At 71.9% G+C, this 57671-nt stretch carries 49 protein-coding genes; 15 read left to right on the plus strand and 34 right to left on the minus strand.

Annotation, left to right across the window (positions count from 1 at the left end; all coding sequences use genetic code 11):
* Nucleotides 1–208 precede the first annotated feature (208 nt).
* Together EOT10_RS32715 and EOT10_RS32720 are read left to right on the plus strand one after the other, a co-directional pair.
* Nucleotides 209–1285, plus strand: coding sequence for a C40 family peptidase (locus tag EOT10_RS32715; RefSeq protein ID WP_127832021.1), 1077 nt, complete (start codon nt 209–211; stop codon nt 1283–1285).
* A 33-nt stretch (nt 1286–1318) separates the two neighbouring features.
* Nucleotides 1319–1954, plus strand: a complete 636-nt coding sequence (locus tag EOT10_RS32720; protein ID WP_127832022.1) for a hypothetical protein — start codon at nt 1319–1321, stop codon at nt 1952–1954.
* Nucleotides 1955–2068: 114 nt separating this feature from the next.
* Here the strand turns inward: EOT10_RS32720 and EOT10_RS32725 are convergent, their stop codons facing one another.
* Together EOT10_RS32725 and EOT10_RS32730 are read right to left on the minus strand one after the other, a co-directional pair.
* Nucleotides 2069–2794 carry a LuxR C-terminal-related transcriptional regulator gene (locus EOT10_RS32725; protein ID WP_223281348.1) on the minus strand — a complete coding sequence of 242 codons (726 nt, stop codon included), beginning with the start codon at nt 2792–2794 and terminating at the stop codon, nt 2069–2071.
* Nucleotides 2787–4079 carry an ATP-binding protein gene (locus tag EOT10_RS32730; RefSeq protein WP_127832023.1) on the minus strand — a complete coding sequence of 431 codons (1293 nt, stop codon included), beginning with the start codon at nt 4077–4079 and terminating at the stop codon, nt 2787–2789. Before EOT10_RS32730 ends, EOT10_RS32725 begins: the two co-directional genes overlap by 8 nt.
* Nucleotides 4080–4276: 197 nt before the next feature.
* On the opposite strand from EOT10_RS32730, the gene EOT10_RS32735 reads away from it, so the two are divergent.
* Together EOT10_RS32735 and EOT10_RS32740 are read left to right on the plus strand one after the other, a co-directional pair.
* Nucleotides 4277–5695: a PspC domain-containing protein gene (locus tag EOT10_RS32735; protein ID WP_127832024.1), complete on the plus strand. Its 1419-nt coding sequence runs from the start codon at nt 4277–4279 to the stop codon at nt 5693–5695.
* Complete coding sequence (locus EOT10_RS32740; protein WP_127832025.1) at nt 5682–5894, plus strand: hypothetical protein; 213 nt, start codon at nt 5682–5684, stop codon at nt 5892–5894. The genes EOT10_RS32735 and EOT10_RS32740 overlap by 14 nt, the downstream gene beginning before the upstream one ends.
* Before the next feature lie 91 nt (nt 5895–5985).
* On the opposite strand, the gene EOT10_RS32745 is transcribed toward EOT10_RS32740, so the two are convergent.
* The 3 genes from EOT10_RS32745 to EOT10_RS32755 all read right to left on the minus strand — a co-directional run bounded on the left by EOT10_RS32745 (nt 5986) and on the right by EOT10_RS32755 (nt 8910).
* Complete coding sequence (locus tag EOT10_RS32745) at nt 5986–6513, minus strand: DoxX family protein (protein ID WP_127832138.1); 528 nt, start codon at nt 6511–6513, stop codon at nt 5986–5988.
* Nucleotides 6514–6610: 97 nt separating this feature from the next.
* Entirely contained in the window at nt 6611–7876 is a 1266-nt protein-coding gene (locus EOT10_RS32750) for a hypothetical protein (RefSeq protein ID WP_127832026.1), read from the minus strand.
* Between the two features lie 242 nt (nt 7877–8118).
* A complete protein-coding gene (locus EOT10_RS32755) occupies nt 8119–8910 on the minus strand; it encodes a class II aldolase/adducin family protein (RefSeq protein ID WP_127832027.1) in 792 nt (263 codons plus the stop codon).
* Between the two features lie 126 nt (nt 8911–9036).
* On the opposite strand from EOT10_RS32755, the gene EOT10_RS32760 reads away from it, so the two are divergent.
* Entirely contained in the window at nt 9037–9516 is a 480-nt protein-coding gene (locus EOT10_RS32760) for a pyridoxamine 5'-phosphate oxidase family protein (RefSeq protein ID WP_127832028.1), read from the plus strand.
* 123 nt (nt 9517–9639) lie between these two features.
* On the opposite strand, the gene guaA is transcribed toward EOT10_RS32760, so the two are convergent.
* The gene (gene guaA / locus EOT10_RS32765; protein WP_127832029.1) at nt 9640–11232 is read right to left on the minus strand and encodes a glutamine-hydrolyzing GMP synthase; all 1593 of its coding nucleotides are present in this window, start codon (nt 11230–11232) and stop codon (nt 9640–9642) included.
* Nucleotides 11233–11553: 321 nt separating this feature from the next.
* On the opposite strand from guaA, the gene EOT10_RS32770 reads away from it, so the two are divergent.
* Complete coding sequence (locus EOT10_RS32770; protein ID WP_127832030.1) at nt 11554–11856, plus strand: chorismate mutase; 303 nt, start codon at nt 11554–11556, stop codon at nt 11854–11856.
* A gap of 797 nt (nt 11857–12653) precedes the next feature.
* Nucleotides 12654–13688 carry an LAETG motif-containing sortase-dependent surface protein gene (locus EOT10_RS32775; RefSeq protein ID WP_127832031.1) on the plus strand — a complete coding sequence of 345 codons (1035 nt, stop codon included), beginning with the start codon at nt 12654–12656 and terminating at the stop codon, nt 13686–13688.
* Between the two features lie 134 nt (nt 13689–13822).
* Here the strand turns inward: EOT10_RS32775 and EOT10_RS32780 are convergent, their stop codons facing one another.
* The 7 genes from EOT10_RS32780 to EOT10_RS32810 all read right to left on the minus strand — a co-directional run bounded on the left by EOT10_RS32780 (nt 13823) and on the right by EOT10_RS32810 (nt 27601).
* Nucleotides 13823–15634: a GMC oxidoreductase gene (locus EOT10_RS32780; protein ID WP_127832032.1), complete on the minus strand. Its 1812-nt coding sequence runs from the start codon at nt 15632–15634 to the stop codon at nt 13823–13825.
* 70 nt (nt 15635–15704) lie between these two features.
* Entirely contained in the window at nt 15705–17333 is a 1629-nt protein-coding gene (locus tag EOT10_RS32785) for a succinic semialdehyde dehydrogenase (RefSeq protein WP_127832033.1), read from the minus strand.
* Nucleotides 17334–17479: 146 nt separating this feature from the next.
* Nucleotides 17480–19219 (minus strand): serine/threonine-protein kinase, encoded by a 1740-nt coding sequence (locus tag EOT10_RS32790; protein WP_127832034.1) that lies wholly within the window; start codon nt 19217–19219, stop codon nt 17480–17482.
* Between the two features lie 72 nt (nt 19220–19291).
* Entirely contained in the window at nt 19292–20878 is a 1587-nt protein-coding gene (locus EOT10_RS32795; RefSeq protein WP_127832035.1) for a serine/threonine-protein kinase, read from the minus strand.
* Nucleotides 20879–20974: 96 nt separating this feature from the next.
* A complete protein-coding gene (locus EOT10_RS32800; RefSeq protein WP_317617377.1) occupies nt 20975–22672 on the minus strand; it encodes a serine/threonine-protein kinase in 1698 nt (565 codons plus the stop codon).
* 219 nt (nt 22673–22891) lie between these two features.
* Complete coding sequence (locus EOT10_RS32805) at nt 22892–25357, minus strand: protein kinase (protein WP_127832036.1); 2466 nt, start codon at nt 25355–25357, stop codon at nt 22892–22894.
* Nucleotides 25358–25486: 129 nt separating this feature from the next.
* Nucleotides 25487–27601, minus strand: coding sequence for a serine/threonine-protein kinase (locus EOT10_RS32810; RefSeq protein ID WP_127832037.1), 2115 nt, complete (start codon nt 27599–27601; stop codon nt 25487–25489).
* Between the two features lie 114 nt (nt 27602–27715).
* Here EOT10_RS32810 and EOT10_RS32815 point away from each other — a divergent pair, with 114 nt between their 5' ends.
* Nucleotides 27716–28798: a serine hydrolase domain-containing protein gene (locus tag EOT10_RS32815; RefSeq protein ID WP_127832038.1), complete on the plus strand. Its 1083-nt coding sequence runs from the start codon at nt 27716–27718 to the stop codon at nt 28796–28798.
* A 269-nt stretch (nt 28799–29067) separates the two neighbouring features.
* On the opposite strand, the gene EOT10_RS32820 is transcribed toward EOT10_RS32815, so the two are convergent.
* A complete protein-coding gene (locus EOT10_RS32820; protein WP_127832039.1) occupies nt 29068–30774 on the minus strand; it encodes a glycerol-3-phosphate dehydrogenase/oxidase in 1707 nt (568 codons plus the stop codon).
* 294 nt (nt 30775–31068) lie between these two features.
* Between EOT10_RS32820 and EOT10_RS32825 the strand changes: the two genes are divergently transcribed.
* A complete protein-coding gene (locus tag EOT10_RS32825; RefSeq protein WP_127832040.1) occupies nt 31069–32322 on the plus strand; it encodes a nucleotide sugar dehydrogenase in 1254 nt (417 codons plus the stop codon).
* A gap of 78 nt (nt 32323–32400) precedes the next feature.
* Here EOT10_RS32825 and EOT10_RS32830 read toward each other — a convergent pair whose 3' ends face one another.
* From EOT10_RS32830 to EOT10_RS32850, 4 genes are all read right to left on the minus strand, one after another.
* Nucleotides 32401–33525, minus strand: a complete 1125-nt coding sequence (locus EOT10_RS32830) for a GuaB3 family IMP dehydrogenase-related protein (protein ID WP_127832041.1) — start codon at nt 33523–33525, stop codon at nt 32401–32403.
* A 104-nt stretch (nt 33526–33629) separates the two neighbouring features.
* Nucleotides 33630–35135 (minus strand): IMP dehydrogenase, encoded by a 1506-nt coding sequence (gene guaB / locus EOT10_RS32835; RefSeq protein WP_127832042.1) that lies wholly within the window; start codon nt 35133–35135, stop codon nt 33630–33632.
* Nucleotides 35136–35294: 159 nt separating this feature from the next.
* Complete coding sequence (locus EOT10_RS32840; RefSeq protein WP_317617378.1) at nt 35295–35879, minus strand: sigma-70 family RNA polymerase sigma factor; 585 nt, start codon at nt 35877–35879, stop codon at nt 35295–35297.
* 252 nt (nt 35880–36131) lie between these two features.
* Nucleotides 36132–36743, minus strand: coding sequence for a response regulator transcription factor (locus EOT10_RS32850; protein ID WP_003948568.1), 612 nt, complete (start codon nt 36741–36743; stop codon nt 36132–36134).
* 391 nt (nt 36744–37134) lie between these two features.
* Here EOT10_RS32850 and EOT10_RS32855 point away from each other — a divergent pair, with 391 nt between their 5' ends.
* Nucleotides 37135–37473 (plus strand): WhiB family transcriptional regulator, encoded by a 339-nt coding sequence (locus tag EOT10_RS32855; protein WP_127832045.1) that lies wholly within the window; start codon nt 37135–37137, stop codon nt 37471–37473.
* A gap of 79 nt (nt 37474–37552) precedes the next feature.
* On the opposite strand, the gene EOT10_RS32860 is transcribed toward EOT10_RS32855, so the two are convergent.
* Complete coding sequence (locus EOT10_RS32860; protein WP_127832046.1) at nt 37553–38449, minus strand: LysR family transcriptional regulator; 897 nt, start codon at nt 38447–38449, stop codon at nt 37553–37555.
* 80 nt (nt 38450–38529) lie between these two features.
* Here EOT10_RS32860 and EOT10_RS32865 point away from each other — a divergent pair, with 80 nt between their 5' ends.
* The 3 genes from EOT10_RS32865 (at nt 38530) to EOT10_RS32875 (ending at nt 41074) form a co-directional block, all read left to right on the plus strand.
* A complete protein-coding gene (locus EOT10_RS32865; RefSeq protein WP_127832047.1) occupies nt 38530–39225 on the plus strand; it encodes an MOSC domain-containing protein in 696 nt (231 codons plus the stop codon).
* A 283-nt stretch (nt 39226–39508) separates the two neighbouring features.
* On the plus strand, nt 39509–40282 hold the full coding sequence (locus EOT10_RS32870) for an SDR family NAD(P)-dependent oxidoreductase (protein ID WP_127832048.1): 774 nt from the start codon (nt 39509–39511) through the stop codon (nt 40280–40282).
* 84 nt (nt 40283–40366) lie between these two features.
* Nucleotides 40367–41074, plus strand: a complete 708-nt coding sequence (locus EOT10_RS32875) for an ester cyclase (protein ID WP_127832049.1) — start codon at nt 40367–40369, stop codon at nt 41072–41074.
* A gap of 255 nt (nt 41075–41329) precedes the next feature.
* Here EOT10_RS32875 and groL read toward each other — a convergent pair whose 3' ends face one another.
* The 4 genes from groL to EOT10_RS32895 all read right to left on the minus strand — a co-directional run bounded on the left by groL (nt 41330) and on the right by EOT10_RS32895 (nt 45596).
* Nucleotides 41330–42955, minus strand: a complete 1626-nt coding sequence (groL, locus tag EOT10_RS32880; RefSeq protein WP_127832050.1) for a chaperonin GroEL — start codon at nt 42953–42955, stop codon at nt 41330–41332.
* Between the two features lie 110 nt (nt 42956–43065).
* Entirely contained in the window at nt 43066–43374 is a 309-nt protein-coding gene (groES, locus tag EOT10_RS32885; RefSeq protein WP_017239619.1) for a co-chaperone GroES, read from the minus strand.
* A gap of 234 nt (nt 43375–43608) precedes the next feature.
* Nucleotides 43609–44646 (minus strand): polysaccharide deacetylase family protein, encoded by a 1038-nt coding sequence (locus EOT10_RS32890; RefSeq protein WP_223281349.1) that lies wholly within the window; start codon nt 44644–44646, stop codon nt 43609–43611.
* Nucleotides 44643–45596 (minus strand): polysaccharide deacetylase family protein, encoded by a 954-nt coding sequence (locus EOT10_RS32895; protein ID WP_127832051.1) that lies wholly within the window; start codon nt 45594–45596, stop codon nt 44643–44645. The genes EOT10_RS32890 and EOT10_RS32895 overlap by 4 nt, the downstream gene beginning before the upstream one ends.
* A 91-nt stretch (nt 45597–45687) precedes the next feature.
* On the opposite strand from EOT10_RS32895, the gene EOT10_RS32900 reads away from it, so the two are divergent.
* Nucleotides 45688–46875 (plus strand): class I SAM-dependent methyltransferase, encoded by a 1188-nt coding sequence (locus EOT10_RS32900; protein WP_431313352.1) that lies wholly within the window; start codon nt 45688–45690, stop codon nt 46873–46875.
* An 18-nt stretch (nt 46876–46893) separates the two neighbouring features.
* Here EOT10_RS32900 and EOT10_RS32905 read toward each other — a convergent pair whose 3' ends face one another.
* The 7 genes from EOT10_RS32905 to tsaB form a co-directional block, all read right to left on the minus strand.
* Nucleotides 46894–48108 carry an RNA polymerase sigma factor gene (locus tag EOT10_RS32905; RefSeq protein WP_127832141.1) on the minus strand — a complete coding sequence of 405 codons (1215 nt, stop codon included), beginning with the start codon at nt 48106–48108 and terminating at the stop codon, nt 46894–46896.
* A 94-nt stretch (nt 48109–48202) separates the two neighbouring features.
* Entirely contained in the window at nt 48203–48559 is a 357-nt protein-coding gene (locus tag EOT10_RS32910) for a YciI family protein (RefSeq protein ID WP_127832052.1), read from the minus strand.
* Between the two features lie 215 nt (nt 48560–48774).
* Nucleotides 48775–50790, minus strand: coding sequence for a cell wall-binding repeat-containing protein (locus EOT10_RS32915; RefSeq protein ID WP_127832053.1), 2016 nt, complete (start codon nt 50788–50790; stop codon nt 48775–48777).
* A 199-nt stretch (nt 50791–50989) separates the two neighbouring features.
* Nucleotides 50990–51247 carry a hypothetical protein gene (locus EOT10_RS32920; protein ID WP_127832054.1) on the minus strand — a complete coding sequence of 86 codons (258 nt, stop codon included), beginning with the start codon at nt 51245–51247 and terminating at the stop codon, nt 50990–50992.
* A complete protein-coding gene (gene tsaD / locus EOT10_RS32925; protein ID WP_127832055.1) occupies nt 51244–52341 on the minus strand; it encodes a tRNA (adenosine(37)-N6)-threonylcarbamoyltransferase complex transferase subunit TsaD in 1098 nt (365 codons plus the stop codon). The genes EOT10_RS32920 and tsaD overlap by 4 nt, the downstream gene beginning before the upstream one ends.
* Nucleotides 52334–52813, minus strand: coding sequence for a ribosomal protein S18-alanine N-acetyltransferase (gene rimI / locus EOT10_RS32930; protein WP_127832142.1), 480 nt, complete (start codon nt 52811–52813; stop codon nt 52334–52336). The genes tsaD and rimI overlap by 8 nt, the downstream gene beginning before the upstream one ends.
* A gap of 17 nt (nt 52814–52830) precedes the next feature.
* Nucleotides 52831–53484 carry a tRNA (adenosine(37)-N6)-threonylcarbamoyltransferase complex dimerization subunit type 1 TsaB gene (tsaB, locus tag EOT10_RS32935; protein ID WP_127832056.1) on the minus strand — a complete coding sequence of 218 codons (654 nt, stop codon included), beginning with the start codon at nt 53482–53484 and terminating at the stop codon, nt 52831–52833.
* A 146-nt stretch (nt 53485–53630) separates the two neighbouring features.
* Here tsaB and EOT10_RS32940 point away from each other — a divergent pair, with 146 nt between their 5' ends.
* Nucleotides 53631–54188 carry a hypothetical protein gene (locus tag EOT10_RS32940; protein ID WP_127832057.1) on the plus strand — a complete coding sequence of 186 codons (558 nt, stop codon included), beginning with the start codon at nt 53631–53633 and terminating at the stop codon, nt 54186–54188.
* A 129-nt stretch (nt 54189–54317) separates the two neighbouring features.
* On the opposite strand, the gene EOT10_RS32945 is transcribed toward EOT10_RS32940, so the two are convergent.
* The 4 genes from EOT10_RS32945 to alr form a co-directional block, all read right to left on the minus strand.
* Nucleotides 54318–54527: a hypothetical protein gene (locus EOT10_RS32945; RefSeq protein WP_127832058.1), complete on the minus strand. Its 210-nt coding sequence runs from the start codon at nt 54525–54527 to the stop codon at nt 54318–54320.
* A 154-nt stretch (nt 54528–54681) separates the two neighbouring features.
* A complete protein-coding gene (gene tsaE / locus EOT10_RS32950) occupies nt 54682–55197 on the minus strand; it encodes a tRNA (adenosine(37)-N6)-threonylcarbamoyltransferase complex ATPase subunit type 1 TsaE (RefSeq protein WP_127832059.1) in 516 nt (171 codons plus the stop codon).
* Nucleotides 55169–56386 (minus strand): alpha/beta fold hydrolase, encoded by a 1218-nt coding sequence (locus tag EOT10_RS32955; RefSeq protein ID WP_189492366.1) that lies wholly within the window; start codon nt 56384–56386, stop codon nt 55169–55171. Before EOT10_RS32955 ends, tsaE begins: the two co-directional genes overlap by 29 nt.
* Nucleotides 56379–57587, minus strand: coding sequence for an alanine racemase (gene alr / locus EOT10_RS32960; RefSeq protein ID WP_127832061.1), 1209 nt, complete (start codon nt 57585–57587; stop codon nt 56379–56381). Before alr ends, EOT10_RS32955 begins: the two co-directional genes overlap by 8 nt.
* Nucleotides 57588–57671 lie beyond the last annotated feature (84 nt).

Below are 57671 nucleotides of genomic sequence, written 5' to 3' on the forward strand. Positions count from 1 at the left end.
GGAACACAAGGGCCAGTTGCGGACAATCCATCACCAACCCGTGACCGCCAGGTTTAGCGTCCTTCCTCAGGTGACCGGCTCCCCACCGCCGTTCCGTCCGGGGCGGCAGTCGGGCACCTACCGCCGAGAAAGGTCCGGCGGCGGCCCGCTCCCCTGTGCGGGCCGCCGCCGAACGCGTAAGCAGTACGTACCGGAAGGACGTGGCCCCGTGGCGGCAGCGCACCGCAAGCCCCGACAGCGCTCGCTCACCGGCCCTACGGCCCGCACCGCGGCGACCCTCGCTCTCGCCTCCGCGGCGACCGCCACCGCCTTCGACGGCGCGGCGCACGCGGAACCCCGGCTCACCCCGAGCCAGGTGAAGGCCAAGGTCGACCGGCTCTACCAGGAGGCCGAAAAGGCCACCGAGAAGTACAACGGCGCCAAGGAGAAGGCGGACAAGGCCGAGAAGAAGCTCGACTCGCTGCGGGACGAGGCGGCGCGCCGCACGGACCGGCTCAACGCCCGGCGCGAGGCGCTCGGTTCGGCCGCCGCCGCCCAGTACCGCACCGGCGCCCTCGACCCCGCCGTCCAGCTCTTCCTGTCGTCCGACCCCGCCCGCTACCTCGACAACGCCGCGCTCGCCGACCGGCTCGGCACCCGGCAGGCCTCCGCCGTCGAGCACGTACGCCGCGAACTCCGCGAGATCGGCCAGCTGCGCGACGAGGCGGACGGCCGGCTCACCGAACTGCGGAAACGGCAGGCAGAGCTGAAGACGCAGAAGAAGACGGTGACCGGGAAGCTGGCCGAGGCCAAGCGCCTCCTCGACCGGCTGCCGGCCGCCGAGCGCACCGGCATCGGAGCGGGCGCGGGCTCCGGCGCCACCGGTACGGACGGGCGCGCCTCACGCTCCGACGGCTCCCGCGAGATGCCGTCCGGCGCGCTCCCCGAGGCGCCGGACTCCCGCTCGGCGGCGGCCATCGCCTACGCGTACAAAGCCCTCGGCAGCCCCTACGTGTGGGGTGCCACGGGCCCGAACGCCTTCGACTGCTCGGGCCTCACCCAGGCCGCGTACCGCTCGGCGGGCATCTCCCTGCCGCGCACCACGTACTCCCAGATCAACGCGGGACCCCGCATCCCGCGCTCCCAACTCCAGCCGGGCGACCTGGTGTTCTTCTACTCGGGCATCAGCCACGTCGGTCTCTACATCGGCGGCGGCAAGATGATCCACGCGCCGAACCCCAGCGCCCCGGTCCGCATCGCCCCCATCGACCAGATGCCGTTCGCGGGGGCCACGCGGGTGGCGTGAGCCGCGGTGCCGACCGCCGGTAGTGTCGCGCACATGTCCAACCGCGCCCTGCCGCCGCCTCCGCCGCCCGTCCATCTGCGCACCTGGCCCGACCGGCACACGCTGCTCACCGACCGCGGCATGGCACTCGCCGTCCTGCGGACGAAGCATCTCGGGGTGGGACGGCTCCTGCTGCTGTGGCTGTGCGGGGCGGGCGCCATGGTCGGCTGGGCCCTGCTGTCCCTGGTGATCCAGCAGTTCGAGGACAAGGATCCCCTGGTCTTCGTCATGGGCCCCGTCTTCGCGATCCTCGGCCTGGCCGCGCTGATCCCCTCGGTGATCGGCGTCGCCCTCGGCATCCGCCGCGACCGGAAGATACGCGAACTCACCGACGCCTGGCTCGCGTTGGACAGCGACCCGGTGTCCGACGCCCGCCTGCGCGCCCCAGGCGCCAGCCTCGCCTGGCTCCTGTCGTCCGTCGTGCTGTGCGCGCTCGGACTGTGGGCCTCCCTCGGAGTCGCCGCCACCGCGGAGCCGGGACGGGACACGTACGGAGACGTCGCCTTCGGGATGGGCGCGGGGCTCGTCATGTGGCTGACGGGCCTCGTCGGCATCGTGAAGGCGGTGGGGTACTACCGCTGGGCCCTGCGGAGCCGGGGCGCGCCGGCCACGGGCGGCGCGCACCGCTGACGGCCCGGCCCACCGTTGCAGACGGCCCGGCCCACCGGTGCCGACAGCCCGACCTACCGGTGCCGACAGCCCGGCCCGCCGTTGCTGACGGCCCGGCCCACCCTTGTCGAGCCGTCAGACCAGGCGTCGCGCCGTCGCCCACCGCGTGAGCTCGTGACGGTTCGACAGCTGGAGCTTTCTGAGGACCGCCGAGACATGCGACTCGACCGTCTTCACGGAGATGAACAGCTGCTTGGCGATCTCCTTGTACGCGTACCCGCGGGCGATCAGGCGCAGGACCTCGCGCTCGCGCTGGGTGAGGCGGTCCAGGTCCTCGTCGACCGGCGGCGCGTCGGTCGACGCGAACGCGTCGAGGACGAAGCCCGCGAGGCGCGGGGAGAAGACCGCGTCGCCGTCCTGGACCCGGAACACCGAGTCGACCAGGTCCGTGCCCGTGATCGTCTTGGTGACGTAACCGCGGGCTCCGCCGCGGATCACGCCGATGACGTCCTCGGCGGCGTCCGAGACCGAAAGCGCCAGGAACCGGACCGGGTTGTCGGCGGCCGACATCAACGGAGCGCAGCGGCGCAGCACTTCGACGCCGCCCCCGCCGGGCAGGTGCACGTCGAGGAGGACGACCTCGGGGCGCGTGGCCGTGATGACCGTGACCGCCTGGTCGACGTCCGCGGCCTCGCCGACCACCTCGACGCCGGTCGTCTCGGTCCGGCCGATCTCCGCCTGGACCCCGGTGCGGAACATCCGGTGGTCGTCGACGAGTATCACGCGCACGTGCCGGTCCACCGGCTCGGCCGCCGGCTCGCCCGCCTTGGTCGCGTCGGGCCTGGCCTGCTCGTCACTCATGGGTCATCTCCGCCCTCTTCATGGTCAGTTCGACCTCCGTGCCGCCGTCCGGGACCGCGCGCAGCCGCGCCGTCCCGCCGTTGCGTTCCATCCGGCCGATGATCGATTCTCTGACACCCATCCGGTCCCCGGGAATCGAGTCGAGGTCAAAGCCGGGGCCTCGGTCCCGTACTGACACGAACACCTTCTCCTCCTCGACCTCGGCGTAGACCTGGACCGCGCCGCCCTCGCCACCGTACTTGGCGGCATTCACCATCGCTTCTCGCGCGGCCTGCATCTGCGCCGAGAGACCGTCGTCGAGCGGGCAGTCGCCGACGACGACCACTTCGAGGGGCACGCCGTGCTTGTCCTCGACCTCGGCCGCGTTCCGCTTGACCGCCTCCGCGACGGTGGTGGGCTCGTCGGCCTCGTCCTTCCCGTTCCCCTCCGGTCTGTAGAGCCAGGCGCGCAGGTCGCGCTCCTGGGCCCGGGCCAGGCGCCGCACCTCGCTCGCGCTCTCCGCGCTGCGCTGGATCAGCGTGAGGGTGTGCAGGACCGAGTCGTGGACATGGGCCGCGACCTCCGCCCGCTCCTGCGCGCGGATCCGCATCAGCCGCTCCTCGGACAGGTCCTGCGTCATGCGCACGAGATAGGGGCCGGCGAGCAGGGCTATGCCGACGATGACGGCGAGGGCGGCCTGAAGGACGGAGCCGAGGTGCTGGGCCGACCCCTGCAGGACGAAGATCCCGGTGACCCCGGCTCCCACGAGGACGACACCGGCCGCGGCCCGTGCCAGATTCAGGGTGCGCTTGCGGCGGCCCACCTCCATCCAGCGGGCCCGGCGCGCATTGTCCGCCTGGCGCCAGACCAGGGCCACGCCCGCGCCGACGAGAAGCGCCGGCCACAGATACGCCTTCGCGTTCCCCGCGAGATTCACATTGCCGACGAAGACCATCGACACGACGACCATGAGGAGCAGGGCGACGATCTGGCCCTTGTCGGGCTTACGGGCGACGAGTCTGCGCCGGCCGTCCGGCGCGGTCTCCGTCGTGAACGCCGAGGCCCGCTCGCCGCCCACGCCGCCGACGCCGAGCGGGACGAAGAACCAGAACGCGGCGTAGAGGAGCGCGCCGAGTCCGTCCGCCATGAACAGGCCCACGAAGACGAGCCGCACCCAGATCACGGGCAGGCCGAGATGCCCGGCGAGCCCCCGCGCCACTCCCCCGAGCATGCGACCGTCGCTGCTGCGGTAGAGCTTGCGCGGCGCCCGCGGTTCGTCGATGGGTGCTGCTGCGGCTTCCGGCATGTCACTGATGGTCACACGTGGGCCGGGCCCGGGCATCAGGGTTCAGCCCGGAGACGCCCCTGATCTCCGGGCCGCCGAACGCCCGGTCTCCGGCCGCCGCACGACCGCGCTCCCCGAGCGGTGTCAGGGGCGATTTCAGGGTTCGTCCAGGGTCGTCCCGGCTGCCGCGGCGGGCCCGGGGCCGTCACCATGGACACATGACAGATCACCAGCACGCCACGACGGGAGCGGAGGCCGGGCAGCCACAGGACGGCGCGCCCGGTCACGGCTCCGCGGGTGCGTCCGCGCCGTCCGCGCCGGGACAGGAGACCGGCACCGCCGCGGCGCCGGCCAGGTTCCGGCGCGACCGGCGGAACGGGACGCTGGGCGGCGTGTGCGCGGGCCTCGGCCGGCACTGCGACATGGACCCGGTGATCTTCCGGATCGGCCTCGCGGTGATCGCCGCGACCGGCGGCCTCGGGCTGATCTTCTACGGCTTCGCCTGGCTCTTCGTCCCATATGACGAAGAGGAGGAGAACGAGGCGCGCAAGCTCCTCTCCGGCCGTGTGGACGGCCCCGCGCTCACGGCCGTGCTCTTCGCGCTCGTGGGCTGCGGGCTCTTCCTCTCGATGCTGAACAACGGCGGCGTGCTCACCTTCGCCGCCGTCCTCACCCTGCTCCTCGCGGGCGCGGGGTACTGGTCGCAGCAGCGCGGGGCGGCCGGCCCCGACCCCCTCGCGGCGCAGGCCGTCGCCGACGCGCCCCCCGAGGCGCAGGCCCCGCCCGTCACCGGCGCGCCGTCCTGGTGGCGGGACCCCATAGTCAAGGACGGCACCCATGTCGGCGGGACCGGGTATTTCTGGGGGCCCGACAGCGCGGTCGACGTCCGGTACGAGCCCACGGGGCACCGGCACGGCACGGCCTGGCTCCCCGACGACGCGCCGGGCGGCTCCGGACCGGGCCCCCACTCCGACTCCGGCTCGGACGCCGCGCCCAGGCAGCGCGGGCCCCGCTGGATCGGGGGCTGGACGTTCCTGTTCGCACTGGCCGCGGGCGGCGCGAGCACCGTGGCAACCTGGCACGGCCATCCGCTCGGGACAGCGCTCCAAACCGGTCTGGCGAGCGCGCTCGTCGTCTTCGGCCTGGGCATCGCGCTCAGTGCCTTCCTCGGCCGGACCGGCGCCGGATCGGTGATCCTCGCGGTCCTCACCGCGGGCCTCCTCGTCTCGTCCGCCGTGCTCCCGGCGAACATCACCACGCGCTGGGTGCACACCGACTGGACGCCGGCGTCGGCCACCCAGGTCGCACCGCGCTACGAGCTGGGGACGGGTGTCGGCACGCTGGACCTGAGCGGGGTCGATGTCGGCAAGGGAAAGACGGTGACGACGCGCGTGGAGGTGGGGGCGGGACAGCTCAAGGCCGTCCTGCCGAAGAACGCGACGGTCGTGCTGCGGGCCGAGGTGGGCATCGGTGACATCCGGATGCCGGACGAGCGGACCAAGGACGTGGACATCCGTCCGGGACAGGACCAGAAGACGACCCTCCCGCCACCGGCGGGCAGCAAGGACGGAGGCACGGTCGTGCTGCGGCTCGAAGTAGGCGTAGGACAGGTGGAGGTGGCCCGTGCCGCGTCATGAGTTCCAGCCGGGAAAGCTGGTCGCCGGGCTGTTCCTGGCCATCACCGGGGCGCTCTATCTGGGCGACGCGCTCGGTGGCTGGGAGGTGCCGTGGTTCGTGGCGTTCCCCCTGGTCGCCGGCGGGCTGTGCCTGGCCGGGGTGACGGGGACGGTCACGTATGCGGTGCGGCGGCGCCGAAGATCCCGTGCGGTGGGCTAGGTCTTCGGCTGCCTGCCGATGGGGGCAGGCCGGTGGGGGGACCGGCCGGTGGGGGCTGGTCGCGCAGTTCCCCGCGCCCCTATAGGGAGCGTCAGGCCAGTCCTCTCCTCGCGCGGCGGCGCGCCGTGAGCAGCGCGTCCGCCGAGAACACCGGCGCTCCCGCGAGGACCAGCGGCAGCCACGCCATCAGGTAGGCCAGGTCGTTGCCCAGGTAGTACGGGTGCGTCGACCAGCTCACCGTCAGCCACAGGCTCAGCGAGATCAGCATCCCGCCGACTGCGGCGACCCGGGCGAGCAGACCGATCAACGTGCCGATGCCGACGGCGAGTTCACCGAGGGCGATCGCGTAGCCGAAGCCCGCCGGGCTCTTGAGCGCCAGGTCGACCAGGGCAGGGATGGCGGAGATGTTCCGCACGCCATGCATCTGCTCACCGATCGACCCCGGTCCGGAGGCGTGGAGGAACGCGCTGTCGGTCAGCTTGTCGAGCCCCGCGTAGATGAAGGTGACGCCGAGAAAGATCCGTAGAGGGAGGAGTGCGAAGCGCTGGGCGCTGTCCCGCCAGCCGCCCCCGCCGTTGACATAACTGATGTGGGAGTCCATCCGCATGCCATGAACCATCGCCCGTCCGCCGCCTTTCGCGCCCGCCTCTGTGTCCGTCACCAGACCATACGTACGAGTCGACGTGACTGCTCAGTAACGTACAGACATCGGCCGGTCAGTCCGACACGTCGATCACGCACGGGTTCGTCTCCGTGCCGGCGGCGGTGACGACCCGTACCTCTACGCGGCCAGGTTCGACGTCGACGGGGACCGGGACCGTCAGGGTCGTGTCGGTCGGGTTGGTGAAGCCGCCCGGCACCGGCACGAGGGGCACATGGACGTACACGGGTCCGATGCGGACGACCATGCGGGCGAGCCCGTCCGCGGTGGCGGCGCCGGGCGGCACGAATCCGGCGCCGCGGATCTCGATGTCGTCGCCGGTGCGGATCGGCGCGTCCAGGTCCCCGGCCTCACGGGAGCGCACGACGGAGAGGATCACGGGCCGGCCGCCCTCCGCGTACTTGGCCGCGAGATAGGTCGCCGCCGAGACGAGGACGAGGACGGCGAGTCCCCAGGGCAGGTCGGGCAGTTGACCGGGGTCGCGGGCGAGGCGCGCCGCCACGAAGACCAGGGCGACGGCCGAGACCAGCACGTACTGGATGTCGGCGAAGGCGCCCCGGCCGGAGTCGTCGGTGAGCAGGTCCGCGGCACGCGGCCGGTCCGCGCGCACCTTCTGCAGGCGCTGGCCGAGCACGCGCAGCCCCACGACCCGGCGCACGAGGACGGCGACACCGCAGACGACGGCGAGGACCGTCACCACCCCGGCGCCCCGGGCGAGTTCGAGCCCGGAGAGCAGCGCGTCCCGCTCGCGGTGAGCGAAGGCCCCGGCGAGTTCGCCGGCCAGGACAAGCACCGTGTAGACCACGGCGAGTACCCAGCCGGCGGCGACGGCCCGGGAGGTGGACAGCCGGTTGTCCTCGCCGACGAGCGGGGCGAGCACCCCGCCGGCCGCCCGGTGGACGTGGGCTGCGCCCGTCAGGAGACTGCCCACGACGACCGCGGCGAGCAGCCCGGCCGTGCGGGCCGTCGTCCAGCCCGCGCCGATCGCCGTGAGCGCCTGCGCGATCAGGAGCAGCGCGCACCCGCCCCACACGACGGCGACCGTGCGCGGCCACAGCCCGGCGAGCCACGCGTCACCCTCTGCGCGCCCGCGGTCGGCCATGTCCTGTGCGGACTGGGTCAGTTCGTCCGAGACCCACTGCCGGGACGCGCCGGCCGAGTGGGCGACCGCGGTGGGCAGCCCCTGTCCGGACGCCAGTTCGTCCCGCTTGGCGAGGAACGCGGCCACGGCCTTGCGGTGCCCTTCGCGCGCTCCGTGCGGGCAGTCGCCGCAGGTGCAGCTCCCGCCGTGCGTTCCCTCTCGCGCCTCCTGGACCGCCACCCGGCACGCCCGCCTTCCCAGTCAGAGCCCGCGCGGCCCGAAGCGGCCACGCGTCAACTTCCGTGCAATGACTGCGAATTGTGCCGTACACAAGCCGGTCCAGGGCGGCCCACAGCGGCCGGGCGAGGGTGAACGGCGAACACTTGTGTTGACCCGGACCGGACCACCACCCGCACCGGACCACCACCTGCACCGGACCACCACCCGCACCCACACCCCACGTCAGCCGGCGGAGCCACCCGTCACGACAGCAGGTCCGGCTCCGCGCTGCTGATGTCCTGCCACAACGGCTGGTGGTTGATCCAGGCCACCAGGTCGCCGCCCAGCTGCTCGCGGGTCGCGACCGCCTGGCGGTGGTCGATCAGCACCGGCCGGCCCGCGGCCCGCGCGGCGAGCTGCACCTGGCAGGAGCGCTCCATCGACAGGAACCACCACGCCGCCGCGTCGACCGAACCGCCCACGGTGAGCAGCCCGTGGTTGCGCAGGACGAGCGCCTTGTACGAGCCGAGCGCGGCCGCGATCCGCCGCCCCTCGTCCGGGTCCACGGACACCCCGGTGTACTCGTCGAGCAGGGCGTGGTCCTCGTAGAACGCGCACGCCTCCTGGGTGATCGGGTCGATCAGCTCGCCCAGCGTGGACAGGGCCCGCCCGTGCAGCGAGTGGCAGTGGGCGACGGCGACCACGTCGGGGCGCGCCCGGTGGACCTGCGCGTGGACGGTGAAGGCGGCCTGGTTCACATGGCGGCGGCCCTCGACGACCTGTCCGTCACCGTTGGCGAGGACCAGGTCGGAGACGGTGATGTGCTTGAACGGCATGCCGAAGGGGTTCACCCAGTAGCAGTCGTCGTACTCCGGGTCCCGGGCCGTGATGTGTCCCGACACCCCGTCCTCGTAGCCGAGGCGCCCGAACAGGCGTAGCGCGCCTGCCAGGCGCTCCTTGCGGTGGCGGCGCTCGTCGGCCGGGGAGTCGTGGACCGGGGGCATCGCGAACTGGAGCTGTTCGGTGGGGATCGGTGAGGGCGCCTGCGTCGACATGGAGCGGAAGTTACCCGTGAGGAGTGCAGGAGGACAGAGGCGGGCTGTGAAGAGAGTGCGCCAACCGCTCGGGAGTCACGCGAATACCGGACAGCGGATGTCCGGTATCCGCGCCAGACTCGACGTATGACGTCGAACTGGGCCACTTTCACCGCGGCCGAACCGGACCTCGCCAAGACGGTCGAGGAGCGCTTCGGCCAGTTCACCCACCATGTCCTCGCGACGCTCCGCAAGGACGGTTCGCCCCGCACCAGCGGGCTCGAGGTGCAGTTCCTGAACGGGGAGTTCTGGCTCGGCATGATGCCGGGTTCGCTCAAGGCCCGCGATCTGCTGCGGGACCCGCGCTTCTCCGTCCAGGCGAACCCGGGCGCCGGCACCGACATGGGCGGCGGGGACGTACGGATCTCGGGGCGCGCGTTGCTCGTCGAGGACCCGGCGCTCATCACCTCGTACACGGCGGCGACCGAGGTCCCCGACCCGAACGACTTCCACCTCTTCCGCACCGAGCTGACCGAGGTCACCCGGACGTACGTCGAGGACGGCAAGTACCTGGTCCTCCAGGTGTGGAAGCCGGGCGAGGCGCTGCGCAGGATCCGGCGGACCTGAGGCACAAGCCCGTAGCGCGAGCCCGTACCGCAAGTCCGTACCGAGAGCCCATACCCGCACACGCGAAGGCGCCGCCCACTCGCACAAGTGGGCGGCGCCTTCACACACGGGATCGGGGAGCGATTACTCCCACTCGATGGTCCCCGGCGGCTTGCTCGTCACGTCGAGCACGACGCGGTTGACGTCCGCGACCTCGTTCGTGATGCGGGTCGAGATCTTCGCCAGGACGTCGTACGGCATCCGCGTCCAGTCCGCCGTCATCGCGTCCTCGGAGGAGACGGGGCGCAGGACGATCGGGTGGCCGTACGTGCGGCCGTCACCCTGGACGCCGACGGAGCGCACGTCCGCGAGCAGGACGACCGGGCACTGCCAGATGTCCCGGTCGAGACCGGCCGCCGTCAGCTCCTCGCGGGCGATGGCGTCGGCCTCGCGCAGCAGGTCGAGGCGGTCCTTGGTGACCTCGCCGACGATACGGATACCGAGGCCGGGGCCCGGGAACGGCTGGCGCTGGACGATCTCGTCGGGCAGGCCGAGCTCGGCGCCGACCATGCGGACCTCGTCCTTGAACAGCTGGCGCAGCGGCTCGACGAGCTCGAACTCGATGTCGTCGGGCAGACCGCCGACGTTGTGGTGCGACTTGATGTTCGCCGTGCCGGTGCCGCCGCCGGACTCGACGATGTCCGGGTAGAGCGTGCCCTGCACGAGGAACGCGACCTCGGGGCCGTCCTCCTGGAGGATCTCCAGCTGGGCCTGCTCGAAGACGCGGATGAACTCGCGGCCGATGATCTTCCGCTTGGTCTCCGGGTCGGAGACTCCCGCCAGCGCGTTCAGGAAGCGCTCGCTCGCGTCGACGACCTTCAGGTTCGCGCCGGTCGCGGCCACGAAGTCCTTCTCGACCTGCTCGGTCTCGTCCTTGCGCATCAGGCCGTGGTCGACGTACACACAGGTCAGCTGGGAGCCGATGGCCTTCTGGACGAGGGCCGCGGCGACCGCGGAGTCGACGCCGCCGGACAGACCGCAGATCGCGCGCTTGTCGCCGACCTGCTCGCGGATCGCGGCGACCTGCTCCTCGATCACGTTGCCCGTGGTCCAGTTCGGCTCGATGCCGGCGCCGCGGTACAGGAAGTGCTCCAGGACCTGCTGGCCGTACGTCGAGTGCATGACCTCGGGGTGGTACTGGACCCCGTACAGCTTCTTCTCGTCGTTCTCGAAGGCGGCGACCGGGACGACGTCCGTGGACGCGGTGACGGTGAAGCCCTCGGGCGCGGCCGAGCAGGCGTCGCCGTGCGACATCCACACGGACTGCTCGGTCGGGGTGCCCTCGAAGAGGGTGGAGCCGGCCCTGCTGACGCTGAGCGGAGTACGGCCGTACTCACGTGCGCCGTTGTCGTCGACCGTGCCGCCGAGCGTGGTGGCCATCAGCTGGAAGCCGTAGCACATGCCGAAGACGGGGACGCCGGCCTCGAACAGGGCACGGTCCAGGCGCGGGGCGCCCTCCGCGTACACGGACGACGGGCCGCCGGAGAGGATGATCGCCTTCGGGTTCTTGGCCAGCATCTCGGCCACCGGCATGGTGGACGGGACGATCTCGCTGTAGACCCGCGCCTCACGGACGCGGCGGGCGATGAGCTGGGCGTACTGGGCGCCGAAGTCGACAACGAGGACTACGTCCGGGTTGGAGACGTCGGGCGCGGCAGCGGATGTCGCTGTTGACACTACGGCGGCCTTCCGGCGGAGGAGCGGGCTCCCGGGGCGGGTTCTATTTGTCGATTCTACCGGCGCGCCGGTGCCGCTTTTCGTCTCACCATCCGAACCCGGGTTGGCCGCCGGTCCGGGGCTGGGTCCATACTGTGCGCATGCGCAAGCTCACGACGTTCGTCTTTACCTATGGCAACCGGCCCACCGGCTGCCATGGTCGTGCTGCTTGAGCAACTGACAAGCGACTTCCCAGGCGCCCCGGGCCGACAAGGCCCGGGGCGCCTGCGTTTTCCGGACCTTGCCGATCCGGGGCACCCTTCCCGACACAGGAGCCCCGACATGACCGCCACCACCACCGCTGTGACCCAGGCCGAGAAGACCGGCGCCCACACCCCCGAGGCCGCCGACGTGATCACCGGCGCGCGGGAGCGCATCGACGCGCTCGACGACCGGATCATCGGCCTGATCCAGGAACGGATGGCCGTCTCGGCCGTCATCCAGGAGGCGCGGATCACCTCGGGCGGGCGCCGCGTGAATCTGGCGCGCGAGCTGGAGGTCCTCGGCCACTACAGGGACGCCCTCGGCAAGCCGGGTACGGGCCTCGCGATGACGCTCCTGGAGCTGTGCCGCGACCGTGTCTGAGGCCCGCGCGAAGCAGACCGAGGCCTACGGCGGCACAGTCCTAGGCCTACGCGGCACCGTCCGGATGCCTACGCGGCACCGTCCGGATGCCTACGCGGCACCCGCCCGAGGCCTACGCGGCGCACCCACGTTCGGATCCGCTCTCACCCGTACGGCGCGTGACCGGTGCGCGGCACCCTTCGTTGGTCCCGTTGTCCGTGCCAGCCAGGTTGCGGGCCCGCTCAATCCACGCGTGGCTCCGTTGGAGCGATGAGACGTAGGGCTCCGTGCCGTACGTCGTGGGACCTCGCTCCAGCGTTTGTGACCGGACGGCAGGGGACAGCAGCCCGGTCACCCAAGAGAACGGCCGGTCCCGGGGACGCCCGGGGCCGGTCGGCCTCCCAGCGGGAATCCCCCGCCCCCCCCCCCACAATCCCCCACACCCCATAAAGCCCCACGTCCCGGGCTTCACAAGTGAACTGCCACCAGCAGACCCGCAGACCCGCAGCCAGCGGCGCAACCCCCCGGCGCCGCTCCCCGGCACCGACGCCGCCCTGACGTCGATGCTGCAGAGTGAAGGGCCCCACGGACGCGTACGTCCGCGGGGCCCTTCGCTCTGCCCGCCGCCTTTGCGTGAGCCCCCTTCTCTCCCCCCGGTGATCCAGGTCACATAAGAATCGCGTGAGTGCCTGCGCAACCATTACGCGGGGTCGCCGGTCACATGTGTGGAACCAACGGCCACACCCGCGACCCCACAGCGCGGAGGCCTCTCAGCTCGTACTGCGCCGCAGCAGTACGCCGGACTTTCCGAGGTCTTGATGAAGCTTCGCCGTGCCCTCGCCGCCGCGGCCGCGACGGCTGCCATAGCCCCGCTCGCGCTGCTGTCGGCGCCGGCCGCGTTCGCCGACGACTCGGCGCCCGTCGCCCCCGCGGCCGCCTCCGACACCCCGTCCTCCTCCCCTGCCGCCGACCCGGCCGCGCCGTCCACGGAAGCGCCCGCGCCGTCGGAGAGCACCAGCTCCACCCCCGCGGAGACCCCCAGCACGACGCCCCCCGCGGACAACGGCAACGCTCCCTTGGCCCCCGAGGCCTCCGCGACCGTCACCCCGAACGGCTCCACCACGCCGGCACCGGCCGCCTCCGAGACGCCGTCCGAGGACCCGTCCGAGCCGACCGGCATCTGCGAGGAGGACAACAAGGACTACAAGTCCAAGCTGGCCGTCTCGATCAGCGGTCTGCCAGGGAAGATCGCGGCGGGCAGCGGCTGGCACAACTTCACCCTCAACGTGAAGAACCCGTCGAAGGCCGACCTCACGGACGTCCTCTTCTACGCGGGCGTCGGCCCGAACGACGAGAACGCCGAGAACCCGTTCAAGGCGAGCCAGGTCCGTCTCCAGGGCAAGGTCGACGGCACCTGGGTCGACATCGAGGACAGCGGCTACTCGCTCGGCTACCTCGACCTGGCGGGCATCAAGGGCGGCCAGACGATCAACTACCAGCTGCGTCTGAACGTGACGTCCAGCGCCCCGGTCGGCTCCGGCCTGACCATCGGCGGCGGCTCGTACGTCGACGACGAGTTCGACTGCGTCGGCGACAGCCTCGCCAGCTACGTCATCCAGATCGTGAAGCCCGGCACGCCCACCGACGGGACCAAGCCGCAGGAAGGCGGCAAGGTTCCGATGCCGACCGAGAAGCCGAACCACCACAACACCCAGGAGGTGACCGGCCGCCTCGCCGAGACCGGTTCGTCCTCCATGGTCCCGACCATCGGCCTGGTCGGCGGCGTCGCCGTCGTCGCCGGTGCCGGTGCCGTGTTCGCCGTGCGCCGCCGCAGGGCCGGCGCCACCGCGTAACACCCGGTAGGGACACACAAAACGAAGGACCTGCGCTCGGAGGGGGGCGCAGGTCCTTTTCGTGTATCTACCTCATGTATCTGCTTCGTGTATCTGCTTCGTGTGTCCACAAGCCTCCGCGGGAGGCGTCCGGGTTACTTCTTCGGCGGGACCGCCGGCATTCCCAGGAACGGGAGCTTCAGCGCGCCGAACGCGTCCTGAGGGACCGCCGGGTTCTTCGGCGCGACCGCGGAAAGGCGGGCGTACTCCGCGCCCTGTGCCGGACGCGGGTCCTCCTCGCCCTTGTTGGGCCAGTACGACATCGCCCGCTCGGCCTGTGCCGTGATCGTCAGGGACGGGTTCACGCCCAGGTTCGCCGTGACGGCGGCGCCGTCGACGACCGAGATGCCGGGGTGCCCGTAGACCCGGTGGTACGGGTCGATGACGCCCGTCTCCGCGGAGTCGCCGATCGGGCAGCCGCCCAGGAAGTGCGCCGTCAGCGGGGTGCCCATCAGCTCGCCGATGTTCGAGCCGGCGAAGCCGTTGATCTCGGCGGCGATCGTGGACGCGGCGTCCACGGCGGCCTTGATCTGCTTCGGGTTGGGCGCGCCGTGCCCCTGCTGGGCCGTGAGAAGGCCCTTGCCGACGCCGTCCGGCTTCAGATACGTCGTCAGCGAGTTGTCCAGGGACTGCATGACCAGGCCGATGATGGTCCGCTCGGACCAGCGGTGGTTGGACAGCGAACGGGCCAGCAGCGTCGGGTGCTTGACCACGTTGGCGAGCCAGCCGGCGACGCGGGACGAGCCCTGCGCGTACGGCACCTGGAGGATCGTCATGCCGCCCATCGCGTTCGAGCCCTTGCCGTAGCGGACCGGTTCGATGTGCGTGTTCTCGTCAGGGTGGATCGAGGACGTGATCGCGACGCCCTGCGTGAAGTCGACCTTGGGCTTGCCGTGGCGCTTCTTGTAGCGGCGGTTGTTCGTCTGGGCGCCGACCAGGGCCTCGGAGTTCGTCCGCGTCAGCTCGCCCAGCCTGCGGGACAGGTAAGGGAGTTGACCACTCGCCTTCATGCGGTGCAGCAGGGTCTGCGTGCCGTACGTGCCCGCCGCGACGATGACGCGCCGCGCCTTGAACGTGCGGCCGGCGCCCTTCTTCTTGTCGTCCGTCGGGAGCGTCGCGACCGCGTAGCCGCCCTGCGAGTCGTCGGTGACGGAGACGACCGTCGTCATGGGGTGCACGACGGCGCCCGCCTTCTCGGCGAGGTACAGGTAGTTCTCGTTCAGGGTGTTCTTCGCGCCGTGGCGGCAGCCCGTCATGCACTCACCGCACTCGGTGCACGCCTTGCGGGCCGGACCCGCGCCGCCGAAGTAGGGGTCCGGCACCTGCTGCCCCGGCTCGGCCTTCACCTCGTCGGAGCCGGCCCCTTCCCCGCCGACGGCGTCCTTGCCGTCCCCGAAGAACACACCCACCGGCGCCATGTGGAACGTGTCGCCGATGCCCATCTCCTGCGCCGCAGCCTTGAGGTGGACGTCGGCCGGGGTCATGGTCGGGTTGAGCCGCACGCCCAGCATGCGCTGCGCCTGGTCGTAGTACGGCTTCAGCTCGGCCTGCCAGTCGGTGATGTCCTTCCACTGCGGGTCCTCGAAGAACGGCTTCGGGGGCACGTAGAGGGTGTTGGCGTAGTTCAGCGAACCACCGCCGACGCCGGCGCCCGCGAGCACCATCACGTTGCCGAGCAGGTGGATGCGCTGGATGCCGTACATGCCGAGCCTGGGGGCCCACAGGTAGTTCTTCAGGTCCCAGGAGTTCTTGGGCAGCGTGTCGGGCGTGAAGCGGCGTCCCGCCTCGACCACGCCTACCCGGTAGCCCTTCTCGGTCAGGCGCAGGGCGGACACGGAGCCGCCGAAACCCGATCCGACGACCAGGACGTCGTAGTCGTACGCGGCGTCGTTCTCGGCCTGGGACATGCGTGATCTCCTTGTGCGGCTCTCGTCGTGTGCGGCTCTCGTCGTGACTGGTCGCGCGGTGCGGGGGCGGCTACTTCAGGCCGAACTTCTTCATCAGGCCCAGGCTCGTGGTCATGAACTTGGCGTACTTCTCGTCGTCCATCCCGAACGACGGCGCCATCGGCATGATCCGCTGGTGCGCGACGGTCTGCGCCTCGGTGTACTTGAGGATGCCCTCGGAGCCGTGGCGGCGGCCGAGGCCCGAGTCCTTCATGCCGCCCATGGGCGACTGGACACTGCCGTACGCGGGCGCGTAGCCCTCGTTGATGTTCACGGTGCCGGTGCGCAGGCGGGCCGCGACCTGGTGGCCGCGCTTCGCGTCCTTCGTCCAGACCGACGAATTGAGGCCGTACGGCGTCCCGTTGGCGAGGTCGATGACCGCGTCCTCGTCGCTGAAGCGGTAGATGGAGACGACCGGGCCGAAGGTCTCCTCGTTGCAGACCGCCATCGGCGCCTCGACGCCGTCGAGGATGGTCGGCTCGAAGAAGTACGGGCCGATGTCGGGGCGCGCGACGCCACCGGCCACGAGCTTCGCGCCCTTGGCGACGGCCTCCTCGACGTGCCGCGTCACGGTCTCCAACTGCCGCTCGCCGACCAGGGATCCCATGTCCGCGCCGTACGCGAGGGACGTACCGAGGCGCATCGCCTTGGTGCGCGCGGCGAACCGCTCGACGAACGCGTCGGCGATCGACTCGTGGACGTAGAGCCGCTCGATGGAGATGCACAGCTGGCCCGCGGACGAGAAGCAGGCGCGGACCGCGCCGGCCGCCGCCTTGTCGATGTCGGCGTCCTCGAGGACCAACATGGCGTTCTTGCCGCCGAGTTCGAGCGAGACGCCGACGAGGCGCGCGGCGGCGCCCTGGGCGACCTCGCGGCCCGTGCGGGTGGAGCCGGTGAACGAGACGTAGTCGGCGTGCTTGACCAACTCGGGTCCCACGACCGGGCCTTCGCCCAGGACGACCTGGAAGACCTCGGCGGGCAGACCCGCCTCGATGAGCAGGTCGCGCGCCCACAGGGCGGTGAGGCAGGTCTCGGTGTCGGGCTTCATGACGACCGCGTTGCCGGACACGAACGCGGGCAGCGCGTCGCCGACCGACAGCTCGAACGGGTAGTTCCAGGGCGCGATCTGGCCCACGACGCCGCGCGGCTGGCGGAGTTCGGTGACCTTGGTGAGGGTCGGGACGGCGCCCGTGTGCCGCTTCGGCTTGAGGTAGGAGGGGGCCTTGCGCCCGTAGTGGCGGGCCGCGACGGCGACGGCCTGGACCTCTTCGTGCGCGTGCAGGCGCGCCTTGCCGGTCTCCAGCTGGATCAGGTCGAGGACCTCGGCCTGGCGGGCGAGCACCAGGTCGTGGAAGCGGAGCAGGACGGCGGCGCGCCGGCGCGCCGGCACCTTCGCCCAGACGGCCTGGGCCGCGCGAGCCCGCTCGAAGGCCTTGGCGACGTCCTCGGGCGTGGACTCCGGCAGCTCCGCGAGCTTCTCGCCGGTGAACGGCGTGTGGTTGGCGGTGCGGCCCGAGCCGGCCACGCCCTTGGTGAGCTGGGCGACCAGCTCGGGCGTCACGACGTCGGCCGCGGTGCGCGCGCCCTGCGGGGCGGGGGCGACCGGGTTCGTGCCGGTCTGGTCCGTACGGTCCTTGGAGATGGCCTGCGAGTCCGTCATGGCGCGAAGCGTATGCGCACGTACACGTTTTGGGTACCCGCGGGTAACGAGCTTTCACCAAGCACTCACACGACGCCAGCGATCGCTGGCAACAAAGGGCCTGATCAGGGCGTTGTCACGGCCCTGACCTGCCCCTCCGCCCCTTTTCAGAGTTTCTGGACGTCCAGGTTCGCGACGGCCGTCTTCGCGACCTCACGACCGCGCTCGACGAAGTCGCCCTTGCCCGGGTAGTCGATCCAGAGCTGGTACACGTCACCCGACCTCGTCTTGTAGTAGAAGAACTTGGCCTCGCGCGGCTTGGGGGCGGCGGAGTCCGAGTCGTCGGTGTAGGTGACGGTGTTCTCCGCGGACTCACGGTCCTTGTACGTGGTCTTGGCCGTCCTGCTGTGCGGAGCGGGCTTCTCCGCCATGAGCGGGTTGTCGCCCTTGTTGATCTCGTCGGAGTCCTTGTACGCCTGCGCGGACGCGGAGCTCGCGATCTCGTTCAGGCTGTCCTCCGACTTCTTCTTGAGCGTGAGGGTGATCGAGATCGCGTAGCTCGGATCGGTGTAGGAGACCCAGTGCTTCGTCTTGTCGATGCTGTTGTCCGCCTGGGATCTCACGTACTGGGGCGGCGCCGCGAACGTCGCGCCGATCGCCCTCTCGCTGTGCAGCTCCCACCCGTCCGGCAGCGGCCCCGCGAACGGGTTCGCGATCACCAGGTATGCCACCACCGCCGCCGCGACGACCCCCGCTCCGACGCCGAGCCACGCCTTGCGGCTGAGGCTGACGCCCCTGCCGCCGGGGCCCGCGAGCCGGCCGACCTGGGTGGGCGGCGGCTGCGGCGGGTTGGCCGCGCGCTCCAGGAGGTCACGGACGCGCGCCGCGTTCGGGCGGTGGGCCGGGTCCTTGGCGAGCAGGCCGTTGATGGCCTCGGCGAGTGGGCCCTGGGCGGCGGCGGGCGCCGCCGGGGTCGCGTTGAGTACCGACTGGAGCGTGGCGGGCGTGTTGTTGCGGCGGAACGGCGAGACGCCCTCCGTGGCCGCGTACAGGACGACGCCGAGGGACCACAGGTCGGAGGCGGGGCCCGGGCGCTGGCCGAGGACCCGCTCGGGGGCGATGAACTCGGGCGAGCCGACGAAGCCGCCGGTGTCCGTCAGATTGGTCTCGCCCTCGATCTGGGCGATGCCGAAGTCGGTGAGGACCACGCGGTCGTGGCGCCCGAGCATCACGTTGTCCGGCTTCACGTCACGGTGCAGGATCCCGGCGGCGTGCGCGGCCTCCAGGGCGCCGAGGACTTCGAGGCCGATCCTGGCAGCCTCGCGGGCGCCGAGCGTGCCCTCTTGAAGGGCGTCGCCGAGCGTGCGGCCCTGCACGAACTCCATGACGATCCACGGCTGGCCGTCCTCGACGGCGACGTCGTGGACGTTGACCACGCCCGGGTGGTCGAGCCGGGCCGCGGCGCGCGCCTCGCGCCGCATCCGCTCGAAGACGGTGGACCGCTCACGCTCCGGCAGATGGTCGGGGACGCGCGGCTCCTTGACGGCCACCTCACGGTCGACGGTCTCGTCCTTGGCCCGCCACACGGTTCCCATACCGCCGTGCCCGAGCTTGCTCAGCAGGCGATAGCGCCCGCCGACGAGCCGCCCGGCACCCGGCTCGGCCTGCGGGGCCTGCGAGGGCTGCGCTGCCTGCGGCGGCACGGGGGTGGGCTGGGGCTGCTGGTGGGGCTGGGACTGGGGCTGCTGATAAGGCTGGTGCTGCGCGTACGGGGCGGGGGGCTGCTGCGGCGCCGGGGCCTGGGCGTACGGGTTGCCCTGCTGGGGCGTGTGCGGCGGCTGCGGCGGCTGCAGTCCGAAGCTCGTCGGATCGTTCGGGCCGTAGGAGGCTCCCCCGTTGTCACTCATACCGTCATCCCTACCGTGCGAGCGCCCCCGGATCCACTCGCGTCGCGTACTTGTGACCGCCCCGATGCCTGTTCAGTCCGCCGTGGGCACAAACGTGGCGACCGCCGTGTCGAAGTACCGCTTGGCCTCCGCGAGTCGTCCGACGGGCGCCGACACCCACACGTCGTACATCCGGCCGCCCTGCTCCCAGCACAGGTCGTACGTGTGCCGGGCTCCCTCGGCCGTGCTGAAGCCGTTCCACGTGAAGCGCCGGAGCGCGGCGGGCCGGCCGCCGTGGGTGGTGTCGGTGACCGAGGCGTCGCGGTAACCCGGGTTGTCGCGCGGGCCCTTCGCGTCGGAGCGGCGCTGCACCGCGCCGGGACCGCCGGGGTCGGGGGCGGTCTGGCTGATGCCGATCCGGAACGTGTCGCCCGGCGACGTGTAGAAGATCCGCGGGCCGTCGGGCTTCCGGCTGAACCCGTCCGGCACGGCCAGGGAGAACCCTTCCGGGTCGACGGCCGTGCGGTAGCCGGCGGGCGACCCGGGCGGTGTGCTGCCCGTTTGCCGCTCGGTGACGGTGACCGTCGGGCGGGGCTGCGTGGCCGGGTCCGACGGGACCGCCGTGCCGCCCGTGGGGCCGGGTGCGGACGTCGTGGGGCGTTGACTGCCGCCGCCCTCACGGCCGTTCACCAGGAGCGCGGCGGCCGAGACGCCGGCCCCGGCCATCGCGGCGACGAGTGCGGCAGCCGCCAGGACGGTCCGGGCGGAACGCTTCTGCGGGGGCCCGGGCGCCGACAGGGGATTCCGGAGCGTGGGCGTGTAGGCGGCGACGGGCCGCGGGGTCGTGCCCGTGGCGACGTACGCGCGCAGGAGCCGGTCGGCCTCGTCGATGCCGAGCCTGCGCGCCGGATCCCGTTCGAGCAGGCCCCGTACGACGGGCAGCAGGGGCCCGGCGGCCGCGGGCGGGCGGATCTCGGCGGAGACGACGGCGTGCAGGATCCCGCCCAGCGAGTCGCGCCGGAACGGCGACTCCCCGGTCACGGCGGCGCAGAGCATCGCGCCGAGCGACCATAGGTCCGACTCCGGCCCGGTCCGCTCCCCCGAGATGCGCTCGGGCGCCGTGTACTCGGGCGAGCCGACGAAGGTGCCCGTCTCCGTGAGCGTCGTCGCGCCGCTGACCTGCGCGATCCCGAAGTCGGTGAGCACCACGCGGTCACCGTCCGCCTCGACGAGCACGTTCGCCGGCTTCAGGTCGCGGTGCAGCACGCCCGCGGCGTGCGCCACGCGCAGCGCGCCGAGCAGCGCGATCCCGATGCGGGCCGCCTCGGGCGCGTCGACGGGCCCGGTTCGCGCGAGCCGGTCCGCGAGGGACCCGCCCTCGATCAACTCCATGACGATGTACGGGCGTTCGCCGTCCTCGACGACGTCGTGGACGTCGATCACGTTCGGGTGCCTGAGCTGGGCGACCGCGCGGGCCTCGCGCAGGGTGCGCTCGCGGCGGCGCCGGGCCTCGTCCGCGGAGAGCGTCTCGTCGAGCACGAGTTCCTTGACCGCGACGCGCCGGCCGAGCAGCTGGTCCGACGCGCGCCACACGACGCCCATCCCACCGCGCCCGATCCGCGCCTCCAGCCGATAACGCCCGGCGATCACACGGGCGTTGTCCAACCCCTCGATCCCCATACGTCCCATCATGCCCCACGGAACGGGCCCCGGAGGGGTGTGCTCCGGGCCGTCAACGGATCAACGAATCCGCAGGCCGCGCCCACAGACGCGCGCCTACGGCTGCCAGCCGCGCAGGATCGCGTCGAACTGCTGCCGCGCCTCGCCCCAGTCGCCCGCGGGCACGGACAGGTAGATCGCGTACTCGGTGCCGTCGTTCTCGACGTACGTCTGCTCGATGGCGTGACGCGGACCCGATGTCGTGTCCTTGTTCCCCGCGGTCCAGGTGAACTCCCAGAGGGAGCCGGTGCGGTCACGGAAGGTGTTGGGCTGCAGGTTGACCTGCTGGTAGTCGGGCAGCTTCGTCACCTGCCGCTCCAGGTCCAGCTGGTGGTGGTACGAGTCGGGCCAGTCGGGGGACGTGTCGACAGCGATGCGTACGAAGTGGTCGCCGCCGTCCGGCGTGTAGTCGACCTGGTTGCCGTTCGCCTGACGCTCCCAGCCCTTGGGCAGCATGAGGCTGAACCCCTCGACGTCGTCCTTGCGGACCCAGCCGTCGGGGATGCTCCCGGACTTGTGGGCGGAGGAGCCGCCGCCGGAGCCGTTCGAGGTGCCCGGGGTCTTGTCGCCGCCCGCGCCGGTGCCTGTACCTGCGTCCGCGCCCGCGCCCGTGTTGCCGTCCGCCTTCGACTTCGACGGGGAGTGGGCGTTCAGGTAGTGGTTCGCGGCGAACACCCCACCGCCGCCGACGAGCGCCGCCGCCAGACACGCGGCGACGACCCGCGGCCACCTGCCGCGATGCCCGGCCGCGGGGGCCACGGGCAGGACGGGCTGCCCCGCGCCGAGCACGGTGGCCCGCTCCGGGCGGACCGGCTGGGGGTACGGGTGCGACTGCGGGTGCGGGTGAGGCTGCGGGTGCGGCTGCGACTGGGGGTGCGGCTGCGGTGGGACGTGCACCTGTGTGGGCACGTACGCCTGCGCCGCGTCGGGACGCCGGCCCTCCGCGGCCTCGGCGAGCATCGCCTCCGCCTCGTCGGCGGACGGCCGCGCGGCCGGATCCTTGCGCAACAGGGCCTGGATCACGGGGGCGAGGGCGTCCGCGTACAGGAGGTCGCCCGGCTCCTCCTCGACGACGGCCTGCATCGTGCTGATCGGCGACGTGCGCCGGAACGGGGACTTCCCCTCGACGGCCGTGAACAGCGTGGCGCCCAGCGCCCACAGGTCGGACGCCGGTCCGGGAGCCGCGCCGCTGACCCGCTCGGGCGCCAGATAGTCGACCGAGCCGACGATCTCGCCGGTCCGCGTGATCGTGGAGTCGCCCTCGACCTGCGCGATCCCGAAGTCGGTGAGCAGCACCCGGCCGTCGCGGGCGAGCAGGACGTTGCCCGGCTTGACGTCGCGGTGCAGCACCCCGGCCGTGTGCGCGGCGCGCAGCGCCCGCAGGGTCCACAGGCCGATGCGGGCGACCTCGCGCGGCTGGATCCGGCCGGCCTCCTTGACGGCGTCCGCGAGCGAGGGGCCCTCGACGAGCTCCATCACGATCCACGGCCGGTCGTCATGCTCCAGCACGTCGTGCACGGTGACGACGGCGGGGTGGTTGATACGGGCGGCGGCCCGCGCCTCCGTCTGCGTCCGCGTGAGCAGCACGGCGCGGTCGGCCTCCTGCACGTACTGGGCCGCCGTCAGTTCCTTGACGGCCACGGCACGGTGGAGCACCTCGTCGTGGGCCCGCCAGACCCGGCCCATGCCGCCACGACCGATCGAGTCACCGAGTCGATAGCGGCCCGCGAGGAGCAGGCCCTGTATCTGATTCACGTTCCCCCGCAGGCGCATCGTCGTGCCAGGGCCGGTCATGGCCTTGACAGGGCCACACTAGGGAGCGGCCCGGGCGCAGGGAACCGGCGGGGGGTCACGGAGACCGCACTGTGACGCTTGTCCCCTGTCTTGTCCCCTTATGAGGACAGGCGCCTTGTCCCCTGTGAGGACAAGGGAGTTCGGCATCCGGCAGACATGGGACGGATATCCGACCGACCGTCAGCCACCGCTCCGGTACGTCGTAGACGCCTGCTCGTACAGCCGCGTCACCTCGTCCCGCTCTGCCTCGGGCCCCCGCAGCTGCACCACGTGATAGCGCCCGCCCACGATCATCGCGAGGTTGCGCACGTACAACTCCCGGCCCGCCGAGTCCTGCCAGGTGAACTGCCCCTCGGCCATGGTCCGTCCACCCACGTCGATCCGGCGCATCCCGCTGGACGTCGCCCACGTCGAGTCGCGGAACGGCTGCAACTCCCGCTCCTTCTCCCGCTGATACGCCATCGGGTCGCTCCCGTACGCGGCCGTGCTGTCGCGGCCCGGGACGACGAGGAGCTCGAAGTCGCCGTGCGTGTAAAGGATCTGGCCCTGACCGTTCCGCCCCTGGCGGTTCCAGCCCTTGGCAACTGCGACGCGGAACCCCTCGGGGTCCTTGCGGAGCGTGAAGCCCTGCGCGACCTCGGGCTGCGACGAGTCGGTCTGCGGATCGGTGGCGGACGCCGTCGGCGTGGACCTGCCGCCCTCCGGCGCGGGCGCGCCTCCGCCGCTGGTGCCCGCATGGTCCTTGGTACCGGCACCCGGCGTGCCGCCGCTCGGTTCGGCCTTCGGCATGAACATCACCGCGTAGGCGACCGCGGCGGCCAGGCCGAGCAGTATGAGAAGGAGCAGGGTGCGCCCCAGCGAACGGGGCTTCCCGGTACGGCGCTCCGGCTGCTGCCGCTCCCTGGCCCGCTTGTGCCGCGCGTGCCCGGGAGCGGTGGCGGGGGCGGCGGAGCGGGAGCGGCGGCGCCGGCGCACGAGCTCGCCGCGGCGGCGCACGACAGGCAGCCGGGTGGCGTCGAAGGGCGGCGCGGCCACGACGTTGGCCCCCGCCTCCGGCTCGGGCGCGGAGCGCACCAGGGACCTGAGCCAGCCCCGTAGCTCCTCGAAGTCGAGGCGCTCGGTGGGGTCCTGACGCAGCAGCGACTCGACGACAGGCCGCAGCGGCCCGCACTCCTCGGCGAACGCGGGCGGCTCGGCGCACACCATCTGGACGAGCTCGGCGGTGTTCTCCTCGGGGTACGGGGCGTGCCCCTGGACCGCGCGGAAGAGCAGCGCGCCGAGGGCCCACAGGTCGGTGGCCGGGCCGATCGGGGCGGCCAGCTGCCAGTTCTGGTGGACGGGGCCCGCCTGCTCGGGCGCCCAGCGTTCGGTCACTGGCCCGACGACGGTCATCCGCGCCTGCCGCGCGCGGTCTGCGGCGAGCGCGGTGGTGGGGCCACGGCCGGCGGCCGGCACCGCCTGCTGCTGCTCGGGGGCGGGCTCGTCCCAGGTACCGCCACCACTGCCGCCATCGCCACCGCTGCCGGGTGCCTGGGGGCGGGGCGCAGGAAGCGCGGCGGCCGTGGCGGGCTCCGTCTGCGCCAGGCCGGGCCGCCGGCCCGCCCCGTGCCAGGGCCGCCCGTCCGGGCCGCGTACGCCGTCCGGGCCTCGTACGCCGTAGGGGTCGTCGATCCGGCCGGGCGCACCGGACTCCGGGCCGGGCCCGCGCTGGGACGGCGGCCCGGGCTGCGCATCCGTGTCCACGGCGCCGCGCGCGGCCGCCCGCGCACCCGCCCGGTACGCGGCGATCGCCCCGGCACGCGCGGCCCGTGGATCACTGGCGGCGTCGAGGGCGGCGGGCCGGGGCTGCGCGGGCGCGAAGGGGGAGGGCGTCCTGGAGGTGGGCGCGGGTAGCGCGGGGGGCACGGGGCCGGAGGGCTGTGGCGCGTGCGGCTGCTGGTGCGGGAGCGCCGGTGCCGAAGGGTGCGCGCCCCCGGACTCCGGCCCGCCCCCGGACTCCGGCCCGCCCCCGGACTCCGGCGCGGGCGCCGGGATCGGGTCGTAGCCGCACAGCGCCTCCTCCGCCGCGCCGGCCGCGAGTCCGGTCAGCACGATCCGGCCGTCGTCGCACACGAGGACCGTGCGGGCGGTGATGTTGCGGTGGACCCAGCCGTGGGCGTGCAGCGCGCGCAGGGCGGTCAGGACGTCGGAGGCGACCTCGGCCGCCCGGTACGGGCTCAGCGGCGCCTCGGCGAGCAGCGCGGCGAGCGGCCGCGCGGAGACGACCTCGCTGACGATCCACAGCGAACCGCCCTCGGCGAACACGTCGAAGACCTGGTCGAGCCGAGGGTGGTCGGGTATCTGCGCGGCGGCCTGGGCGGCCTCGATGGCGCGGCGCACGGCGGGGTCGGCGGGCCTGCGGGTGGTCCGCGCCGCGTCCCCCCGCTCCCGCCGCCCGTGCGACTCACGCGGCACGAACCCGTCCGGCAGCCCCTCGGCGTCGAGCACCTCCGCCTCGACGACCTCGGGTAACGGCACCTGCCTGACCAGGACCTCCTGGCCGCTGTAGGTGTCGAACGCCCGTGTCTCGGCGAACTCGTACGCGTCGGCGGGCGGCAGCGGCAGGCGGTAGCGGTCGGCGAGCACGCGCCCCGCATAGTCCTCCACGACGCGTCCCCCTGTCCGCCCGGTGGTCAATTCCGTTCGTTTTACGCCCTGTTGTGCGCAGTGAGGCGCACCGATGCGGCTGCGCACGGTCCGCAAGCACTCACGATACGTGCCGGACCGCTTTCCGGCTCAGGACTTGGGCTTGAACGTCTTGGTGAACGTCTGCCAGGTGTCCTTGCGCTGCGCACCGCCCCAGTCGGCGGCCTTGGCCGTGTACATCAGGCCGTAGCCGAGCCCGCTGTTGACGACGAACCCGCGGTCTATCGACCGGTACTTGGTGCCCCCGTCGACGTACGTGAACTCCCAGTCGGCGGTGTTCCAGCCACGGAAGTCGACGGCCTCTATGCGTATGCGGTCGTACTGGGCGCGGACCATGTAGTGCTCCTGGTTGCGCCAGTCCTGGACCGGGTTCGACTTGGGCGTCGTCGTCCAGCCGACGAGCAGCTTCTGCCCGTCCGGACCGGTGAAGCGCGCGCCGACCCGATCCGACGAGACGTACTTCCAGCCCTTCGGGAGCCCGATGGAGAAGCCCTGGTCGTGCTTGTACGTCGACGCGGCGCCGCCGCCCGGGAGTCCGCCGTCGCCTCCGGGCCCGCCCGGTGAAGCGCCCTGGCCGGGGTCGTCGCCCTTGCCGGTGTCCGAGCCGGAGCCCTTGCCCTTGTCGGAGCCCTTGCCGCCGTCCTGACCGGTATCGCTGCCGCTGCCGCTGCCCGATCCGCTGCCCTTGTCCTTGGCGCCGCCACCGCTGCCGCTGCTGCCGCCGCCTCCGGTGGCTCCCGCGGAGGCGGCCTTGTCGCCGCCCTTGGCGGACCCGCCGTCGTCACCGCCGCCGAGGGAGATGCCGAGGATCGTGCCGATCACGGCGAGCGCGACGAGGACAGCGACGATCACGAGGCTGCGGCGCGGGACCACGTCGGTGAGCGAGGCCCTGGTGGTGGTCGTGGCGGAGCTCGCGGCCGCACTCGGGGGCCCGGCGGGCTGCGCCGGAACGACCGGACCGTCCTGCCCGGATCCCGTCCCGCTGTCGCCGCCGCTCGTGCCGGACGTGCCTGCCGCCGTCGCGGCGGTGGCCGCGGCGGCCGCCTTCCGCACCGAACGCAGCGCCCCGCGCAGCCTCTCGGCGGCCTCCTCGCCCTTCTTCCCGACACCGGCGGCCACTCCCGCACTCGCGGAAGCGACCTCGGAACCAGAACCGGAAGCCGAGCCGGAACCGGAAGCCGAGGCCGCGGCGGCCCCCGCCCCCGAACTCCCCTTCCCGAAGCGCACCTTGGGTGCCTTGGGCGCCTTAGGTTCCTTGGGCGCCTTCGGCTCCTTGGACGCCTGCGGAGGAATGGGCGGCAGCGGCACGACCTTCGTCGCGTCGACCGGCTCCGGTTCCTCCTTCTTGGGCTCGGGCGCGTGCAGGACGTCGTTGAGCAGCGCCCGCGCCCCGGCGTCGTCGAGCCGCTGCTCCGGGTCCTTGGCGAGCAGCCCGTAGATGACCTTCTCCAGCGGCCCCGCGTTCTTCGGCGGGTCGACCGGCTCGGTCATGACGGCCGTCAGGGTCGCGATCGCGGACCCCTTGTCGTACGGAGGCACGCCCTCCACCGACGCGTACAGCAGTCCGCCGAGGGACCACATGTCGGCGGCGGGGCCGGGCTTGTGCCCGCGCGCCCGCTCGGGCGAGATGTACGAGGGCGCGCCGACGAGCATGCCGGTGGACGTGATCGAGGGGTCGCCCTCGACCTGGGCGATGCCGAAGTCCGTCAGGACGACGCGGCCGTCCTCGGCGATCAGCACGTTCGACGGCTTCACGTCGCGGTGCAGGATGCCCTCGCGGTGCGCGGCGCGCAGCACGTCGAGGATCGCGAGCCCGACCTCGGCGGCGCGGCGAGGCGTGAGGAGACCGTCCTCGCGGATCTGCTCCGCGAGGGACTTGCCCTCGACGAGTTCCATCACGATCCAGGGCCGGTCGTCCTCGTCGACCACGTCGTAGACGGTCACGGCGCTGTTGTTCCGGATCCGCGCGATCGCCTTCGCCTCACGCAACGTACGCGTGATCAGGCGACGCTTCTCCTCGTCGTCGATGCTCGACGGGAACCGCAGCTCCTTGACGGCGACCGTCCGGCCGAGCGTCTCGTCCTTCGCCCGCCACACGGTGCCCATGCCGCCGCGGCCGAGGACCTCTCCCAGCCGGTAGCGACCGGCGAGGAGACGTGCACTCTTGTCCTGACGAGCTGTGCCCGCCTGCTCCGCCTCCGACATGCGTCCCCTCTGCAACCCGCCCTGACAGAGCCTTCATTGTCCCTCACCCGGGGACCGCTCCTCGCCCAGGGTCGACCGTCCCGCATGATGGACCGCACACATGGAGGGACCGTCATGCCCGTACGCCGGACACTCCTGGCGATTCCCCTGGCAGTAGCCCTGTTCTGCATGTTTTCGGGCACTTCCGCGTCGTTGACGGCCTCGTCGGCACCGTCACCCCCGTCAGCGCGGCCGGAGCCGTCCACGGATGCCACTCTCCCCTTGCTGGTCACCGAGGGCAAGGCCCCCGCCGCCGCGCTGCTCGCCCGCGAGGGCGCGAGGACACGCTTCGCGCGCACCGGTCCGACGGTCCGCCGCTCCGACCACTTCCGGGCGGGCAGCATCACGAAGACGTTCATCGCGACCGTCGTCCTGCAACTCGCCGCCGAACACCGCCTCCGCCTCTCCGACACGGTGGACCAGCACCTCCCCGGCCTGCTCGGCCGCCCCTCGGTCTCCCTCCGCTCGCTCCTCACCCACACCAGCGGCCTGCCCGACTTCACGACCCGCACGCACGGCACGACCGCGGTGTCCGCCCTGGCCGCCGTACGCCTGGCCCAGGCGATGCCGTCCACCGCCCCCGGCCACTGGTCGTACTCGAACACCAACTACGTCGTACTCGGCATGGTCGTCGCCCAGGTCACGGGCCACTCGTACGCGACCGAGGCGCGCCGCCGCATCATCGAACCGCTCGGCCTCACCGGCACGTCGTTCCCCGGAAGCCGCCCCACGCTGCCCACCCCGCACGGCCGCGCGTACGACGCCACCGGCCGGGACGTGACGACCCTCGACCCCCGCGTGGCCGGCGCCGCGGGCGAACTGGTCACGACCCTGACCGACCTGAACCTCTTCTACACGGCCCTCCTCTCGGGCCACCTCCTCCCCCCGGCCCCACTCCGCACGATGCTCAACACGCGTACGGCGCAAGGCCACTACGGCATGGGCCTCTACCCCACGAGGCTCTCCTGCGGAACGACGGTCTGGGGCCACGACGGCCGCATCGCGGGAAGCTACGTCCGCACAGCGGCAACAAGATCAGGCACCCACGTCCTGACGTTCCGCACGAACACGGACACGATCACCCACGCCGCAACCCTGGAACGCCGAATCCTGACAACGGAGTTCTGCCCACCCCCTCCCAGCTCGTCCGGCGCTTGAGGACACCCACCCATCAGCCCGCCCGTCCGACCTCCGAGGCCGAGCCCACCCATCAGCCCGCCCGTCCGACATCCGAGGCCGAGCCCACCCCTCAGCCCGTCCGGCGCTTGAGGACACCCACCCCTCAGCCCGCCCGTCCGGCACTCGAGGCCGAGCCCACCTCCCAGCCCGTCCGGCGTTTGAGGACGAGCCCTTAAGGCGAAAGGGGGGCCCGGGGGCACAGCCCCCGGATAGCAACCCCGGCCCACCCAATCCTCCCCGCACACACATCAACGCGGCACAATATCCGGCGCCCCCAACCGCGCCGCATCGGCCGAGAGGTCATCCGGCTGACGCTGAGACTCCCGCTCCGCCTCCACCCGCTTCTCGTAGTGCTCCACCTCCCGCTCGATCTGGTCCTTGTCCCAGCCGAGGACCGGAGCCATCAGCTCCGCCGCCTCCCGCGCACACCGCGTCCCCCGGTCGAACGTCTCGATCGAGATCCGCGTACGCCGCGTCAGGACGTCATCGAGATGCCGCGCCCCCTCGTGCGAGGCGGCGTACACGACCTCGGCCCGCAGATAGTCGTCGGCGCCGGTGAGGGGCGCCCCGAGCCCGGGATCGGCCGCGACCAGGTCGAGCACCTCCTCGGCCAACGACCCGTACCGGTTGAGCAGATGCTCCACCCGCACGACATGGAGCCCGGTCCGCGCGGCGATCCGCGCCCGCGCGTTCCACAGCGCGTGATAGCCCTCGGCCCCGATCAGCGGGACGTCCTCGGTGACACATTCGGCGACCCGTTGGTCGAGCCCGTGCACCGCCTCGTCGACCGCGTCCTTGGCCATCACCCGGTACGTCGTGTACTTGCCGCCCGCGACGACCACGAGCCCGGGCACGGGGTGCGCGACGGTGTGCTCGCGCGACAGCTTGCTCGTGGCGTCCGACTCGCCGGCGAGCAGGGGCCGCAGGCCCGCGTAGACCCCCTCCACGTCGTCACGCGTGAGCGGCACCGCGAGCACCGAGTTCACATGCTCCAGCAGATAGTCGATGTCGGCGCTGGAGGCCGCCGGGTGCGCCTTGTCGAGGTCCCATTCGGTGTCCGTGGTGCCCACGATCCAGTGCCGCCCCCACGGGATCACGAACAGGACGCTCTTCTCGGTGCGCAGGATGAGCCCGGTCGTCGAGTTGATCCGGTCCTTGGGCACGACGAGGTGGATGCCCTTGGACGCCCGTACGTGGAACTGCCCCCGCTCGCCGACCATCGCCTGGGTGTCGTCCGTCCACACGCCCGTCGCGTTCACGACCTGGCGGGCGCGGATCTCGTACTCCCCGCCGCTCTCGACGTCCACGACCCGGGCGCCGACGACCCGCTCGCCCTCCCGCAGGAAGCCCGTCACCCGCGCCCTGTTGGCGACCTTGGCGCCGTACTTCGCGGCCGTCCGCACCAGCGTCGCCACATAGCGCGCGTCGTCCATCTGCGCGTCGTAGTACTGCAGCGCGCCCACGAGGGCGTCCTTCCTGAGCGCGGGGGCGACGCGCAGCGCATGGCGCCGGCTCAGGTGGCGGTGCATGGGCAGGCCGCGCCCGTGCCCGCGCGCCATCGACATCGCGTCGTAGAGGGCGACGCCCGAGCCCGCGTAGAGCCGCTCCCAGCCCTTGTGCTGCAGGGGGTACAGGAACGGGACCGGCTTCACGAGATGCGGGGCGAGCCGCTCCAGGAGCAGCCCACGCTCCTTCAACGCCTCGCGCACCAGCGCGAAATCGAGCATCTCCAGGTACCGGAGCCCGCCATGGATCAGCTTGCTCGACCTGCTCGACGTGCCGGAGGCCCAGTCCCGCGCCTCGACCAGACCGGTGGACAGGCCCCGGGTCGCGGCGTCGAGCGCGGTGCCCGCCCCGACCACCCCCGCGCCCACGACCAGGATGTCCAGCTCCCGCTCGGCCATGGCCGCGAGCGCCTCGGCACGCTCCGCCGGTCCCAGTGTCGCTGTCCTCACTGCTACCTCCTGCTGTCGGTCAGTCGGCGTCGATCCAGTCGGTCCAGTCGCTCCCGCCGGCGTCACCTGTCGGATGTGCCCCGGCTCTCCTCGCCCATGACCCGATTCTGACCGCCGTGCCGGACTTCAGCCACCACGCACTCACGGCCTGTGGACAACACTCCCGGATTCCCGGCGCCGCAATGCCGCAGAACGGTCATATTTACTCCTAACCTGACATTGCGCTCGTCCAGTTTGTCCACAGGGCTTGCGCTCTCCTCCCGCTCCGGCTATTGGGAAGGACGGCCCACCTCCATGCCCGCAGATCTCGCCGTCATCGGACTCGGTCACCTCGGCCTGCCCCTCGCCCAGGCCGCAGTCGCCGCCGGCATCGCGACCATCGGCTACGACCCCGCACGCGCCACCGACCTCGCGGCGGGCCGGCTCCCCGGCGACGGCGCCGAGGGTTCCCTGACCGCCGCCGACATCCGCCGGATGCTCTCGGGGGGCTTCCGGCCGACCGGCGACCCCGTCGAGCTGGGCCGCGTCCGCACCGCCGTCATCTGCGCCCCCGCACCGCTCGGCGCGGACCGCTCCCTCGACCTCGCCCAGCTCACCGACGCCACCCGCGCCCTCGCCGCCCGCCTGCGCCCCCACACCACCGTGATCATCGAGACCCCGGTCGCCCCCGGCACCACCGAAGGAGTCCTGCGCCCCCTCCTGGAGGACGGCTCAGGACTGCGCGCCGGCCGCGACTTCCACCTCGCCTACTCACCCGCCCGCCTCGACCCGGGCAGCCGCACGCACGCGTACGCCACGACGCCCAAGGTGATCGGCGGCCTCACCCCCGCCTGCACCGAGTCGGCCGCCGCCTTCTACGGGCGCCTGTGCGACAAGGTCGTCCGCGCGCGCGGCCCGCGGGAGGCGGAGACCGTGCAGCTCCTGGAGACCAACTACCGGCACGTCAACATCGCCCTGGTCAACGAGATGGCCGTCCTCTGCCACGACCTGGGCGTCGACCTGTGGGACGTCATCCGCTGCGCCGAGACCAAGCCCTTCGGCTTCCAGGCGTTCCGCCCCGGGCCCGGAGTGGGCGGCCACGGAGTCCCTCAGGACCTCTCGGGCCCACCCCTCGCGGTCCGCCCCCTGCGCATGGTGGAACTGGCCCAGCAGGTCAACCACCACATGCCGCAGTACGTCATCCAGCGCGCCGCGACCCTCCTCAACGAGCACGGCAAGTCGGCCCGCGGCGCCCGCGTCCTGCTCCTCGGCATCACGTACAAGCCCGACGTGCCCGACCTGGAGGGCACCCCCGCCCAGGAGATCGCCACCCGCCTCATGCAGCTGGGCGCGGCCGTCAGCTACCACGACCCGCACATCGCGTCGTGGAACGTCCTCGGCCACCCCGTCCCCCGCGCGGACTCCCTCTACGAGGCCGCCGCCGACGCCGACCTGACGATCCTGCTCCAGCAGCACCGCACCTACGACCTCCAGGGCCTGTCCGTGAAGGCCCAGCTCCTCCTCGACACCCGAGGCGCCACCCCGACGGGCGCGGCCCACCGGCTGTAACGGCCCTCTACGGAGAAGGGGCCCGCACCGAAAACGGTGCGGGCCCCTTCTTCGTAGACCTGTGTCAGCAGACCTGTGTCAGCGGCGGTGCTGCGAGTCCGCCACCGTGACCTCGACCCGCTGGAACTCCTTGAGCTCGCTGTAGCCGGTCGTCGCCATCGCGCGCTTGAGGGCGCCGAAGAAGTTCATCGAACCGTCCGGGGTGTGCGACGGGCCGGTGAGGACCTCCTCCGTCGTACCGACGGTCCCGAGGTCGACCTTCTTGCCGCGCGGCACGTCCTCGTGGACGGCCTCCATGCCCCAGTGGTGGCCCTTGCCGGGCGCGTCCGTGGCGCGAGCCAGCGGGGAGCCCATCATCACGGCGTCGGCGCCGCAGGCGATGGCCTTCGGCAGGTCGCCGGACCAGCCCACGCCACCGTCGGCGATCACGTGCACGTACCGGCCGCCGGACTCGTCCATGTAGTCACGGCGGGCGGCGGCGACATCGGCGACGGCGGTCGCCATCGGCACCTGGATGCCAAGCACGTTGCGCGTGGTGTGCGCGGCCCCGCCACCGAACCCGACGAGCACACCGGCCGCACCGGTACGCATCAGGTGCAGCGCGGCGGTGTACGTGGCACAGCCACCGACGATGACCGGCACGTCCAGCTCGTAGATGAACTGCTTCAGGTTCAGCGGCTCGGCGGCACCGGAGACGTGCTCGGCGGACACCGTGGTCCCGCGGATCACGAAGATGTCGACGCCCGCGTCCACGACGGCCTTGGAGAACTCGGCGGTGCGCTGCGGGGAGAGCGCGGCGGCGGTGACGACACCGGAGTCGCGCACCTCCTTGATGCGCTGCCCGATCAGCTCCTCCTTGATGGGAGCCGCGTAGATCTCCTGAAGGCGGCGCGTGGCGGCCTCCGAGTCCAGCTCCGCGATCTCGTCGAGGAGCGGCTGCGGGTCCTCGTAGCGGGTCCACAGGCCCTCGAGGTTCAGCACGCCGAGGCCGCCGAGCTCCCCGATGCGGATGGCGGTGGCCGGCGAGACGACCGAGTCCATGGGAGCCGCCAGGAACGGCAGCTCAAAACGGTAGGCGTCGATCTGCCAGGCGATCGAGACCTCCTTCGGGTCGCGCGTACGACGGCTCGGGACGACGGCGATGTCGTCGAAGGCGTACGCCCGGCGGCCGCGCTTGCCGCGCCCGATCTCGATCTCAGTCACGTGTGTGGCCTTTCCCTCTGCGTTTCAGCGCCTTCCAGTATCCCCGACATACGCGCCAGGGGCGGCCCCGGGAACCCCGGGGCCGCCCCTGGCGCGATCGGCGACTACTTGCTGCGGCTGTAGTTCGGTGCTTCGACGGTCATCTGGATGTCGTGCGGGTGGCTCTCCTTGAGGCCCGCGGACGTGATCCGGACGAAGCGGCCCTTGGTCTCCATCTCTCCGATGGAGGCGGCGCCCACGTAGCCCATCGTCTGGCGCAGACCGCCGACGAGCTGGTGCAGCACGTTGGCCAGGGGGCCTCGGTAGGGCACCTGGCCCTCGATGCCCTCGGGCACGAGCTTGTCGTCGGAGGCGACCTCGGCCTGGAAGTAACGGTCCTTGGAGTACGAGCGACCCTGCCCACGCGACTGCATCGCGCCGAGCGAACCCATGCCGCGGTACGACTTGAACTGCTTGCCGTTGATGAACTGCAGCTCGCCCGGGGACTCCTCACAGCCGGCGAGGAGGCTGCCCAGCATCACCGTGTCGGCACCGGCGGCGAGCGCCTTGCCGATGTCTCCGGAGTACTGCAGGCCGCCGTCACCGATGACCGGCACGCCGGCCGCGCGGGCGGCGAGCGCCGCCTCGTAGATCGCGGTGACCTGCGGGACGCCGATACCGGCGACCACGCGCGTGGTGCAGATGGAGCCGGGGCCCACGCCGACCTTGACGCCGTCGACACCGGCGTCGATCAGGGCCTGCGCGCCGTCACGCGTCGCGACGTTGCCGCCGATGACGTCGACGCCGACACTCGACTTGATCTTCGACATCCAGCTCAGGGCGTTGCTGTTGTGCCCGTGCGAGGTGTCGACGATGAGGAAGTCGACGCCCGCCGCGGCCAGGGCCTGCGCACGCTCCAGGGCCTCGGGGCTCGCACCGACCGCGGCACCGACGAGGAGACGGCCCTCGGAGTCCTTCGCGGCGTGCGGGTACTGCTCGGCCTTGACGAAGTCCTTGACCGTGATGAGGCCCTTGAGGACGCCCGCGTCGTCGACCAGCGGAAGCTTCTCGATCTTGTGGCGGCGCAGCAGCTCCATGGCGTCGACGCCGGAGATGCCGACCTTGCCGGTCACGAGCGGCATCGGCGTCATGACCTCGCGCACCTGGCGGCTGCGGTCGGACTCGAAGGCCATGTCGCGGTTGGTGACGATGCCGAGCAGCTTGCCCGCCGGGTCGGTCACCGGGACGCCGCTGATGCGGAACTTCGCACAGAGCGCGTCGGCCTCGGCGAGCGTCGCGTCCGGGTGCACGGTGATCGGGTCGGTCACCATGCCGGACTCGGAGCGCTTCACGAGGTCGACCTGGTTGACCTGGTCCTCGATCGACAGGTTGCGGTGCAGCACACCGACACCACCCTGCCGCGCCATGGCGATGGCCATGCGGGACTCGGTGACCTTGTCCATCGCCGCGGAGAGCAGCGGGATGTTCACGCGCACGTTGCGGGAGATGCGGGACGAGGTGTCGACCGCGTTGGGCAGCACCTCGGATGCGCCCGGCAGCAGCAGCACGTCGTCGTAGGTCAGCCCGAGTGTCGCGAATTTCTCGGGCACTCCGTCGACGTTTGCAGTCATGACACCTTCCCCAAATGGCCTTGATCGGTGCGGATGTCCATGCTAACGGGATCTGGACGTGTCTCATTCCACGATCAAGATCACCAAGCAGATTTGTACGTTCACACGTGCGTGGTTCCCGGTCCACGCAGGGCGGGGCTCACCGACGCGTGGCGAGACTCACTGCTCGGCGAGCGCCCGGAGCCGGCTGAGCGCGCGGTGCTGGGCGACACGGACGGCGCCCGGCGACATGCCGAGCATCTGCCCGGTCTCCTCGGCGGTGAGGCCGACGGCGATCCTCAGGAGCAGCAGCTCGCGCTGGTTGTCCGGAAGGTTGGCGAGGAGCTTCTTCGCCCACTCCGCATCACTGCTGAGCAGGGCGCGCTCCTCCGGTCCGAGCGAGTCGTCGGGCCGCTCGGGCATCTCGTCGGAGGGCACGGCGGTGGAACCGGGATGGCGCATGGCCGCGCGCTGCAGGTCGGCGACCTTGTGCGCGGCGATGGCGAAGACGAACGCCTCGAAGGGGCGCCCGGTGTCCTTGTAGCGCGGCAGGGCGAGAAGCACCGCGACGCAGACTTCCTGCGCGAGGTCCTCCACGAAGTGCCGTGCGTCACCCGGCAGTCGGGTCAGCCGACTGCGGCAGTAGCGGATCGCGAGGGGGTGGACGTGCGCGAGCAGGTCGTGCGTGGCCTGCTCGTCCCCCTCGACGGCGCTGTGGACCAGTGCACCGATGGCCCCCGGGCCGGCCGCCTCGTCGTCGCGCATCGGTCCATGGTGCCTTGGCGCCGTCCGATCCGTGGCACCGCGTCCGTAGTTGTGCACTGAAGCGTTATGAGCAGGTGCGCCGGAACTCATCTCGTGCGCCCTCCCCTTCCGCTCGGCCGACTCGTCCCTGAGGAACTCCACACCTCAAGGATGCGGCATCCCGGACGAAACGAGGACCGGCGGGCGTCCGCAGCCCCGTCCGCCCTGCGGCGGACGGGGATCGCTGTGCCCCGCGGCGGCGCATCGTGCGCCTTAGCGGACCAGGCCCCACCGGAAGCCGAGCGCCACGGCGTGCGCGCGGTCCGAGGCGCCGAGCTTCTTGAAGAGGCGGCGTGCGTGCGTCTTCACGGTGTCCTCGGAGAGGAAGAGCTCGCGTCCGATCTCCGCGTTGGACCGGCCGTGACTCATGCCTTCGAGCACCTGGATCTCACGCGCGGTGAGCGTGGGCGCCGCACCCATCTCGGCCGACCGCAGTCTGCGCGGGGCGAGCCGCCAGGTCGGGTCGGCGAGCGCCTGCGTGACGGTGGCACGCAGTTCGGCGCGCGAGGCGTCCTTGTGGAGATAGCCGCGGGCACCGGCGGCGACGGCGAGCGCCACACCGTCCAGGTCCTCGGCCACGGTGAGCATGATGATGCGCGCACCGGGGTCGGCGGAGAGAAGCCGCCGCACCGTCTCGACGCCGCCCAGACCGGGCATGCGTACGTCCATCAGAATCAGGTCCGAGCGGTCGGCGCCCCAGCGGCGGAGCACTTCCTCGCCGTTGGCCGCGGTCGTCACGCGCTCGACGCCGGGGACGGTCGCGACCGCGCGGCGGAGCGCTTCTCGGGCAAGCGGGGAGTCGTCGCAGACGAGGACGGATGTCATGACCGTCCTCCGCAGCTGATGCGCGTCACCTTGGGCCTCCAGGCTGGTACGAATCGTCACCTGTGCGGTCGACACTCTCCAAGCAATACGGACAGATGCCCGAGCGCTTGTTCTTTCAACCGCCTACGCACTCTCAACGACGGTCACTCGAAAGAGTTACGGGTTCGACGGTCTGCTTCGGCACTCTACGTGAGGGACCGGACACGGAGCGGCCGACGCAAGCGACTCACAAGGTTTCATCACAAGCCATGACCCATTTGGTCCTTTTTCTTCACTTCCGGTGGTGTCTGAGGCTAGATTCGCAATGAGTCATATTTTCATCTCCTTAGACAGTAGATGTACGGTCGTGGGCACCGTATCCGCGTCACAACGGCTACAAGGGGACAACGCAATGGCAGATTTCTCCCGCCTTCCCGGACCGAACGCTGATCTGTGGGACTGGCAGCTCCTCGCGGCCTGCCGCGGGGTGGACAGCTCGCTCTTCTTCCACCCGGAAGGCGAGCGGGGAGCGGCGCGAAGCGCCCGTGAGAACTCGGCCAAAGAGGTCTGCATGAGGTGCCCGGTGCGCGCGGAGTGCGCCGCTCACGCGCTCCAGGTACGCGAGCCGTACGGCGTGTGGGGTGGGCTGACCGAGGACGAGCGCGAGGAACTCATGGGCCGGGCTCGCAACAGACTCGTCGCCGCCGCACCGGCGTCGGCAGGCGGTGGACCGCCGTCGGCGAGCAACTGAAGGCAACCACAAGCAACTGAAGGAACGTTTCCTCAAGGTGGGCACGCTGTGGCGTGCCCACCCGCATGTGCGGGCCCGTTCAGCGGGCCGCGGCCCGCGCCAGATGATCGAGCGTGGCCGCCACGGCCGGCACCTGGGCCAGGTCGGGCAGCGTGAGCGCGACGATCTCGCGCTGCACGGCGGGCTCCACCGTCACTGTCCGTGCACCCTTGGGGCGTACGGACTCGATCGCGAGCTCCGGCAGGACCGCCACGCCGAGTCCGGCACCGACCAGCCCGATCACCGCCGGATAGTCGTCGGTGGCGAAGTCGATACGGGGGGTGAAACCCGCGCCCTCGCAGACCTCCACCAGCTGCCGGCGGCAGCGCGGGCAGCCGGCGATCCACGGGTCGTCGGCCAGCTCGCCGATCGGGACCGCGTCCGCTCCCGCGAGACGGTGCCCCTCGGGGACGAGGCCGACGAGCCGGTCGGCGAGCAGCGGCCGTACGACGAGGTCGTCCCATTCCTCCGCGGCCTGCGCGCCCTCATACCTGAAGGCGAGGGCCACGTCGCAGTCGCCCTCGCGCAGCATCTCGATCGAGCGCGGCGGCTCCGCCTCCACCAGGGAGACGCGGGTGCCGGGGTGCGCGGCGCGCAGGGCGGCCAGGGCGGTGGGGACGAGCGTGGAACTGCCGCTGGGGAAGGACACCAGGCGTACGCGTCCGGCGCGCAGGCCCGCGATGGCGGCGACCTCCTCCTCCGCCGCGGTCAGCCCCGCGAGGATGCCGGCCGCGTGCCGCACCAGGGCCTCGCCCGCCTGGGTCAGGCGCATCTCGCGGCCGCTGCGGATGAGGAGCGGGGTGCCGGCCGACGCCTCCAGGGCCTTCATCTGCTGGCTCACCGCGGGCTGGGTGCAGCCCAGTTCGCGCGCGGCCGCCGAGAAGGAGCCGGTGGCGGCCACGGCGCGCAGGACACGGAGATGACGGGCCTCGATCATTCTTCAAGCATAAGCGCGCCTTGGATGCAACGGGAAATATTGCGTCGACGCTTTGGCAGTGCGTCGCCTAGCGTGCCGCCATGAAGCTTCTGTCTCTGAATGTGGGCCGGCCCGTCGTCAGCGAGCACACCGACCAGGCCGAGGGCGTGACCGGTATCGACAAGCGGCCGGTGGAGGGCTCCGTGCGCGTGGCGGCGCCCGGGACCGAAGGGTTCGGTGCCGGCGGTCTGGAGGGGGACGCCGTGTGCGACACCCGGCATCACGGCGGCGAGCACCAGGCGGTCTACGCGTTCGCCCGTGAGGACCTGGACGCGTGGGAGCGCACGCTCGGCCGCACGCTGCACAACGGCTCGTTCGGCGAGAACCTCACCACCGAGGGCGTCGACGTGTCCGGCGCGAAGATCGGCGAGCGCTGGCGCGTCGGCTCCGACCTGGTCCTCGAGGTCGCCTCCGGCCGGATCCCCTGCCGCACCTTCCAGGGCCATCTGGGTGAGAAGGGCTGGGTCAAGCGCTTCACGGAGCAGGCCGCGCCGGGCGCGTATCTGCGGGTCGTCGAGCCGGGAGCGATCAGGGCGGGCGACACGATCGAGATCCTGCACCGGCCCGATCACGAGGTGACCGTCTCCTTCCAGTTCCGCGCCGTCACGACGGAGCGGGACCTGCTGCCGCGGATCCTTGTCGCGGCGGACACCCTCGCCCCCGAGGCGGTCCGGGTGGCGCGGACGTATATGGCGAAGCAGGGGTCGGGGGCCGAGGCGGGCGAGGCGCGGGGCTGAGACCTCGGGGAAAACCCTGGCGCGGTACGGGGGTTGGGGCAGGGCTGGTTGGGGGGCATCCCCGATGGCGCGGGGGTGCGGCAGGCGGGAAGCTCGGAGCATGCCCCGCGGAACCGCCGATGTCCGAACCAGCAAGGAGGGGAGGTGAGTTATGGGAGATGCCTTATGGAGGTGAGATGTGAGGGTGAGTCACCGAGGTGAGATGGAGGTACATGTCAGGATCACCGCCAACGCGCGGACTCCCGGGGGCGGTCGTGCCCACGACGGCCCATAGCCTTGCCCCATGACTACCGCTCTGATTACGGGATCCACCGCGGGGATCGGTGCCGCGTTCGCACGCCGGCTCGCCGCTGACGGGCACGACCTCGTCCTGGTCGCGCGTGACACCAAGCGACTGCGGGAGCAGGCCACCGAGCTCCACGACCGGCACGGTGTCGAGGCCGAGGTGCTCACGGCGGACCTCGCGACCGACGAGGGCATCGGCGCGGTCGAGGCACGGCTCTCCGACCGCAAGCGGCCGGTGGACCTGCTGGTCAACAACGCGGGCTTCGGCAACAAGGGCCAGTACCTGGAGGTGCCGCTCGCCGACGAGCTGACCATGCTCAAGGTGCACTGCGAGGCGGTCCTGCGGCTCACGTCCGCGGCGGTGGCGCCGATGCGGGAGCGCGGCAGGGGCGGTGTGGTGAACGTGGCGTCGGTGGCGGCGTTCGTGCCGCGCGGCACCTACGGCGCGTCGAAGGCGTGGGTCGTGCAGTTCACGCAGGGCGCGGCGAGGGACCTGGCCGGCAGCGGGGTGCGGCTGATGGCACTGTGCCCGGGCTTCGTCCGTACGGAGTTCCACCAGCGGGCGAAGATGGGCACGGACAACATCCCCAAGTGGATGTGGCTCGACGCCGACAAGCTGGTGGCGGCGGCGCTCGCCGATCTGGCGCGCGGCAAGTCGCTGTCGATCCCGGACCCGCGGTACAAGGCACTGATGGGCGTCGTGAAGCTGGCGCCGCGCGGGCTGCTCGGCGGGGTCACGGCGAAGACGGGGCGCAAGTACGGGCCGCGGTGAGCCCTACGGGCGTGGCACGTCGGTGGGAAAATGGACGTGTCCGTATCCGGCCGAGGGGGGTTCTGGGCGATCGGAGGCAGCGCCATGACATTTGTGCAGGTCATCGACTGCAGGACCACCCGATTCGATGAGATGAACCGGCTCATGGACACATGGGTCGACCAGACCAAGGGGAAGCGGACCGCGACGCACAGCGTCATCGGCAAGGACCGTTCCGACGACTCGCACTTCATCGAGATCGTCGAGTTCCCCTCGTACGAGGAGGCGATGCGCAACTCCCATCTCCCCGAGACCGACCGGATCTTCCAGGAGATGGTGGCTCTCTGCGAGCAGACCCCGACGTTCACGGACCTGGACGTGGTGCGGGACGAGCAGTTGTACGCGGCGAACATCCGCAGGCTCATGGCTGAGATGGGCACCAAGGGAGAGCTGCCCCCGCTCAACGACCTGATCGCCGAGCACTACCACGACCACGATCCGGCCAACGAGCAGGACACCCTCGGCCTCGACGCGGTCCGGCGCGAGATGGAGATGTGGCGCGGCGCGTTCGACTTCGCGTTCACCGTCGAGGACCAGATCTCCGAGGGCGACCGGGTCTACACACGCTGGACGTGGAACGGGACACAGAAGGCCGACTTCATGGGCATTCCGTCGACCGGCAAGCAGGTCACCATGACCGGCTGCACCACCTTCCGGTGCCGGGAGGATGGGAAGATCGTCGAGGGCTGGTGGCAGTACGACCGCCTCGGCCTGATGGCCCAACTGGGCGCGCTCGACGAGCTCGAGACCTGACCGCACACCCGACCGCACGCCTGAACATCCCAACACCCCAAACCGGTGAACACTCCGCACCGGGCCGCCCCCCGGCCCGCCCGCGCATGGGCCTGCGCCCACACATCGGCCCCGCCCACGCCCGCGCAGCGGCCCCCGCCCGCGCGAACGCCGAAGCCCGGCCCCGCGGTGAGCGCGGGACCGGGCCTCGTACGTACGACGTCAGTGCGCCGGAGTCAGCCGACCAGTGGCTGGCTTTCCGCCGGCGGCAGCCGACTAGTGGGAGTGGCCGTGCCCGTGGCCGGCGGCCTCGGGCTCCTCGTCCGCCGGCTTCTCGACGACCAGGGTCTCGGTCGTGAGGAGCAGGGAGGCGATGGAGGCGGCGTTCTCCAGGGCGGAGCGGGTGACCTTGACCGGGTCGATGACGCCGGCCTTGACCAGGTCGCCGTACTCGCCGGTCGCGGCGTTGAAGCCCTGGCCCTTGTCGAGCTCGGCGACCTTCGAGGTGATGACGTAGCCCTCGAGGCCGGCGTTCTCGGCGATCCAGCGCAGCGGCTCGACGGCGGCGCGGCGGACGACCGCGACACCCGTGGCCTCGTCGCCGGTCTTGTCGAGGTTGCCCTCGAGGACCTTGACGGCGTGCACCAGAGCGGAGCCACCACCGGAGACGATGCCCTCCTCGACCGCGGCGCGGGTCGCGGAGATGGCGTCCTCCAGACGGTGCTTCTTCTCCTTGAGCTCCACCTCGGTGGCGGCGCCGACCTTGATCACGCACACGCCGCCGGCGAGCTTCGCGAGGCGCTCCTGGAGCTTCTCGCGGTCCCAGTCGGAGTCCGTGTTCTCGATCTCGGCCTTGATCTGGTTGACGCGGCCGGCGACCTCGTCGGAGTTGCCGCCACCGTCGACGATCGTGGTGTCGTCCTTGGTGATGGTCACGCGACGGGCGGTGCCGAGCACGTCCAGACCGGCCTGGTCGAGCTTGAGGCCGACCTCCTCGGCGATGACGGTGGCACCGGTGAGGGTGGCCATGTCGCCGAGCATCGCCTTGCGGCGGTCACCGAAGCCGGGCGCCTTGACGGCGACGGCGTTGAACGTGCCGCGGATCTTGTTCACGACCAGGGTCGACAGGGCCTCGCCCTCGACGTCCTCGGCGATGATCAGGAGCGGCTTGGAGCCACCGGCCTGGATGACCTTCTCCAGCAGCGGCAGCATGTCCTGGATGGAGGAGATCTTGCCCTGGTTGATGAGGATGTAGGGGTCCTCGAGCACGGCCTCCATGCGCTCCTGGTCCGTCACGAAGTACGGAGACAGGTAGCCCTTGTCGAACGCCATGCCCTCGGTGAAGTCCAGCTCCAGACCGAAGGTGTTGGACTCCTCGACGGTGATGACACCGTCCTTGCCGACCTTGTCCATCGCCTCGGCGATGAGCTCGCCGACCTGCGAGTCCTGGGCCGACAGACCGGCGACGGCCGCGATGTCGGTCTTGTCCTCGATCGGGCGGGCGGTCGCGAGGAGCTCCTCGGACACGGCCTTGACCGCGGCGTCGATGCCCTTCTTGAGGGCGGCCGGGGAGGCGCCGGCGGCGACGTTGCGCAGGCCTTCCTTGACCAGGGCCTGGGCGAGCACGGTGGCGGTGGTGGTGCCGTCACCCGCGATGTCGTTGGTCTTGGTCGCCACCTCCTTCACCAGCTGGGCGCCGAGGTTCTCGTACGGGTCGTCGACCTCGACCTCGCGGGCGATGGTGACACCGTCGTTGGTGATGGTGGGAGCGCCGAACTTCTTGTCGATGACGACGTTGCGGCCCTTGGGGCCGATCGTCACCTTGACCGTGTCGGCAAGCTTGTTGACGCCGCGCTCGAGGGCGCGACGGGCGTCCTCGTCGAACTTCAGGATCTTCGCCATGGAGCTGTTAGTCCTCTCGAACGAACTGCGCCCCCGACGCCCGGCATGCTGAGAAAAGTCGCAGCTGAGTAGCGGGGAGCCAGGGGCGCAGAACTAAAACAGTGGGTGAATTACTTCTCGACGATCGCGAGCACGTCGCGAGCCGAGAGGACGAGGTACTCCTCGCCGTTGTACTTCACCTCGGTGCCGCCGTACTTGCTGTACAGCACGATGTCGCCGGTCTTCACGTCGAGCGGAAGGCGCTCGCCGTTCTCGAAGCGGCCCGGGCCCACGGCCAGGACGACGCCCTCCTGGGGCTTCTCCTTCGCGGTGTCCGGGATGACCAGGCCAGAGGCGGTGGTCTGCTCGGCGTCGAGCGGCTGGACCACAATGCGGTCCTCGAGCGGCTTGATGGCAACCTTGGAGCTGGTGGTCGTCACGATCCGACCTCCCCCTTCGGAGATCACGGGGTTAACTGTCTGAGGTGGCGACCAGGTGGATCCGTCGTCGCGGGTGCCGGACCTGCCCGTCGCTATTGGCACTCTCCAGTGGGGAGTGCCAGGGCCGAGACTATGACTGCGATTAGCACTCGGTCAAGCGGAGTGCCAATTCACTCTTCGGCGCGTCCTCCGCCCGCGCCTCCCGGCAGCCGTCCCGCCGCCCACGTGTAGTCCTCACACGTAGTCCTCAAGGCGCCCGACCGTGAACCCCTGGGCCTGGATGCGGCGCAGCATCCGCGCGGTCGTGTCGGTGAGCGTCGTGCCGGGCCGGCCGGCGCGGGCGAGCACGATGTCCCCGGGGCGCAGCCGGTCACCGGTTCCCGCGGCGCGCCCCAGGACCACGGCGTCGACCCCGCAGGTGGCGGCCGCGCGCAGGGTGTCCTGGTCGTAGGCGTCGGACGGCGGGCGCAGGAGGCGGGGGCGGGTGCCGAAGCGGCCCTGGAGCCGGTCCTGCTGACCGCAGATCTCCGCGTGCTGCTCGGCGTAGGCGAGCGCGGGCAGGGAGCGGTCGTCGAGGGTGTGGTTCTGTACGCCCGCGCCGAGGCGGCGGAGCGTGCCGAGGTGGTCGCGGCCGGGGCCCGCGACCTGGCCGGTGACGAACACGCTGACCGGCAGCCGCAGGTCGCGCACCAGGTCGGCGAGGCGCGGGTCGCGTCCCGCCGCGTCGTCGAAGGTCAGGAAGACGACCGGAGCCTTGGTGCGGACGTGGTCCACGACGGGCGGGAGCGCGTACGGGCCGCGGGCCGACCGGGGCGCGAGGTGGGCCGGGGGTCGCGGCGCGGGGGCGAGCGGCGCCGTGAGCCCCCAGCGGCGGTAGGCGTCACGAGTGGGGGCGGGGTGTTTCACGTGGGCGGCGGGGGCCTGCCCCGGCGTGGCGCGGGCCGTCAGCGGGACGGTGTGGGCCGGCATCCGCCCGAAGTCCGCCCCCGGCTTCCGCTTCCCGGGCTCGCCCGCACCGCTCACGCCGCCCGCACTGCTCGTACCGCTCGCGCTGCCCGCGTTCCCCGTGCCGACGGCGGGCACGGCCGTCGGCGCCCGGTGCGCGTGGCGGACCTTCTGGGCCGCCTTCCTGCCGAGCCGCTCGATCGGGTCCATGGGCTGGGCGCACCCGGTGAGCAGCACGGGCGCGAGGACGCCGGCGGCCAGGGCCGCGGCGAGCAGTCGCCGGGGCCCGGTGCGCACGGGGTCCCGTCGCGCCCGCACGGTCGTCACAGGTAGTCCTCCAGCCGGGCCACCGCGTATCCCTTGCCGGTGACGTACTTCATGAGCCGGCGGACCATGTCGGGCATGGTGCCCTTCCACTCGTCGCGGCCCCGGAAGTGGGTCAGGATGATGTCGCCCGGGCGCAGTTGCTTGTCCTCCTCGCGCCACTCGATGTGGTCGACGAAGGCCTCTTCGTTCCAGATCGGCGCGTACTTGATGCCGCAGGACCCGGCGGCGCGCAGCGTGTCCTGGTTGTAGTTGCCGAAGGGCGGGCGGAAGAGGACGGGCCGCTTGCCGAACTGCTTCCGCATGATGTCCTGCATGTCGCAGATCTCGCGCCTCTGTCCCGCGTAGGACAGGCCCGGCAGGTACGGGTGGGTCAGCGTGTGGTTGTTCACGCCGTTGCCGAGGGCCTGCATCTTCCGGAAGTACGCGTAGTCGTTCTTCACCAGGAAGTTGCTGAGGAACGCGGTGTACGGGATCTTCAGCTCGCTCATCATTCTGAGGAACGCCGGGTCCTTCTCGGCGCCGTCGTCGATGGTGAGGAAGACGACCTTGTCCGTGGTCGGGACGGTAGTGAAGACGGGTGGCAGATCCAGGTCCTCCTGGCCGTCAACCTCGAAGCCCTTGCGAACCTTGATCACGGGCTTCTTCGCGGGCGCGGGCGGCGCGGCGAGCGGGGGCTCGGCGAGGCGCCATCTCTTGGCCGCGGCGACGCGGGCGGCCTGCGCCGCCAGCAGCCTGCCCGCGTAGTCGTCGAGGGCTCTGGCGGGCGGCGCCTTGAGGGGCTGCTGCCCGTGGGCGGGCTCGACAGCATCCTTGCCGTCGGGCGCGGCGCACCCGGAGGCGACCGCGCAGGCGGCGAGCACGGCGAGGCCGGCGCGTGCCCGGCCGTGACGGGCCCTCGGGCCCCGCATCCCCTTCACGGCCCTTTTGTCGCTTTGTCGTACAAGTCGCATGGCGCCGGATCCTCCCAGCTCGCAGCGCCGATCCGGGCCCGACACCGCCGCCGGGCGCGCACCGTCCACCGACTGGCCCACAATGGGCCTGGTGAACGACCTCGCCGACCTCGCCTCCTTCGACTCGCTGCTCTCCGCGGAGGGCCAGGCACTCCTCGACGACGTACGGGACATCACCCCCGACCAGGAGCTCGCCGTCGCCACCCGGCTGCGCCGCGACCACCCGGCGGACCTCGTCTCGGCGGCCGTCGCGCAGGCCCGGCTGCGGCAGCGCGCCACGGCCAAGTTCGGCGAGGCGGACGCGCGCCGCATGTACTTCACGGCGAACGGCGTCGAGCAGGCGACCCGCACGAGCGTCGCCACGCACCGCGCGCAGGAGTTCGAGGCGCTCGGCGTACGCAGCGTCGCCGACCTGTGCTGCGGCATCGGCGGCGACGCGATCGCGCTGGCCCGCGCCGGGATCTCCGTACTCGCCGTCGACCGCGACCCGCTGACGTGCGCGGTCGCGCGGGCGAACGCCGCAGCCCTCGGCCTGTCCGGCCTGATCGAGGTCCGCGAGGCCGATGTCACCGAGGTCGACACCGAGCCGTACGACGCGGTGTTCGTGGACCCGGCGCGGCGCGGCGGGAGGGGCCGGATCTTCGACCCCGAGGCCTACTCGCCGCCGCTGTCCTGGGCGATCGGGACCGCGCTCAAGGTCCCGCGCGCGGCCCTGAAGATCGCGCCGGGCATCCCGCACGAGGCGATCCCCGACGCGGCCGACGCCGAGTGGATCTCGGACGAGGGGGACGTGAAGGAGGCCGTGCTCTGGTTCGGCACCGAGCCGGGCCGGATGCGGGCGACGCTGCTGCCGGGCCCCCGCCCGCTGACCGGCCGCGGCCTCCCCGACCCCGAAGTCCGGCCGGTGGGGCGGTACTTGTACGAGCCCGACGGCGCCGTCATCCGCGCGCACCTGGTCGCCGACGTGGCCGAGGAGGTCGAGGGCGGGCTGATCGACGAGACGATCGCCTACGTCACGTCCGACACGCTGCGGGCGACGCCGTACGGGACCGCGTACGAGATCACCGACCAACTCCACTTCAACGTCAAGAAGTTGAAGGCGCTGCTGCGGGAGCGTGAGGTGGGCATCCTGACGGTGAAGAAGCGGGGATCCGCCGTGGACCCGGAGGAACTGCGCCGCAAGGCCCTGCCGAAGCGGCACGGCAAGGCGTCGGTCACGGTCTTCCTCACGCGGGTGGCGGGGGCGCCGACGATGCTGCTCGGGCACCCCGTTCCCTGACACCCCGGCCCCCGCTCCTCAATCGCCGGGGCGGCTCGCACGGGCACGCCCCAGCAGGAACTCCCGCTCCCGCTCGTTGCCCGTCAGCGACGCCGCCCGCTCGAACTCCGCCCTCGCCTCCTCGTACCGCCCGAGCCGTTCAAGCAGGTCCCCGCGCACGCTCGGCAGCAAGTGGTAGGCGCGCAGCGCCGGTTCACCGGCCAGCGCGTCGACGAGGGCGAGACCCGCCTCGGGGCCCTCGGCCATCGACACGGCCACCGCCCGGTTCAGCTCCACGACCGGCGACGGGGTGCGGGCCGCGAGCAGCGCGTAGAGGGCGGCGATCTGCCGCCAGTCGGTCTCCTCGTACGTGTGCGCCCGCGCATGGCACGCGGCGATCGCGGCCTGCAGCACATACGGTCCCGGCGCCCCCGTGGACACCGCCTGGGCCCTGGCGAGCGCGGTGAACCCGCGCCGGATCAGGAGCTGGTTCCAGCGCATGCGGCGCTGGTCCCTGAGCAACACGGGCGAGCCGTCGGGCGCGGTGCGGGCGGCGCCGCGCGAGGACTGGAGCTCGAGGAGCGCGGCCAGGCCGTGCACTTCGGGCTCCTTCGGCATCAGCGTCTGCAGGACGCGGGCGAGCCGCAGCGCGTCCTCGCACAGGCCGGGGCGCAGATAGTCGTCGCCGGCCGTCGCCGCGTACCCCTCGTTGAAGATGAGGTAGATGACTTCGAGGACCGAGCCGAGCCGGGCCTCGCGGTCGGGGCCGTACGGGACTTCGAAGGCGACGTTCTTCGTGGCGAGGGTGCGCTTGGCGCGCACGATCCGCTGGGCGACCGTCGGCTCCGGGGCCAGGACCGCGCGGGCGATCTCGGCGGTGGTCAGGCCGCCGAGGAGGCGCAGGGTGAGCGCGACCCTGGCCTCGGCGGACAGCACGGGGTGACAGCTCATGAAGACGAGCCGCAGCAGGTCGTCGTCGATGTCGTCCGGGTCGGCGGCCTCCGGCGCCGCGTACGCGAACTCCGTGGCCCGGCCGACCTCCTGGAGCTTGCGCGCGTAGTTCTCGCGACGGCGTACGAGGTCGACGGCGCGGTGCCGGGCGGCGGCCGTGAGCCAGGCGCCCGGGTTGTCCGGGACACCCGCCTCCGGCCACTGCTCGAGCGCGGCGACCAGCGCGTCCTGTGCCAGCTCCTCCGCTATGCCGACGTCACGCACGACGCGGGTGACGGCCGCGATGATGCGCGGCGCCTCCATGCGGAAGACGGTCTCGACGGTGCGGGCGGTGGTGGGCTCGTGCTCTGTCACGGCCCACCATCAGACACCCCGGGCCCGTGTGTGGCCAAGGAGGTCAGCCCTCCTGGATCTCCCGGATCTCCGACGTGACGGTCCAGTAGTCCTCGTGGGCCTGGAGAAAACGCTTGGTCCACTCCAGGCACTCGGCCTCGTCCTTGGTCTGCAGGAGCGCGTAGCCGCCGATGACCTCCTTGGTCTCGGTGAACGGGCCGTCGGTGACGGTGATCCGCCCGTTCTCGTACCGCACGCGCTTGCCCTGCGCGGTGGGGGTGAGCCCGGCCGTGTCGAGCAGCACGCCGGCCTTCGTCATCTCCTCGATGAGGGCGCCCATGCGCTGCATCAGGCCCTCGCTGATGCCCTCGGCGGGGGTGTTGTTCTCGTCGATACGGACCATGGTCAGGTAGCGCGGCATGGTGACTCCTCGGTCGGTGCGGTCGGGGTCTCTCCCCGCTCTCACTTACGCGTCGAACGGGGGAGCGGCGAATCGACACGCGCGCCGGATTTCCTTCGGAGATCTCCCGGGCATGGCAGAGGCCCCGGGCGAATATGTCCTCCCGGGGCCCTGACCTGCCTCGATGCCTACGTGCCCACGTGCCTACTTACCCACGTGCCTACCTGCCCACGTGCCTACTTGACGGTGGTCTTCACCGATCGGGCCTGCGGCTGCGGCCCCGGCGCCACGGAGGCACCCGGCTGCCCGGCCTGCCGCGTGGTCGCCGTTCCCGCCGTTCCCGCCGGGGGCACCCCCTTGTAGTACGGGACGTAGTTCACGAGCGAGCTGCTCGCGCTGATCGCGGAACCGGCCGCCGCCAGCTCGGACGCCGACACCGATCCGGTGCCGCCGTACGCGATGACGGTGTTGACACCGGCGGCCTCGGACCGCAGATAGGCCGCGTCCGCGTCCGTCAGGGTCGTCGCGTCGGTCCACAGCACGGGCCCGTACCAGAGCTGCCCGGTGGCCGCGGAGATCCCGCCGCGCCAGCTGTCCGTCCTGGCGAGACCCACCTGGTGCGGCGAGGACCACCAGAACCTGGCGAGCGCCGCCGAGGTCCCGTCGTGGCCGCTGCCCGAGACCGGGTAGTACGACCAGGTGCCGGGCCAGTGGGAGAACGCGGTGTGCGTGAGGGCGTACTTCGCCGAGGCGCCGACCGGGATGACCATGGTCGTGTCCGGGTCGAGCGAGTTGAGGTACGACGCCACCGAGGACGTCAGGGAGTTGCCGTCGTTGAGGACGACGGTGCCCTTGCCCCCGTAGCCGAGCGCGCCCGCCGCCACCGAGGCCGCGATCGCCGAGTGGTAGTCGGTGCCGGTGGCGAGGAACACGTACTTGGGCGCGCTGGTGACCGCCTTCGCCACGGCGACCGAGGTCGAGTAGCGCGAGGTGCCGGCCAGCCGCTTCGGAGTGAAGCCCAGCGAGGTGACCTTGGTGGCGACCGCGCTGGAGAGAACGTCCGTACCGCCGACGAGATAGACGGTCGAGCCGGGCTTCAGCGTGCGCTTCAGCTCGCTCTGGACCGCGCTCGACAGCGACGACTTCGGCGTCATGAGGACCGGGCCCTGCTTCTGGCCGCCCAGCGTCTGAGCCGTGAGCGCGTAGGACGGGCTGTCCTGGCTGATCAGGACGGCCGACCTGGCGTCGGCGAAGCCGGGCTCGCTCTGGCCGAGGGTGTTCCAGCTCCAGCGGGACACGGCGGTGTTGGTGCCCTGCGCGTCCGCTCCCCAGACGCGCAGGGTGTTGTTGCGGCGCAGCGGCTGCCAGGCGATGTCCGTGGTGGACGAGGTGCTCGGGGGGTTCGGCATCGTGGCGACGTCGCCGCTCGCCACATCGACGATGCGGGTCGCCGACGCGTCTTCGTCGTTGCCGTTGTTGAACGCGATCCGGGTGCCGCTCGGCGCCCAGGACGGGGTGTAGGCGGCGTCGCTGAAGGTGAGCTGGCGCTCGCCCGTGCCGTCCACATTGATGACGAACAGCCTGGTCAGCCCGCCCGCTTCGCGTACGAAGGCGACCTGCGTGCCGTCGGGCGAGATCGCGGGGTCCTGGCCCTCGTCGGTGAGCTTGGTGAAGCCGCCGGTGTTCGCGTCGTACAGCCAGATCGCGGAACCGGTCGTCGTGCCGCAGGTGTCGCCGGTACGGACGAAGGCGATCAGGCCGTTGACCGAGGCGCTCGGCGCGCGGTCGCAGCCGTCCTCCGTGGTGGAGAACAGTGGCCGGCCGTAGCCGGAGCCGTCGGACGGCGCGTACCGCAGTCGGCCGTCGCCCGAGTAGACGACGGTGCTGCCGCCGTACAGGAACGTCGGATGCGCGACCCCGCGCACCGAACCGGCGCGCTCGGGGATCTTCACCAGGGTGGAGCCCGTGTAGCGGCGCGTCTCGACCCTGTTGTCCTTCACGTACGCGACCCGGCTGCCGTCCGGCGACCAGGCGGGCTCCGCCGCGCCGGCCACGAAGTCGGTGTACGTGCCGGTGCCGAGCTCGTGCGTCTGCAGGACGTTCAGCGCGCCGTTGAGGAACATCAGCTTGCCGTCCGTGGCCTGCCACGTGACCGGCTCGGCGGCGGCCGCCCCCGGTGCCGCCGCCATGCCCGCCGCCAGAGCGACAGCGGTGCCCAGTGCCGCGAGCACGCGGCATCTGTGAATCTTCATGTGCCCCCACAAGAGTGTACGAAGGGCCGTCGTTCGTCTCCCCGACGTGGAACGGAAACCTCACGTTCCTGTACGACAGCTGCGTCACTGTAGCGGCGCGGGTGGCTGCAAGGGAACGGCCTGGGCGGACCTGCACCGCAGGACCTGCACCGCAGGACCGGCACCGCAGGACCGGCACCGCAGGGCCGCCGCCCTGGCCTCAGGACGGGTCGACCGCCTCGAAGCGCCAGCGGTGCACCGAGCGGGTCACCAACTCCGCCGCAGGCTCCGGCAGTTCGGGCAGGTCGGCGTCGTACGGGGCGTCCCACCAGGTGATGACGAGGACCCGGTCCCGCGGGGCCCGGAAGAGCTCGCGGCGCAGCGGCTCGGGCGCGAGATCCTGCGCCCGGGCCCAGGTCAGCAGCTCCTCGCCGCGCCCCTCGGCCGCCCGGGCCTCCCACATCAGCGCGACGGTCATGAGTACAGGTTGTCCTTAGCGACCTCGTGCACATGGTCGTGGTCGTGCGTGTGGCCCGGCACGTGCGTCTCGGTCACCGGCAGCGACGAGTCGGCCGACAGGTCCCACGCGGACGCGGACCGGTTCCGCGCGACCATCTCGGCGCCGAGGGCCGCGACCATCGCGCCGTTGTCCGTGCACAGCTTCGGACGCGGCACGCGCAGCCGGATGCCGGCCTTCTCGCAGCGCTCCTGGGCGAGGGCCCGCAGCCGCGAGTTGGCGGCCACCCCGCCGCCGATCATGAGGTGGTCGACGCCCTCGTCCTTGCAGGCCCGCACTGCCTTCCGGGTCAGCACGTCGACGACGGCCTCCTGGAACGACGCCGACACGTCCCGCACCGGAACGTCCTCGCCCGCGGCGCGCTTCGCCTCGATCCAGCGGGCCACGGACGTCTTCAGACCGGAGAAGGAGAAGTCGTACGCGGGGTCGCGCGGGCCCGTGAGGCCGCGCGGGAAGGCGATGGCGGACGGGTCGCCCTCCTTCGCGTACCGGTCGATGACCGGGCCGCCGGGGAAGCCGAGGTTGAGGACCCGGGCGATCTTGTCGAAGGCCTCGCCCGCCGCGTCGTCGATCGTCGCGCCGAGCGGGCGCACGTCGGACGTGATGTCCTCGGAGAGCAGCAGGGAGGAGTGCCCGCCGGAGACGAGCAGCGCCATCGTGGGCTCGGGCAGCGGCCCGTGCTCCAGCTGGTCCACGCAGATGTGCGAGGCGAGGTGGTTCACGCCGTACAGCGGCTTGCCGAGGGCGTACGCGTACGCCTTGGCCGCCGAGACGCCCACGAGGAGCGCGCCCGCCAGGCCCGGGCCCGCCGTGACGGCGATCCCGTCCAGGTCGGAGGCGGCGACGCCGGCGTCCTTCAGGGCGCGCTGGATGGTCGGCACCATGGCTTCCAGGTGCGCGCGGGAGGCGACCTCGGGGACGACACCGCCGAAGCGGGCGTGCTCGTCGACGCTGGAGGCGACCGCGTCGGCGAGCAGCGTGTGGCCGCGGACGATCCCGACGCCGGTCTCGTCGCAGGAGGTCTCGATGCCGAGGACGAGCGGTTCGTCAGCCATTTTCGGTTCCTTGTACGGGTGTCACGGTGGTCGAGGGGTCGGTCAGACGCATCACGAGGGCGTCCACGTTGCCCGGCTGGTAGTAGCCGCGCCGGAAGCCGATGGGTTCGAAGCCGAAGCGCTGGTAGAGCTTCTGGGCGCGGGTGTTGTCGACCCGCACCTCGAGCATCACCTCGGCGCACTCGAAGGCGGTGGCGTGGCGCAGCAGGTCGGTGAGGAGCCGGGCGCCGAGCCCGGTGCCCCACTGGTCGCGGGCGACGGCGACCGTCTGCACGTCGCCCTGGTCCCCGGAGGCGGCGAGGCCCGCGTAGCCGACGAGGCGGTCACCGTCGACGGCCACCACGTAGCGCCGGGTCGATCCGGCGCCGCGGGCGTGCGCGAGCTCGGACCAGAACATGCCGCGGGACCAGGCGTCGTCCGGGAAGAGCTCTTTTTCCAGCGCGTGCACGGCTTCGATGTCCCACCAGCGCATCTCGCGCAGTGCCGTGCTCACTTCGGGGTGACCACCTTGTAGTTCTTGGGCACCTGCGCGTCGGGCCGGCGCAGGTACAGGGGCCGCGGCGGCTCCAGCTCCTCGCCGGCGGCGAGCTTCGACGCGGCGAGCGAGGCGAGGGCGGCCGCCGACACGTTCTCGGGGGCGCGGGCGTCGGGGAACGTGTCCGGGTAGAGCAGCGCGCCGGCGCCGACCGCGGGAAGCCCCGCGATCTGCTCGGCGATGTCGGCGGGCCGGTCGACCGCGGGGTCGTCGACCCGGGTGCGGGCGTCCGCGTAGCGCGCCCAGTAGACCTCCTTGCGCCGCGCGTCGGTGGCGACGACGAAGGGGCCGTCCACCTCGGCGGCGTACGCGAGCCCGTCAAGGGTGCACAGGCCGTGGACGGGGACGCCGAGCGCGAGCCCGAACGTGTCGGCGGTCATGAGGCCGACCCGCAGGCCGGTGTAGGGGCCGGGGCCCACACCGACGACGATGCCGGTGACGGCGTCGAGTCTGACGCCGGCCTCGGCGAGCACCCGGTCGACGGCGGGCAGCAGCAGCTCCCCGTGCCGGCGGGCGTCCACCTGGCTCGATGCGGCGACGACGGACGAACCGTCGTGCAGGGCGACGGTGACGGCGGGGGTGGCGGTATCCAGCGCGAGCAACAGCACACAAACAGCCTACGGCTCCGGCGCCCCGCCCACGGCCGCCCCGGTCTGCCGCACACCTGCTGCTACCGTCACCACGAAGACGTACGGACAACTCATACGGCTAGTCATACGGGCCAGTCGTACGGGCACGAGAGGTGGGCACACAGGTGGCACGGAGCAGCTCGGGATTCGTGGCCGGGCTCACCGCGGCGGCGCTCGCCGTGGTCGGCTTCCTCACCTACCAGGCGTCGGCGAGCGCGCCGGACAGCCTGGCCGCGCCGAAGAAGACCGAGAAGTCCCCCTCCGCCACCGCGACCCACGCCTCCAAGAACAAGCAGGACCCGAACGCGGTACCCGCGCAGTCCGGCATCGGCGAGCGGGTCGTCTACTCAGTGGGCGACGACCGGGTGTGGCTGGTCGGTGAGGGCGGCAAGGCGCAGCGCACCTTCAAGGTCGCGCCGAGCACGGTGGACCCGCCCGCCGGCAGGTACGTCGTGTCGTCGCGCTCGGGTGCCATCCCCGGCAGCGACGGCGTACCGATCGAGCACGTGGTGCGGTTCGCGAACGTCGAGGGCATCCCGATCGGCTTCAGCGCGGCGGTCGACGGCTCGATGCCGGAGCCGGACCCGCTGAAGAAGACCGGTGGCATCCGCGAGAAGCGCGCGGACGGCGACGCGATGTGGGAGTTCGCGACGATCGGCAAGAAGATCGTCGTCGTCCCCTGATCCCTGTTACAGGAACTGATCCCTGTCACAGGAACTGATCCCCGTCACAGGAACTGATCCCCGTCACAGGAACTGATCCCTGTCAGGAACTGATCCCCGTCACAACAATCGCCTGAATGGGCGCCGCGGTCACGCCGCGTCGCGTTCCTCCACGGCTCCGCCCTCCCGCACGCCCTTGCCCGGGGCCTCGTCGGCCGGCGGGGTGGACACGGCGGTCGCGGCGGCACAGGACGCCAGCAGCTCACTCATGGACGGCCCTGAGCCGCCGGCCTGCGGCACGTCATCCTGCCCCGGGGTCGTGCGGGACCGCTGCGGCACGTCACGTTCTGAAGCCGGCATGGATGCCTCCTGGGCTCCGGGGGAAGCAAAGTTAGGCAGGCCTAACCAGGACGGGTATCCATGTGACCACGCCGGGCACGCGCCGCGCAACATTTTGCCGACACCATGTCGGAACGTTCGGGTGAAGGTACGAGGATGCCGGGGAATCCGGCGGTCAGGCGGCGAGGCCCTCCAGGCCGGCCCCGGCCCAGCGCGCCCCGAGGCCACGCAGCGTCACCGACCGCACCTCGTCCGACGTGTCCCCGGTGGCCCGGTGGATCACGACGTGCAGCCGGTCGTCGGCCAGCTCCTCGACCTTGCCGTCGCCCCACTCGACGACGACCACGGACTCCGGCAGCGACACGTCGAGGTCCAGGTCCTCCATCTCGTCGAGCCCGCCGCCGAGCCGGTACGCGTCCACGTGCACCAGGGCGGGCCCGGCGCCCAGCGGCGGGTGCACGCGGGCGATGACGAAGGTGGGAGAGGTCACGGCCCCCCGCACGTCCAGGCCCTCGCCGAGCCCGCGGGTCAGCGTCGTCTTGCCCGCGCCCAGCTCGCCGGTGAGCATCACGAGGTCGCCCGGGCGCAGCAGCTTGGCCAGGCGACGGCCCAATTCCCCCATCTGGGCGGGCGAGTTGACGGTGATCGAGGCGGTGGCGGCGTCAGCCGCCGGGCTGTGCGGTGTCTCCATAACTTCCCACCGTAGCCCCTGCGGGCACCGCTCCCGTGCGAGCGAGCAGGTCGGCAAGCCGGTCGGTGACGGCCTCCGGGTGCTCCAGCATCACCAGGTGACCGGCGTCCGGCACGAGCACCAGCTCGGCGTCGGGCAGCAGCCCGGCGATGGCCTCGCTGTGCTCGCTCGGCGTCACCAGATCCTGGTCCCCGGCCAGCACGAGCACGGGAAGACGCGCGAACCGCCCGAGCGCCTCCGACTTCTCGTGCTCCTGGAACGCCGGATAGAACTCGGCGACGACGTCGATCGGCGTGCCCTCGATCATGCGCTCCGCGAAACGGGCGACGGCCGGGTCCACGTCACGCGACGCGAACGAGTACCGCTTGATGACCCCGGCGAACAGGTCGGCGGTGGCCCGCCGCCCCTTCTCCACCAGGTCGGCCCGCTGCCCCAGGAGATTCAGGACGCCGGGCAGCACCCGGCGCACCGCGTTCACCCCGGCCGCCGGAAGGCCGTAGCTGACTTCGCCGAGCTTCCCCGACGAGGTCCCGACGAGCGCGACGCCGACGACCCGCTCGTCCACCACCTCGGGGAACTGGTCGGCGAACGCCATGACGGTCATGCCGCCCATGGAGTGCCCGACGAGGACCAGCGGCCCCTCGGGAGCGGCGGCGTCGATGACCGCCTTCAGGTCCCGGCCCAGCTGGTCGATCGTGACGGCCGGCCCGCCGTCCGCCTGCTCGACGCCGCGGCCGGAGCGCCCGTGGCTGCGCTGGTCCCAGTAGACGCAGCGCACGACGCCCCGCAGCGCGGCCCGCTGGAAGTGCCAGGAGTCCTGGCTGAGGCAGTACCCGTGGCTGAAGACCACGGTGACCGGGGCGGGCGCCTTGCGGCCGAAGAGCCGGCGCCGGCGCGGAGCCGCCCCACCGGCCGCACCGTCCCCCGTCTCCACCTCGTCGACCTCGTAGGAGAGCTCCGTCCCGTCGTCGGCGTAGGCCTTGCCGGAGGTGCCGCGCAGGGACCCGTACGGGCCCGAGGCGTCGAGTGCGAGGCGCGCCTTGCGGCGCATGCCGCGGCCGACGGTGAGCCGCTCGACGGCGACACCGGCGGCGGCGCCCGCGGCGACGACACCTATCGCGGCGCCGGCGAGCCCGGCCAGCCGCCAGCTCGCGACGGCCGCCGTGGCCTCGGCGCTGCTCTCACTCACGTGCCGCTCCTCCGTCGTCGACGTCGTCCGCGCCGTCCGTGTCGTCGGCGTTGTCTGCGTCATCCACATAGACGCGCGGAACGCGCGCCCCGATCCGGGTGACGATCTCGTACGCGATGGTGCCCGCGGCCTGCGCCCAGTCCTCGGCCGTCGGCTCGCCCCGGTCGCCGGGCCCGAACAGTACGGCCTCGTCCCCCGCCACCGGCTCGTCGCCCCCGAGATCGACGACGAACTGGTCCATGGCGACCCGCCCCGCGACGGTCCGCCGCTTCCCCCCGATGAGGACGGGCCCGGTCCCGGAGGCGTGCCGGGGAATCCCGTCCGCGTACCCGAGGGGGACGAGTCCCAGAGTGGTGGCGCCCGGGGTGACGTAGTGGTGCCCGTAGCTGACGCCGAGGCCGCCCGGCGCGTGCTTCACCAGGGCGAGCGACGCCGACAGCCTCATCACGGGCCGGAGCCCGAAGTCCTCCGGCGTGCCGATCTCGGGGCTGGGCGAGATCCCGTACATGGCGATCCCGGGCCGCACCAGGTCGAAGTGGGTCTCGGGGAGGGTCAGGGTGCCGGGCGAGTTGGCGATGTGCCGGACCTCGGGCCGCACCCCGTGCTCCTCCGCGAAGGAGACCATCTCGCGGAAGCAGGTGAGCTGCGCGGCGATGGAGGGGTGCCCGGGCTCGTCGGCGCAGGCGAAGTGGGACCAGAGTCCGGTGACGGTGACGAGCCCCTCGCGCTCCGCGGCGACGGCGGCGGCCACGAGCTCGGGCCAGTCGGCCGGCAGGCATCCGTTGCGCCCGAGGCCCGTGTCGGCCTTCAGCTGGATGCGGGCGGGCCGCCCGGCCTCGCGGGCGGCGGCGGTCACCTCGTCGAGCGCCCACATGCCGCTCACGGACATGTCGAGATCGGCTTCGATGGCCTCCCGCCAGGGGCCGCCGGGCGTCCAGAGCCAGCACATGACCCGACCGCCGATCCCCGCGGCACGCACCGCGAGGGCCTCCTCGGGGGTCGCCGTGCCGATCCACGTGGCACCCGCCTCCCGCGCGGCGCGCGCGCAGGGAATCATGCCGTGGCCATAGGCGTCGGCCTTGACCACGGCCATGAACGCGGCGCCCGGCGCGTGCTCGCGCAGGGCCCTTACGTTGGCCCGCAGCGCGGCCAGATCGATCTCGGCTCGGGCACGGACCTTGGCAGGTGCTCTCTCAGTCATGGTGCGCCCAGTGTCTCAGAGGCCCATGACAGCCCCTCGTGACCGCCGTCGGCCCGTCGCACACCCGCCATTTCCCGGCCCCTC

The sequence above is a fragment of the Streptomyces antnestii genome (assembly GCF_004005495.1).
Classification (GTDB): Bacteria; Actinomycetota; Actinomycetes; order Streptomycetales; family Streptomycetaceae; genus Streptomyces; species Streptomyces antnestii.

Bases quoted from the DNA above. Each gene is read 5' to 3' on its own strand.
- EOT10_RS32850 (WP_003948568.1), bottom strand. From the start codon at position 36,743: ATGACATCCGTCCTCGTCTGCGACGACTCCCCGCTTGCCCGAGAAGCG.
- EOT10_RS32755 (WP_127832027.1), bottom strand. From the start codon at position 8,910: ATGTCGACGCAGGCGCCCTCACCGATCCCCACCGAACAGCTCCAGTTC.
- EOT10_RS32825 (WP_127832040.1), top strand. From the start codon at position 31,069: ATGCCCGCAGATCTCGCCGTCATCGGACTCGGTCACCTCGGCCTGCCC.
- EOT10_RS32735 (WP_127832024.1), top strand. From the start codon at position 4,277: ATGACAGATCACCAGCACGCCACGACGGGAGCGGAGGCCGGGCAGCCA.
- groL (WP_127832050.1), bottom strand. From the start codon at position 42,955: ATGGCGAAGATCCTGAAGTTCGACGAGGACGCCCGTCGCGCCCTCGAG.
- EOT10_RS32730 (WP_127832023.1), bottom strand. From the start codon at position 4,079: ATGCCGGAAGCCGCAGCAGCACCCATCGACGAACCGCGGGCGCCGCGC.
- EOT10_RS32790 (WP_127832034.1), bottom strand. From the start codon at position 19,219: ATGAGTGACAACGGGGGAGCCTCCTACGGCCCGAACGATCCGACGAGC.
- EOT10_RS32770 (WP_127832030.1), top strand. From the start codon at position 11,554: ATGACCGCCACCACCACCGCTGTGACCCAGGCCGAGAAGACCGGCGCC.
- EOT10_RS32815 (WP_127832038.1), top strand. From the start codon at position 27,716: ATGCCCGTACGCCGGACACTCCTGGCGATTCCCCTGGCAGTAGCCCTG.
- EOT10_RS32840 (WP_317617378.1), bottom strand. From the start codon at position 35,879: ATGCGCGACGACGAGGCGGCCGGCCCGGGGGCCATCGGTGCACTGGTC.
- EOT10_RS32745 (WP_127832138.1), bottom strand. From the start codon at position 6,513: ATGGTTCATGGCATGCGGATGGACTCCCACATCAGTTATGTCAACGGC.
- EOT10_RS32795 (WP_127832035.1), bottom strand. From the start codon at position 20,878: ATGGGGATCGAGGGGTTGGACAACGCCCGTGTGATCGCCGGGCGTTAT.
- EOT10_RS32780 (WP_127832032.1), bottom strand. From the start codon at position 15,634: ATGTCCCAGGCCGAGAACGACGCCGCGTACGACTACGACGTCCTGGTC.
- EOT10_RS32870 (WP_127832048.1), top strand. From the start codon at position 39,509: ATGACTACCGCTCTGATTACGGGATCCACCGCGGGGATCGGTGCCGCG.
- EOT10_RS32910 (WP_127832052.1), bottom strand. From the start codon at position 48,559: ATGCCGCGCTACCTGACCATGGTCCGTATCGACGAGAACAACACCCCC.
- EOT10_RS32725 (WP_223281348.1), bottom strand. From the start codon at position 2,794: ATGAGTGACGAGCAGGCCAGGCCCGACGCGACCAAGGCGGGCGAGCCG.
- EOT10_RS32860 (WP_127832046.1), bottom strand. From the start codon at position 38,449: ATGATCGAGGCCCGTCATCTCCGTGTCCTGCGCGCCGTGGCCGCCACC.
- EOT10_RS32920 (WP_127832054.1), bottom strand. From the start codon at position 51,247: ATGACCGTCGCGCTGATGTGGGAGGCCCGGGCGGCCGAGGGGCGCGGC.
- EOT10_RS32810 (WP_127832037.1), bottom strand. From the start codon at position 27,601: ATGTCGGAGGCGGAGCAGGCGGGCACAGCTCGTCAGGACAAGAGTGCA.
- EOT10_RS32915 (WP_127832053.1), bottom strand. From the start codon at position 50,790: ATGAAGATTCACAGATGCCGCGTGCTCGCGGCACTGGGCACCGCTGTC.
- tsaE (WP_127832059.1), bottom strand. From the start codon at position 55,197: ATGGAGACACCGCACAGCCCGGCGGCTGACGCCGCCACCGCCTCGATC.
- EOT10_RS32905 (WP_127832141.1), bottom strand. From the start codon at position 48,108: ATGGAGGCGCCGCGCATCATCGCGGCCGTCACCCGCGTCGTGCGTGAC.
- EOT10_RS32785 (WP_127832033.1), bottom strand. From the start codon at position 17,333: ATGACGGACTCGCAGGCCATCTCCAAGGACCGTACGGACCAGACCGGC.
- guaB (WP_127832042.1), bottom strand. From the start codon at position 35,135: ATGACTGCAAACGTCGACGGAGTGCCCGAGAAATTCGCGACACTCGGG.
- EOT10_RS32945 (WP_127832058.1), bottom strand. From the start codon at position 54,527: ATGCCGGCTTCAGAACGTGACGTGCCGCAGCGGTCCCGCACGACCCCG.
- EOT10_RS32875 (WP_127832049.1), top strand. From the start codon at position 40,367: ATGACATTTGTGCAGGTCATCGACTGCAGGACCACCCGATTCGATGAG.
- EOT10_RS32775 (WP_127832031.1), top strand. From the start codon at position 12,654: ATGAAGCTTCGCCGTGCCCTCGCCGCCGCGGCCGCGACGGCTGCCATA.
- alr (WP_127832061.1), bottom strand. From the start codon at position 57,587: ATGACTGAGAGAGCACCTGCCAAGGTCCGTGCCCGAGCCGAGATCGAT.
- EOT10_RS32865 (WP_127832047.1), top strand. From the start codon at position 38,530: ATGAAGCTTCTGTCTCTGAATGTGGGCCGGCCCGTCGTCAGCGAGCAC.
- rimI (WP_127832142.1), bottom strand. From the start codon at position 52,813: ATGCGCTGGTGGGACATCGAAGCCGTGCACGCGCTGGAAAAAGAGCTC.
- EOT10_RS32720 (WP_127832022.1), top strand. From the start codon at position 1,319: ATGTCCAACCGCGCCCTGCCGCCGCCTCCGCCGCCCGTCCATCTGCGC.
- EOT10_RS32895 (WP_127832051.1), bottom strand. From the start codon at position 45,596: ATGCGACTTGTACGACAAAGCGACAAAAGGGCCGTGAAGGGGATGCGG.
- EOT10_RS32855 (WP_127832045.1), top strand. From the start codon at position 37,135: ATGGCAGATTTCTCCCGCCTTCCCGGACCGAACGCTGATCTGTGGGAC.
- tsaD (WP_127832055.1), bottom strand. From the start codon at position 52,341: ATGGCTGACGAACCGCTCGTCCTCGGCATCGAGACCTCCTGCGACGAG.
- EOT10_RS32760 (WP_127832028.1), top strand. From the start codon at position 9,037: ATGACGTCGAACTGGGCCACTTTCACCGCGGCCGAACCGGACCTCGCC.